This is a genomic window from Pedobacter sp. Leaf216, assembly GCF_001421515.1.
Taxonomy (GTDB): Bacteria; Bacteroidota; Bacteroidia; order Sphingobacteriales; family Sphingobacteriaceae; genus Pedobacter.
The window spans coordinates 519,043-576,713 of sequence record NZ_LMKM01000012.1; the positions used below are offsets into that span (position 1 = coordinate 519,043).

The window sequence follows — 57,671 nt, forward strand, 5'->3', positions numbered from 1 at the left end:
TGGCTGGCTTTACGGCTGATCATCAAACGTCCATATCTGGACTAAAACACCAATTATAAAATTGGCTCCCTAGGATTCGTCCCGATGGGACGATCTGTGAATATTACAGTCTTATATCGTCCCATCGGGACGAATCCCAGGTGGAAAAAACATGGTTGTTTTTTCCGTTCCGTAGGAACGTTTCATACTTATAATCAAATCTCAGTAAGTTCAAGCGCCTCTTTACTAAATTTTAAATAGACAACGGTTAGTTTTGTACCTACCGAATAACGGGAATAATCTTTGGGTTTTACCCTGATTCTTATTTTATCTTTTTTAGCTGGTCCGGCAAAAGTCAGGTATTCTGCATGTTCTGTTTTATCACGGTTGATCACTACACTAATTAATTTGTTTTTACCCCTGGCTTTATCCTTTTTCCAATTGGCACTATCGTAGCTCATTACCAGCCAGGCAAAGCAATAGCAAAAACCATACATAGCAAAGCCCGCACCTACAAATAAAATATAATCGTAGTACTTAAAATCTGCAAAGTGGTCTTTCAACAGTAGCGCAGTAAAAGCCATCAATAAAAATATACTTCCCCCTAAAACCATTGGGAGAACCTTTTTAACTCCTTCTTCCATACTTGCTATATGCTTTAGATCTTCATCATTTAAAGGTATATTTTCTTCTAACTGTATTTCCATATCCATCGGTTATCATCGGTGCCCCCCAACACTAAATAGATTTGCTTTACAAGTAAAATTAAGTGATTAATATTAATTTAATCATTATTGGTAAAACCAAGATAATTTATTCAATTGCTGGCGCACGCGCGATGCGTGTGCCAACGTTAAGTATTATATTTTTTCCTATATTTAAATCATAATCATCTCTATAAAAAACCATACCCCACCAACCCTCCCAAGGTTAAAATGGTTTATTCGTATTAATTTATAAAAGTTATACATGCTTTTGCTCATGCACTGGCAATAAAAAATACAGAAATGAGCCGTAAATATAAATTCCATAATAAAGAGGGATTATACTTTGTAAGTTTTGCCACAGTATATTGGTTGGATATTTTTGTTAGACGCATATACTGCGACATTTTTGTTGATTGCTTAACTTATTGTACAAAAAACCTTGGTTTGGAACTCCACTGCTGGTGTATTATGACAAGTCATGTGCATTTAATATTTAGTGCAAAAAACAATAATCCAGATAAGCTGCTCGGTAGGATAAAAGAATATACTTCCAAACAAATTGTGAAGGCCATTAAAGAGAATGGTAAAGAAAGCAGAAAAGAATGGCTGCTGTGGATGTTTAAGCGGGCAGGCTCAAAAAGCAGTAACGTTACAGAATATCAATTTTGGCAACATAACAATCAACCTATAGAATTATGGAGTGCCGAAGTTATTGAGCAAAAGGCCAATTACCTGCACGAAAATCCGGTTGTTGCTGGCTATGTTAACGAGGCCTGGCATTGGAAATACAGTAGCGCGATAGACTATAGCGGAGGTAAAGGATTGATAGAATTGAATGAACTTTAATTTTTTTTATAGCACACGCGGCAGCGTATGCTAAATTATTAAAGTAGCACACGCGGGACGCGTGCGCTAGCGAAAGTTAAATACAACCGAAGCGCTGGCGCACGCGTCCCGCGTGTGCTTAAGCGTAAGGTTAACATTAATTTAACACTCAGGGGCAGTATTAATTTATGAGTAACATTTTATTTTAACATCAGCCTATAAAAAGGGCAATCACTAAACCATTTCATAATATTAAATCTAATTCGGCTTAACACCACATTAACATCTTTGTCATCATAAAAAATCAGAAAAATAATCATGATGAAAAATTTACTTATTGCAGTGTCGCTACTGTTTTGCATTGTCTACAACCGGGCAAGTGCGCAAACCACGCAGGCATCAATCTCTGGTATTATAACCGATCAACAGAAAAAGCCTATTCCCGGGGTTTCTGTACAGATCAAAAACAACTCTACAGGGTTTACCACCAAAACCTCTACCAATGCCCAGGGCGAGTACACTTTTAAAGAGCTTCCTTTGGGTGGGCCATATTCGGTAAAAGCAGTTTATGTGGGTTTTGGCGAGCAAACCAGAAATGGCTATATGTTAAACCTTGGCGATGTGGTTAAGGTGGGTATCACCATGCAGGAAGCTTCACAAGATTTAGAAGCCGTGCAGGTAATCGCTTCAGGTTTAAGAAACAAAGTTCAAAACTTTGGTGCTTCTACAGAAATTTCTGCTAAAACAATGAACCAATTACCTGTAAATGGGCGTAACTTTTCCAATTTAATGGATTTATCTCCGTTAAGTCGCGGCGGCAATATATCGGGCCAGTTGGGTTCATCTACAAATTATACCATTGATGGTATGAATGCTAAAAACCCAACATCAGCTGGTAGTACAACCAGTAGAAGTGGTGCGCCATACTCAATTTCTATTGAGGCTGTTCGTGAGTTTAAAGTAGTAACCAACCAATACGATGTAACTTTGGGTAGAGCCGGTGGAGGTACCGTAACTGCAGTAACCAAATCGGGTACAAATACAGTAAGTGGAAGCGCATTTGGTTACGGAAGGGCTGATTGGTTATCATCACGTTATGATATCAGAGGCGTAAAGCGCGATAACGATTTCTCTACTTATCAATACGGTTTTACGTTGGGTGGACCGATTATTAAAGATAAATTACATTATTTCGTGGGTTTAGATCATCAGAAAGATGCCCGCCCATTAATTATTGCCGATGTAAATGGCCCTGCTGATGAAGCCCGTTTCAGAATTACGAACAGTACTTTAGCACAGTTTTTGGATGTTGCACGTACTAAATATGGCGTAGCAAACACCCCTCAGTATGGTTCTTTCGATAAAAAACGTGGATCTGATGCTGCTTTTGCCCGTTTAGACTGGCAAATTAATGATAGAAATTTGTTAACCATTCGTGATAATTATACGAACGACAGAAACCCATTAGGTTTGGCTGATAATACTGCGATTAACTTCTACGAAAGTTATGGTAACGATAAAAACGTTGACAATAATTTATTGGCAACTTTACGTTCAACCATCAGCAGCAAAATTACCAACGAATTAAAAATACAGCATTTATATACTTACCAGGCAAGTACGCAGAATGATGAATTAACGGGTGCCATTCCAAGAGCAATTGTAGGAAACATAAAATCAGACCTTGCTGATGGTACCAAGGGAATTTCTACTGCGATCCAAATTGGTGGCCACCGTTTCGGGCAGGAAGGTTTTACCAATAATGTTTTTCAATTAGTAGATAACTTTTACTATAATACCGATAAGGTTAAATATACATTTGGTGTTGATGTAATGTATACCAATGCAAAATCGCTTTATGGTAGTGAGGTAAACGGCCGTTTCGAATATTCAACTTCTCAGATTCAGGATCCTGCTTTTCCAAACGACCCTACAAAAAAGATCGAAGTACCGGCAATTACAAACTTTAACAACCTTGCGCCAAATAGATTTTACCGCGAAGTACCATTGGTTGCAGATCCAACTGTTAAAGCCGGCATTTGGAATGCCGCTGTTTACGGCCAAATGCAAACCAAACTGGCTAAAGGTTTAGATTTTATAGGTGGCTTACGTATCGATTACAGCACGTATCCTAAATCGCCGCTTAACCAACAACTTTTTGATGCCATTGGCGTAAGAACGGATAATGAGTTAAAACAATTTTTAATTCAGCCAAGAATCCAATTTAACTGGGATATTAACGAAAACAGAACAGATTTTGTACGTTTTGGAGCAGGTATCTTCGGTTCGGATGTGAACAATTATGTAACCATTAACAACTTAACCTTTGATGGTAAACACTTGGCAACAGTTGATGTTTTTGGCAAAGATGTACCCACACCAAACTTTATAGGTTATAGAAATGGTTCTGTTGCTACCCCTTCATTAACAGCTTTACAGGTACCAACGATTAATACTTATGCCGAGGATGCAAAAATTCCAGTGGTTTATAAAGCCAACTTATCATACAGTAAATTAATTACCGATAAACTTAAGGTTGGCATTACGGGTTATGCAACCCTTGGCCGTAACAACTACATGTATGTAGATAAAAACATGGCAGGAAATCCTTACTTTACCCTGGCTAATGAAGGTAACCGTGGTGTATTTGTACCAACTTCGAGTATCACAGCAAGCAATGGTGTTGCCGATTGGAAAGGCGGACGTTTAACCAACCAGTTTGGCCGTGTGTTAGAATTAAACAGTAAAGGGAAAGTAAATCAGTTCGCTGTAGTTTTAGATGCGACGTGGAATTATTTTAAGGATGGAGAAATCTCGGCGAGTTATACTTATAACGATACAAAAGATAATACATCATATAATGGCAACGTGGCAAACTCTGCTACCTTATCTTTGCCTGTTAAAGATGATCCGAGAGATTTAAGCAAAATGTCTTATTCAGATAATCAATTCCGCAATAAGGTTGTTATTTATGGCACCTCGCCAAGTTTTTATGGCTTTAGGTTAGGTGTTCGCTACTCTGGTATTGGTGGAACGCGGTATAGTTTGTTGGCAGGCGGCAATATCAATGGTGATTTTGTGGCTACAAACGATTTGGCTTATGTGTTTGACAGAAACAATCAAACTGTACCTGCAAATGTTCGTACAGGCTTACAAACGTTATTGGATAATCCAAACGCAAGCCAAAGTTTAAAAGATTATATCAATAAATACTCTGGTGAGATAGCAGAGCGAAATGGCGGTGTGAATGACTTTTTTGGCATTGTTGATTTAAAGTTAAGTTATCAACTTCACCTTAATAAAAAGCACAGTATCGAATTCTCTGGCGATGTATTTAATTTTGCAAACCTGCTTAACAAAAAATGGGGCGTAAATGAAACTTTGGGCAACCAGGCTTTATATGCGGTTAGCGCATTTGATACCGCAAACAAAGCTTATACTTATCGTGTAAACAACACTGGTATTGTTACCCCATCGGGCAACCCTTGGCAAATACAAATCGGTTTACGTTACGGTTTTTAATTAAATATTAGCTAAGTATCTTAGCTTAAAGTCATAAAAAAGGGGAATGGATTTTTATCCGTTCCCTTTTTTTATGTTTGCATTTATAAACAACAAAACTTAATGGGATTATTACTTAACTACCTGAAACACCACAAGTGGATTGTGGCTTTGGCGCTCTTGCTGGCAGGTATAAATATTGGCTTTTCACTCTTAGATCCATACATCACAGGTCGAATTTTAGACCGTTTTATCAATAAAAAAGATTCGCTTACTTACAGCCAGTACCTTTGGGGCTCGTTGGGCTTAATCGGTTTGGCAATTGGTGCGGCAATGGTTTCGCGTATTGCTAAAAACTTTCAGGATTATTTTACCAGTGTAATTGTACAAAAGGTGGGTGCAAAAATGTATGCCGATGGTTTACAGCACTCATTAAAATTACCTTATCAGGTTTTTGAAGATCAACGTAGCGGCGAAACCCTGGGTATTTTGCAAAAGGTACGCTTAGATTCGGAGAAGTTTATCACTGCTTTTATCAGCATCCTTTTTGTAAGCCTAATCGGAATGATTTTCGTAATCGTGTATTCGGTTTCGGTAAGTTATAAAGTTACTTTGGTTTATTTCTCTGCCATTCCGATCATCAGTTTTGTGAGCTGGTTTTTAAGTCGCAAAATTAAAACCATACAACGTTCTATCGTTGGCGAAACCACTGCTTTAGCGGGTTCAACCACCGAATCATTAAGAAATATCGAACTGGTTAAAAGTTTAGGATTGGCCGATCAGGAAATAGAAAGGCTAAACAAAACCACTTACAAAATTTTAGGCCTGGAGCTTAAAAAAGTAAAATATGTGCGCAGTATGAGCTTTGTTCAGGGTACTACGGTAAACCTGGTGCGCAGTACAATGGTGCTGGTTCTGCTGTTGCTTATTTTCGATAATTCTATTACCGCCGGACAGTATTTTTCATTTCTTTTTTACTCCTTCTTCCTTTTTGGCCCATTGCAGGAGCTTGGTAATGTAATTTTAACCTGGCGTGAGGCTGAAGTATCATTAGGGAACTTTAAAAAGATTTTGAGTACACCAATTGATAAGAAACCGGAGAACCCTACTTCGATTACCAAAATTAAAGACCTTACTTTTAGCGATGTAGGCTTTAAACACCAAACGGCGAACAGAAATGCTTTAGAAAACATTTCCTTTAAAACACATAACGGCCAAACCATTGCTTTTGTTGGTCCGTCGGGTTCAGGCAAAACTACATTGGTTAAATTGCTCGTTGGCTTGTATCAACCAAAAGAAGGGGAAATTTTATACAATGGCATTCCGAGTAATGATATAGATCTTGATGCCTTAAGGGAGAAAATTGGTTTTGTAACACAGGATACGCAATTATTTTCGGGTACGATTAGAGAAAACCTATTGTTTGTAAATCCTAATGCAACCGATGAGGAATGTTTTAAAGTATTGAACCAGGCAGCCTGCCAAACTTTACTGGCACGTGCAGATAAAGGTTTAGATTCGTTAATCGGCGAAGGTGGTGTTAAGGTTTCAGGAGGCGAAAAACAACGTTTATCAATTGCGAGGGCTTTACTGCGCCAACCTGATATTTTGGTTTTTGATGAAGCCACTTCCTCTTTGGATTCGATTACAGAAGAAGAAATTACCAAAACCATCCGTTCGGTTTCAGATTTAACCGACCACATTACGATATTGATTGCCCACCGCTTATCGACCATTAAACATGCCGATAAAATTTACGTTTTAGAGAAAGGCCATATCATTGAGCAGGGGCGCCATGAAGAGTTAATTGCACAAAATGGTTTATATCAGGCCATGTGGCGCCAACAAATTGGCGAGCGAGTTGTTGAAGCTTAGGAACAAAAAATTATTGTTATGTTACTAGCACAGGTTGAAAGCAATCAGATTGCGATGGTTATTATTATTGCGGCCATACTTTGGCTGGCATTAATATTAGTGGCATTGTACCATATATCGAGAAACAGCAACATTGGTTTTTCGGTTAAAGTACTATGGTTTATCATTATCCTCTTGGCTCCTTTTTTGGGTTCGATCATTTACTTGATGTGGGGCAAGAATAAGAAGTTTTAATTGATGGTATAGTTTGTATCATTATCTCAATGGTCTGTGTGCTCACAGACCATTTGTTTTTTACCATTAAAAATTTTAGAGTTGTCAACTTTCTAGCAACCGCGCTATTAATTTGACAACTCTTTTTCAATCCCCACAGACCATTTATTATTTTACCATTTAGAATTTAGAGTTGTCAACTTTCTGGCAAACGAGCTATTAAAGTTGACAACTCTTTTAATTAAATCCCCATGGTCCGTGTCTCCACAGAACATTTATTATTTTACCATTAAGAATTTTAGAGTTGTCAAATTTCTAGCAATCGCGCTATTAATTTGACAACTCTTTTAATTAAATCTCCATGATCTGTATCCCCACAGACCTTTTATTTAGAATTTTAGAGTTGTCAACTTTCTGGCAACCGCGCTATTAATTTGACAACTCTTTTAATTAAATCCCCATGGTCTGTGCCCCCACAGACTATTAATAATTTACCTCCAAAAACAAAGGCACAATGGTTTTCTCTTTTTTGCATGAGGGATAGCAGTGGAAATCCTTTTTTTGATCCTTCATAAAAAAAAGATTGGAACGTATAGCCCGACCCTTGCGCAGCTTGGGGCATGCCCAAAATCATCTACAAAAATATTCTTATCATATCTTATCCCCATGGTCTGTGTCCCCACAGACCATTAATAAATTACCTCCCAAAACAAAGGCACAATGGTTTTCTTTTTTTGCATGAGGGATAGCAGTGGAAATCCTTTTTTTGATCCTTCATCAAAAAAAGATTGAACGTATAGCCCGACCCTTGCGCAGCTTGGGGCATGCCCAAAATCATCTACAAAAATATTCTTATCGTATCCTATCCCCATGGTCTCTGTCCTCACAGACCATTAATAATTTAYCTCCCAAAACAAAGGCACAATTGTTTTCCTTTTTTTTTGCATGAGGGATAGCAGTGGAAATCCTTTTTTTGATCCTTCATCAAAAAAAGATTGAAACGTATAGCCCGACCCTTGCGCAGCTTGGGGCATGCCCAAAATCATCTACAAAAATATTCTTATCGTATTTTCTTTATTCGATTAATCCGCTTTAGTAGTATGCTCATTAATATCCTGCAGACTCAGCTTGGTTAACGATTTCGTTTTTAACCAAGTAATTCCGGCAATGGCGAGCGTCATTGTTCCACCAAAAACCACTGAAGGGATGGTACGCATCAGCTTCGCGGTGAGGCCTGATTCGAATGCGCCAATTTCGTTAGATGAACCAATAAACATACTGTTTACGGCCGAAACCCGTCCTCGCATTTCATCGGGGGTTAACAATTGCATAATTGTAGATCTGATGATTACGCTGATGCTATCGAAAGACCCCTCCAGAAATAAAAAAAAGAGTGTGAGGTAGAAATTTTTAGATAAGCTCCAGCAGATGATGCTTAAGCCGAAACCTGTTACGGCGATTAGTAAATTGCGCCATGGTTTGTTCATTGGCGAAAAGCGCGTCATGGCGAGCATGGTAAATACTGAGCCTGCAGAAACCGCAGCCCGCATAAAGCCTAAACCTTCGGGCCCAACTTTTAAAATATCGTTGGCAAATACAGGCAATATTGCCACAGCTCCTCCGAAAAATACCGAAAAGAGATCTAAACTCATTGCCCATACCATCATTTTGGTTTTAAATACAAAGTTTATCCCTTTCAGCAAACTTTCTTTAATATTTTCTTTGGGTATAAACTGTGGAGGATGCACTTTTAAGAAGAAAATACAAATCAGCGCAATAAATACGAAAGTTATAATAACCATGTAAGTAACGGTGATGCCGAAGAAACCGTAGGTAATGCCACCAATTGCCGGCCCTAAAATGGAAGCCATTTGCCAGCTTGAGCTGCTCCAGGTACTTGCATTGGGATATAGCTCTTTAGGCAAAATTTGCGCCATTAAAGAAAATGTAGCCGGACCAAAAAATCCTCTGGCAATGCCCATCCCAAATACGAGTACATACATGATGAGGGCTACAAGGTTTACCTTAAAATTAAATAAGGTGAAGATGATATTGAATTGCTGAAGGTTAAATTGCGAAAGGGTTACCAGCAACATAATGATGGTACAAATAAATACCCCTATAAATACTTTAAGCAGTAAGCCTCTTTTTTCACTTTTATCGGCTACATAACCTCCATATAGTGCAATTCCTATGGCGGGTATGGCCTCACAAAGACCAATAAAACCGAGTGCCAATGGATCTTTTGTAACGTGATAAATATAAATTCCAAGTACTACCGCCTGCATCTGGTAGGCAAAAGTGAAGAAAAAACGCATGCCTAAATAAGAGCGGAACTCTCTAAAACGCAATGCTGCGTAAGGATCGTGTTTTGCGATAACGGAGTTGGGATCTGAATCTGCCACAGGAAAAAAAAGTTATATGCAAAACTACGTTATGAAAATTAAAAACAGGAATGGATATACAATAAGATTATTCTTTTAGCTATTTAAAGGTAAAGTTGCCCTTGCTAAGCTGAAATTTTGAGCATAAAAATGCCCGATGAATAAAATTATCCATCGGGCATTTAAAATAGAGGCTTAGTAGCCAGGGTTTTGATCGAGCATATTATTCTTATTTACTTCATCGCGACTAAATGGCCTGAAATAAAGTTTATCGTTCCAACTCCTGCTCTCTTGCGCATTCTCCTCTACCGGACTATATGTATAATCGTAAATGGTATTATCGTAATGATATGGTGCAGACATGGTTTTACCAGGTTTAAATTTACCGGTAACTTTAATGTAGGTGGTTTTCCTGCCCAATGTTTCACCTGCAATTAACCAGCGGCGGGTATCATGGTAACGTTGTTCTTCGTAAGCCATTTCAATACGGCGTTCGTGGCGATAAATTGCTCGTAATCCCTCCTGATCTGTGGCGGTTACTGCCGGCATACCTGCCCGGAAACGAATTTTATTTAACCAATTGGTCGCCTTACTTAATTCGCCCAGCTCAATACTGGCCTCGATATAATTAAATACCGCTTCGGTATACCTAAAGAAAGGCCAGGGCACATTTTGCGACATAGAGGCATCTACAATTGTTGGATCTGGATCGATAAATTTGTGGTAGTAGTAACCCGTCCAGCTGCCGTTCCAGTTTTCGATAGAACTTGCGCGTGTATCCAATCCCTTAAAGTCTATACGGGCACCATTATCAATTAAATCATATACTCCAGTTTGGATCTGACTTGCCGGATCAACATTGCCTGATGCTTTATCGCGGGGTTTCCATCCGGCACCATCGTATAAAATGGTGGCATAAAAACGAGGATCTCTATCCTGATAAGGGTTGGCTTTTTGGGCAGGGTTTGCCCAGCTAAATTTGCTGCCATCTTTCATCTCATAATCATCAACCAATAAACCGATAGGCGTATTACCTGCCCAGTTGTGGTAACCGTTCGGACCATTTTGCTGCGCATGTTTAATGTTGCTTTGGATAATAAAATAACGTGCAAAAATTAATTCTGAAGCAGCGGTAGCATCTATCCCTGGTGCTTTACTGGCCCCGCCCATGGCAATACTTTTATAATTTACCTGTCCATCGGCTACAGAGGCCGGAGCATTAAGATCTAATTTATATCCTGTACCCAATTTGATAACAGCATCTGCGGCTGTTTGTGCAAGGCGATAACGTTCTGCCTGATCGCCACTTGCATAACTTAAAAAATCTAACGTTTTAACATCAATATTTTTAACCTTCTCAGTAAGTTTGGCTCTGTTGTGTAAATCGCTTGCAGCATATATCAGCACTCTCGATTTAAGGGCCAAAGCGGCAAGAGCAGTGGTTCGCCCTTTTTCCATGGCCTTACCGGTTAATAATTTATTGGCTTCATCGCAATCTTTTACAATAAAGTTTACACATTCCTCATAAGTGTTGCGCTTAACGTTATAGTTATCATCGAGCACATAAATTTTAGTTACTAAAGGCACTGCACCGTAGAAACGCAACAACTGGTGGTAAAAATAGGCCCTTAAAAAATAAGCTTCGCCAAGTAACTGATCTTTTAACGCCTGGCTGGTAAGTGCATTATCACCACTGGTAATTTTTTCAATAGTAATATTACATGCCCTGATGCGGTTATACATTTGTTTGTATGCCCAGGTATCATCTACCCAACCTAGTGTAGAGGGATTGATGGTGGCGTTATTAATAAGATCGATACCGCGCGTAGGGTGTGTAAATAATGCTTCATCGGATACGGATGCCAACATTTGCTCAGAAAAACCTCCGTTGCCCAAGCCGTTATAAATATCGTTAACAAAGGCCTGTGCAGTTGCAGGATCTTTCCATACCGATTCGGAAGGTACTTGGCCAGGTGATTCTACATTTAAGAAGTCTTTCTTACATGCAAATGCAAAAAAGGTAACAAAAATCAATAGATATAGATTTCTATTCTGAATTATTGCTTTCATATTTTTCATTGTAATTGATAAATAGCTATACATTTAAAAAGTGGCTTTAATACCAAAATTAATTACCCTGGCTTGAGGATAATATTGCCCGCTGGTGTTGGTAGATTCTGGATCCCATATCTTGATTTTATCCAGCGTAGCCAGGTTGAGGCCATTTGAATAAACCCTTACACTGTTTAACCCAGCTTTTTCTACTAGCGTGGTTGGCAAAGTATACCCTAGCTCTACATTTTTAAGCCTGATGTAGTTATTGCTACGCAACCAATAGGTATTGTTTAATGCATTATTGCTATCGGTATAATAGGTAGCACCCCGGTTGGATAAGCGCGGATTTACCGAACTTGGATTATCAATGCTCCAACGGTTCAGGTACGACCATTCTAAGAAGTTACCGATATCGCCCGATTCTGTTAAACCAACAATCTGCATTCCACCGGTTGCACCTTGAATAAGTACCGATAAATCGAAACCTTTATATTGCAAATTAAAATTTACACCGCCGGTAAAAGTTGGCGTTCCGTTTTTATCCAATCGTATTTTATCATCAGCATTAATTTTACCGTCACCGTTAATGTCTTTAAACTTCATATCGCCTGGGCGAAGTGTTCCGGTAAGTGCGCTATAATTAAGGGTATTTGCATTAATATCAGCCTGATCTTTAAATACGCCATCATAATCATATACCAGCCATGAACTGGTTACCCTGCCTGTAGAACGTTGCCATTCTGGTGCACCAGGTGTTTCATCCCAAAATATGATTTTGTTTTTGGCGTATCCCCCGTTTACACTTACACCAAAGTTTAAATCGCCAACCTGGTCGTTATAACTTAATTTAAATTCGAAACCTTTGTTATTTACCTTACCCAGGTTTACAGGGGGTAAACGATCGGTAATGCCTGAGCTTTCTGGCACAGAACTGCCTCTGCTGATCAGGATGTTGGTCCGTTTGTTATAGAAATAATCAAACTCCAATGATAGTTTATTATTTAAGAAAGATGCATCTAAACCAATGTTGGTATTATTGGCCACTTCCCATCCAAAATTAAAATTGGGCACTTTGCCTTCGGTTAAGGTTTTGGTTACTAAATCATTAAAGATGTAGTTTCCGAAATTCATTAAGCTGAGGTATTGATATTCCTGTAAAGCATCTCCAAAATAGGCTTCAGCACCCATCTGTCCGTAAGATGCCCGTATTTTAAGGTTATTGATGAACTTCACATTATCTTTAAAGAACGGTTCTTCAGATAAACGCCATCCAACTGATACCCCAGGGAAGAAGCCGAAACGCCTATCGGTTGGGAAGATATAAGATCCGTCAACCCGCCATAAAAATTCTGCAAGGTATTTCTCTTTATAGTTATAACCTGCCCTACCAAAATAGCTTAAGCGCGCCCTTTTAAACAAGTTATTCGGGTCGCCGGGATTATTTCCTAAAGATTGCTCACGTTCATCACCAGCAAGTAACTCCTGAACTGAAGAAGATATATAATACCTTCTAAAAGCGGTAAAACCATCATTATTTACGGTTTCGCGTGTTACACCAGCCATTAAGCCAATATTATGATCGCCAATTTTTTTATCATAATTAACCATTCCGGTCAGGTTTACAGCGAGCTGTCCGCCTGCAGTTTCCCTAAGCCTCGGGTCGGTATATTGAGAGCGTACAGTACCTGTTAATACTGGCGTTACCCCATCTGCTGCAAAAGTTTTTTTATCCCAGTCGTAGAGTGTCCATGGCAGTTGCCAGTTTTTTTGCCTGCCTGAATATTTATCAATAGCCGCGGTTCCGGTTACTTTTAATCCATCTACACCAGGAATTTTAATTTCTACTTTTCCTGTAGTTTGAAAGTAATCGCGAACATCTTTGTTATAACCTGTTAAATCGGTAGTAGATACCACCGGATTATAACCATATTCGATATCCCTGCCCGGTTGTCCGGTAGGCCAAATGGCAATTTCGTTCGGGCGGCCCCTCATTAAAAACCTGAATATATCACCAGCCCCTACGGTAGGGAAATTACGATCTTCCTCTCGTGCGGTTACCCCTAAGGTGGTGGTAATGTATTTACTCAGCTTTGCTTCTAGATTAAAACGCATATCGTACTGTTTATAACCTGTTGCCGATTTTTTATAGTAGGCATCCTGATCAAGGTAGCCCAATGAAACCAGGTATTTTACATTTTCACTTCCGCCATTAATCTGTACGTTATGCTTTTGCTGAGGTGTCCACGTTTGGAAAGTAGTTTTAAACCAATCGGTGTTTGGATACCTTAACGGATCTGACCCATCACCAAATTTTCTGATTTCATCAGGCTTGAAGGCCGCATTAATCGTTTTTCCTCCGGTAGAAAGGTAAGAACCTGTACTTTTGAAGCTATTCCATGCGGCTGTCCATTCGTTTGGATTTAGATCAGAACCGAAAATGTTCAACTCGTTTAAAATTTCGGCATACTGAACAGAATTAGCCATTTTTGGTATTCTTGTAGGCTGCTGTAAACCGTAGCTAAAATCATAAGAGAACTGCGGCTTGCCTGATTTACCCAATTTAGTGGTGATCAGAATTACGCCATTTGCAGCCTGCGAACCATAAATAGCGGCAGATGCATCTTTTAATACGGATACACTTTCGATATCATTTGGATTTAAACGTTCAATACCCCCGGCACGATTAGGAATCCCATCAATTACAATTAAAGCATTATTATTTCCAAGCGAGTTTATTCCGCGGATACGGATGGTAGAGCCATCATAACCAGGCTCTCCACTTCCCTGCAGGGCAGTAACACCAGGTAAGCGGCCGGCTAACGAATTGGTTAAGTTTACAGATGATGATTTTGCAAGTTCGGTACCTTTTACAGAAGCAACGGCACCAGAAACTACCGCTTTTTTTTGGGTTCCATAACCCACTACCACTACTTCTGATAAATTTTGATTGTTTTCTAATAAACGGACATTGATATTCGTTTGGTTTTTCACCTGCACTTCCTGATCCACATAACCCACATAGGTAAATACTAATGTAGCATCCTCGGGCACTTTAATGCTAAATTTACCAGATCCATCTGTTACCGTGCTTGCGGCACCACCCTTTAGTTTAACACTCACACCAGGAATTGGACCTTTAGCATCAGTAACCTGCCCTTTTACAGTAATATCCTGAAGCGGAGGTTTGTAAAAATCAAGAGGGGATTTTTCGTGCAATACAGCATCAGCGGATCTGCTGCTAAACGGAGAAAAAATTAGACCACCACCGCAAACAAGAAACATGCTACTTCTGGCAAAAGTCTTTAATAGATTTTTTTTCATAGTTTTCAATTTATTTTGGTTAGATATTGATTGTAATGCACTTTAATACCCATGCGTAATATAGAGCTGTCATAATACGCATGATTAAAATATGATTTACCGAAACAAATAGCTACAGCATATTCTCGCAAAGAATTTATTCAATTGCTCTAAACGAATCAATAAATCAGTGTTAACCATTGTTAACCACCCTTATCTTATAAATAAGCACATTTGGGGTTAAAATCTACTGTGTACGACGTACCCATATTTAGAATTGCCGACTATACAGTTCATATTTGGTTGTACGCAATATAGGAATATTCAGGATTTAAAAAAGGGGGTAAAATAATATTTATGAGGGGCACACTCGTAAAAAAACAATTACATCACTACACAAAGTATAACTTATTATACAGCAGTAAATATTATTGTAAATATGAAGTAAGTGGAGATTTAAAAAGTTTAAATAAGTTATAGCACTAACTTATTTTATCAAAAGAGATGCCTCTTTCTAACTTTTGCAGGTAGGCTTTTAATACTATGTTATCGGGCTTTTCCAATTGCGGATCATTTTCGAAAAGCTCAATTACTGTATTACGGGCTTCTGCTAAGATAATTTGATCTTTTGCCAGATCAGCAAGTTTCAAATCAAGCACACCACTCTGTTGAGTTCCTGTAATATCGCCAGGGCCGCGCAATTGCAGGTCGATCTCCGAAATCTCGAATCCATTGTTGGTTCTTACCATGGTTTCTAAACGGATTTTACCTTCTTTACTCAGTTTATTACTACTCATTAAAATACAGAATGACTGTTCTGCCCCCCGGCCTACCCTGCCGCGCAATTGGTGGAGCTGCGAAAGCCCAAATCTTTCGGCATTTTCAATTACCATCACAGAAGCATTAGGCACGTTTACACCCACTTCTATAACTGTGGTGGCCACCATAATTTGACTTTTACCTTCAATAAACTGTTGCATTTCGAACTGCTTATCTGCATTGGGCATTTGGCCGTGTACAATACTCATTTGGTAATCAGGCCGTGGAAACTGATAACTCAATTGCTCTATACCTGCTTCAAGATGAAGAAGATCTAACTTTTCGCTTTCCTTTATTAACGGGTAAACAATGTAAACCTGTCGGCCTTTGGCAATTTCCTGTTTCATAAAACCGAACATCCTAAGGCGTTGGCCTTCGAAAAGATGTTTAGTTTCTATAGGTTTCCTGCCAGCGGGCAATTCATCGATTACTGAAACATCCAGATCACCGTATAAGGTCATTGCCAGGGTACGCGGTATTGGCGTGGCCGTCATTACCAGAATGTGAGGAGGAATAATATTTTTACGCCAAAGCTTGGCGCGTTGTTCTACCCCAAAACGATGCTGTTCATCAATTACCACGAGACCAAGATTATTAAATTGCACTTTATCTTCAATCAGCGCATGCGTTCCGATCAAAATGTCTATTTCACCATTTTCCAGTTGCTCATGTAAAATGGTCCGCTCTTTCTTTTTCGTACTTCCGGTTAGAATGGCCACCCTAACAAGATCATCTGTTACCAGCTCTGTAATGGATGCATAATGTTGCCGTGCTAAAATTTCAGTCGGAGCCATCATACAAGCCTGATAGCCGTTGTCATTGGCCAATAACATACTCATTAGCGCAACAGCCGTTTTGCCACTTCCTACATCGCCCTGAACAAGCCGGTTCATTTGAACACCGCGTTGTGTATCAATCCTGATTTCCTTAACCACACGCTTTTGGGCATTGGTTAATTCGAAAGGTAAAAACTCCTTGTAAAAACGGTTCACCTTCTCGCCTACTTTATAAAAAGTAACCCCTTTAAATTTTAATTGCCTTAAATGCTTATTGTGTAAAAGCTGTAACTGTATAAAAAACAATTCTTCAAATTTCAAGCGTCTCTCTGCAGCACTTAAATCTTTTTGATTCTTAGGAAAATGGATATTTAACAATGCCATCTTTTTATCTGGCAATTGGTATTTATCAATAATATATTGAGGTAAAGTTTCAGGAACCTGGGGAATAACCTGATCTAACAATCCCGCAATTAAACGTTGCAGACCTTTTGAATCAAGATTAAATTTTTTCAGCTTTTCTGTAGAGTTATAAACCGGCTGTAAGGTTAGGTTTCCTCTGCCCACCTGTTTTCGCTGATAAAGTTCCATTTCAGGATGTGAGATACTGAATGTTCCATTAAAGATGGTAGGCTTTCCGAAGGCAACATATGCCGTACCAACAGTAATGTTTTCATCAACCCACTTTAAGCTCTGGAACCAAACCAGTTCCATAATTCCGGTTTCATCTTTAAAAACAGCAACAATGCGTTTTGCTCTTTTATCGCCGATAACTTTTTTATTAATTACCCGCCCGATGATCTGGATATACTGAGCATCCGGATTGATCTGATTAATCTTAAAATATTTAGTACGGTCTATATATCTAAAAGGATAATGCGAAAGCATATCCCCATAGGTAAAGAGGCCTAAATCTTTTTTTAAAACATCAGCCCTGCTTGGCCCAACGCCTTTTAAAAACTCAACAGGTGTATCTAATACCGAATTAAACAAAATATATTATCGTTTCTTGTAAACAACACTCTTCAGCAACTGCGCATTAAAAATAGCAATCGATACTAGCAAAAGCAAATAAGCGAAAAGCTGGTTTATACCTATTTCCTCTTTAAAGTAGAAAAATGCCACGGTAAAAGCAACAATTGGATTGAGATAGATTAAAATACCTAAGGCGGATGAAGGCATACCCAATAGGGCATAAGAATTTAAAAAGAGTGGGATAATGGTAAAAACAACCGCAATTAAGAAAATATGCCCCCAGAAGAAAGTTTCAGTAGGTACGGGCGCAGCGTTAACAAAATACCATGGAAGCATCATTAAGCCCGATAGTATAAGCTGAATACCTAAGAAGTTAAATTTATCTACATCCTTAATTACCTTTAAAACAATAATGTAGAGGGCATAAAATGATGCGATGATGATGGCCCACATTACTTCATGTAATGAACCCGTTGCCAATATTAAGATGCTTAAAAAAGCGATCACTAATGCAATTACTTTAATTTTGGATAACTGTTCTTTTAAGATGATAAATCCGCAAAGCGCAGTTAACAAAGGACAAACCATATAAGCAAAGGCTGCTGCTTTTAAGCTTACATTGTTTACAGCATAAATATAAGTGAACCAGTTTCCGGTAATCAAAACGGATGACAATAGCGTTAGCAATGATAATTTGATCTTCTTTGCGGTGGTTAATGCCTTCAAGATAATCCAATCATGCTTCAGCGCTTCCTGCCTGAATAAAAGTATGGTCGCCCAAACTACAATAATGGAAACAAATATTCGATAGTATAGAATTTCATGCGGAGGGAATCCTTTTATATCGCGTAAAGGAACGGACATTGTTCCCCAGATGATGTAAGGAATAATGCCCGCTATAAAATACGTGCTTTTGCCTGCTGCCAAAATTATCCTACAATGGCAATAACAGAAATTTCTACGTTAACGTTTTTAGGAAGTACCGAAACCTGTACTGTTTCTCTGGCAGGAAAATCGGCTGTAAAGTACTGCCCATAAATTTCATTAACCTGTGCAAAGGTGCCCATATCACTCAAGAATATAGTAGATTTTACAACATTATCGAAACTTAAACCTGCTTCGAGTAAAACTGCTTTAAGGTTGCGCATTACCTGATGAGTTTCCTCTTCGATATTGCCAATGTTTAATTCTCCATTTTCAGGATTGATGGCAACCTGGCCTGATACGAATAAAAAATTACCAGCTTGTACAGCCTGGCTATATGGTCCAATTGGGGCTGGAGCATTTGTTGTTTTAATAATTTGTTTCATACAATTAATTTATTTGGCAAGCCATTGAATAAGCTTGTAGATGATGCCTGCAAGAAAAACTAAGATGGCCAGTGCATTAATAAAATGCATAATTTTTAAGTTGATATTATTTGGCCTGTTGGGATCTTTTTTTCTAAAGAAATACATAGTACAAACTTAGCTAAAAAGCTTAATACAGAAAATTTATGGGCATAAAAAAAGTCCCGATTTTCATCGGGACTTTTTTAAATCTTATATTGAAATACTAGTTTCTAGCAGTTTCAACACGACGGTTTTGGATACGACCTTCTTCAGTATCGTTAGAAGCGATTGGATTAGCTTCACCATTACCTTTAGTAGCAACTTGACTAGCGTTAACACCAGAGTTTACTAAGTAAGTTTTAACAGAGTTAGCTCTGTCTTTAGATAACTTCACGTTATATGCAGCAGTACCTTCGCTTGAAGCGTAACCGTTTACAGTTACTTTACCACCGTTTTCACGTAACACTGAAGATAATTTATCTAAAGTAGGGTAAGACTCAGTTTTTAAAACTGAAGAGTTGAAATCGAAACCGATTTTTTCGAAACCAGTTACATTTGAAGTTGAAGTTGAATCAGCAACCATTTTAGGAAGTGGACAACCTGAACCATCAACAGCAGTACCAGCAGGAGTTCCTGGGCATTTGTCAAATTGATCAGCAACACCGTCACCGTCAGTATCTTTTTTCAAATCTTCAACAGATTTCTCAACAGCAGAAACACGGTTTTTCAATGCTTCAACTTCTTGACGTAAAGTTGGATCTTTTAACTCATCGTACATAGTAGCTAATGGGTTAGTCCACTCTAAACTTGGTTTAGCAGAAGAACCTAAAGAGAATTCTAAACCAGCATAACCGTAAGAGAATTTATCTTTAGTTTGACCTTTTGCATAAACTCCGTCTAAGTTATCAGCATCAACAAAGTTCATAGTGTAACCTAAGTTAAAGTTAACACGCTCAGAAACTTTGAATTTAACACCAGCACCTACTGGAATGTAGAAACCTTTTACGTAATCTTTTGCATCATGTTTGTCATCAGCAGGACCAGTAGCTTTACCTTTCCAGTCGATAACAGAACCATTGTTTAAAGTGATTTTTGGAGCATAAGCCATATAACCAGCACCAGCAGTTAAGAAGAAACCTACTGAGTTCTCACGACGTAAGAAATCGATAGAACCTAAGTTAACAACACCACGTAAATCTACAGCATATTGTAATTCAGTTTCGAAATCTTTAACAGCTGGGTTAGAAATACCTTCGTTAGTACCAGAAAGTTTACCACGAGTTCCGTTTAATTCTAAACCGAAAGAGTGACCTAATTGTTTACGGATGTTTAAACCGTAACCTAAGTTAGCATCCCATTTGTTGAAGTCGTTAGAACCACCGATAGCTACAACTGGCATTAAAACACCACCATGTACACCGATAGACCAAGTTCTGTACTGACCTCTACCGCCAAATACCTTGACAGCAGAAGTTGTTGCAGGAGCATCCTGAGCGACAGCAAGAGAAGCTACTCCTGTTAATGCCACTAAAGAAAGCGCAACACTTTTCTTTAAAGTAGAATAATTCATAATCTTTTTTCTTTTTTAAGGGTTAAACAATTTAATTGATTAATTTTTTAGTAAAAGCAAAATTAAACAAAATTTTAAATTTTCAAACTTTTATACAAACTCCGTTCCAAACTTCACGGTAATTAATCATTTTATTACTTTTGGCCATTGCGCATATTAAAATACTATATTCATGAAATATCCAACCATTGATCAGTCATTATTTATTTTAAATAGGAAAAATTTTTCTAAACATCTAAAAAACAATTCATTAGCTATATTTAATTCAAGTGATGAGTTTCCTAGAAGTGGCGATCAAAGCTTTGTTTTTAAACAAAATCCTGATTTATTTTATTTATCAGGAATTGATCAGGAACAAACAATTTTATTATTATATCCCGATTGTCCTAATCCTTTGTACAGAGAAGTCCTGTTTTTAAGACAGACCAACGATTTCATTAAAGTTTGGGAAGGATATAAATATACAAAAGAGCAGGCAAAAGCCGCATCCGGCATTCAGGCTATATATTGGCTGGAAGATTTTGACAACATCTTACATAGTATAGTTAATTATGCCGAACATATTTATTTAAATACCAATGAAAACGACAGGTATGCGCACGAAGTTCCATATCGAGATGTTCGTTTCATTGAAAAAATGAAATCAAAATATCCTTTACATCATTATGAACGCTCGGCCCCGGTTATGCGCAGTTTACGTGCAGTTAAATCTGATGTAGAAATCGAACTCACAAAAAAAGCTTCTGCAATTACTCGCGATGCCTTTATAAGGGTATTGAAATTTACCAGGCCAGGTGTAAAAGAATATGAAATTGAGGCAGAAATTATTCATGAATTTATCCGTCAAGGTGGAACCGGACATGCCTACACACCCATTATTGCTTCAGGCCATAACGCCAACATTCTACATTATACGGATAATAACCAGGAATGTAAAGATGGTGACGTGATCCTATTTGATTTCGGCGCAGAATATGCCAATTATAATGCAGATATGAGCAGGTGTATCCCTGTTAACGGCAGGTTTACCCCAAGACAAAAAGAAGTTTACAATGCCGTTTTGAAAGTAATGAGAGCGTCGGTTAAATTAATAAAGGAAGGTACCATCTGGAATACTTACCATGAGGAAGTAGGAGAAATTATGTCTGAACAGCTAATTAACCTTGGGTTGATCACTTCCGAAGATGTAAAAAACCAAAACCCTGCTTACCCTGCCTATAAAAAATATTTTATGCATGGCAATTCTCACCATTTGGGTATCGATGTGCATGATTTCGCCGGAAGATATACCCCATTTGCCGCAGGTAATATTTTAACTGTTGAGCCAGGCATTTATATTCCGGCAGAAAGTTTGGGCATCCGTTTGGAAAACAATATTCTCATTACTTCAGATGGTAATGTAGATTTAATGGCTGATATTCCATTGGAAGCGGAGGAAATTGAAGATATTATGAACAGTTAATTTATTTACAGTATCCAGTTTACAATTTCCCGTTTGCAGTGCTTAGTTAACCGCTTTAAACAATTAAGCACTTAACCATTACGCATAAACTCATCCGCAAAGCGGTAAATATTAAAATTATCTTTTTTTAAGGCTGCTTGGATTTTTTCACGCAGCCTTTTTTTATCTATAATCCGCATCTTATCATGTTGAATGATTTTCCATGCTTTTTCTGCAAATAAAAATACACTTCTGCTATTATCCCTTAAATGAGGTTTGATTAACCAATTGCATAATTCAGCTATGCCTATATTTTTGTCAGCAACTGTTTTTAAGATAGGAATTGTTTTTGTACCTTGATGAACAATTTTTTTGAGGTTATTGGCAAAGGTATCTGCTCCTGCCCGATCTGCCTTATTAATTACAAAGCAATCTGCAATTTCCATTAAGCCTGATTTAATATTCTGAACCTCATCTCCGGATTCGGGCACCAATACAACAACAGTTTTATCTGCCAAACCAGCAATTTCCACTTCTGATTGGCCAACACCCACCGTTTCAATTAAAATAAGGTCAAAATTCGAAGCTTTTAAAACATCAACCATTTCAATTGTTTTTGCAGAAATACCACCTAAAGCACCACGGGTTGCCAATGATCTGATAAAAACATTTGGATTGTTAAACTGATTGGCCATCCGGATTCTATCGCCCAACAAGGAACCAAAATTAAAAGGCGAAGTAGGGTCGATAGCCAATATAGCAATGCGCTTGTTCGCTGCCGAAAAATGATTGGTTATGGCATTTACCAATGTGCTTTTGCCTGCTCCGGGTGGGCCGGTTATACCCAAAACTGGAATGTCAATTTTGCTATCCAGATCTCTTAAAATCGAATCCGACGGTTTAATATCATTTTCAATAAGCGTTAATACTCTTGCTAAAACCTTATAATTGCCAGCTTTTATCTCGTTTAAAATGGATAGATGCGTATTCATCAATAAAACTATCTTTGTACAAATTAACAAAATTATTAGCCACATCAGGCCATCAACAACAAATCTGGATGAAAGTTACTGGTTTTACCTTTTTAAGAAATGCAATTGTTAATGATTACCCTGCCAAAGAAGCAATACTTTCGGTACTGCCATTGTGCGATGATTTTATAGTTGCGCTAGGAAACTCAACTGATGAAACTTCAGAAATGGTAAAAAGCATTGATCAAAAAATAAGAACGATTAATACCATTTGGGATGAAAGTATACGGGAAGGCGGTCGCGTTTTTGCTGATGAAACAAATAAGGCACTGGCAGAAATTAGTGATGATACGGATTGGATGATCTATATTCAAGGCGACGAAGCCATACATGAAGATTATCTCCCCTTGATTAAAAAAGAGATGGAGGCAGAACTCAACAATAATAACGTTGAAGCCTTGCTTTTAAAATATAAACACTTTTATGCCTCTTATGATTACCTGGCAGAATCGAGGCGCTGGTATAGAAGAGAAGTTAGAATTATCAAAAACTTACCTGGCGTCCATTCTTATCGGGATGCACAAGGGTTTAGAATCAATGATCGAAAACTTAAGGTTAAATTAATAGATGCCTATATATATCACTATGGCTGGGTAAAACCACCAAAAGGATTACAGGGAAAAGTGCGCAACTTTAATCAATTTTACCAAACAGAAGAATGGATTGAAGAAAATTACCCGGTTCAAGATACCTATGATATGCACAACGCCGATCGTTTGGTTCATTTTAAAGGTAGCCATCCAAAAGTAATGCAGGCCAGAATTGAAGCAGCGAACTGGAAATTTGAAAAAGATTTGACCCAGGAAACCCCTAAAATGAATTTCCGAAGAAAAGTTTTACAAAAAATTGAAGATTTAACCGGATTGCGGTTGTTTGAATACCGGAATTATAAAATTGTGAAATAGGCCTCAATTTAAATCTACTTATATTTGCATAATTTCAATTTGTAAAATAACACCTGATGAAAAAACCTGATGTTTTAGTAACTTTTGATTCGATGAAAGATGCCAATTGCGGTTATTTTTCGTTTGGAAAAGGATTGGGTGATGCATTAATCCAGGAAAACAAAGGAAGATTTAAATTAAAATTTTACGTTTTTAAACATACCCAATACCTTTTTAATGGCCTGGTTGATCTCATTTATCTATCCAGATTGGACCGGTTATTTTTTAAGAGAAAAAATGATTTTGATGTTGTTCATCTTTCAGATCAGACCTGCAGATTAAAACCCGGCAAAGTAAATGCAAAAAAAATAATGACCGTTCATGATATGAACAAGGTGCATTTAAAATTTAGCAAGCCACATAGAATTCAGGTATATTTAAAAAAACTGGGTAAGCTAATTGCACAATGTGATAGAATAGTGTGTATTTCTCAATTTGTTGCCAACGATGTTTTACACTATTTTCCAGAAGCTGATGGTAAAGTAAGCGTAATTTACAACGGAGCCGATAAACTGATCTCAGCGGAAAAATATATCCCTAGCTTTGTGCCACAAAAACCTTTCTTATTTACTATCGGCTTGTTATCGGTTCAGAAAGGATTTCATCTGCTACCCGCTTTGTTAAAAGAGAATGATTTTCACCTTGTTATTTCAGGCAGGGAAACCCCACATAAACAGAGGATTTTAGAGGAGGCCGAAAAATATAATTGTTTAGACCGGGTTCATATTACCGGGGCAATCTCTGATGAAGACAAAGCGTGGTACTACGAAAACTGCGATGCATTCTTATTCCCTTCAGTTGCTGAAGGTTTCGGGCTTCCTGTAATCGAAGCCATGCATTTTGGAAAACCGGTGTTCCTTTCAAAATTCACTTCTTTACCCGAAGTTGGTGGCGAAGTTGCTTATTACTTTGATAATTTCGAACCAGAACACATGCAGGATGTGTTTAAAAGAGGAATGAACGACTTTTTACAAAATAATCGCTACAATGAGGCGATTATGCAAGCAGAAAAATTTTCATGGGAAAGAGCGGCAAGCCAATATTTAAATCTGTATCAGGAATGCCTGATTAACCAACCTTCAATCTCTTAAATTTACGAAAAGCTCAAAATTCAACTTATAGAAGTAAGATTTATATCATCTTATTGATATATATGAAAAACCGTACATTTGCCAGAATCTTATTATATTTTTTTGTCGGCTAGGCACTTGCCTAAGTTCCGTTATATATACAATACATAATGAAAACTTATTTTCGTTTACTATCATTTGCCAAGCCTATAGAGAAGTTTGCAATACCTTATTTGATAACTACACTATTTGGAATTTTTTTCAATACCTTTCTTTTTACGCTGCTTGGTCCATTAATGCAGGCACTGTTTTTAGGGAAATGTGACGATCCGACAAAAATTGCAGAAGCTAAGAGTTCTTGGAATTTACTAGGGCGTTTCAACAATTATATTGACGGCATCATTGCTGATGATAAAATTCTGGCCTTAAAAGTAATATGTGTAATTATTATAGCAACAGTATTTCTAGCCAACTTTTTCCGCTATTTCTCTCAGCGATTTATGGAAGATCTACGTGTTCATACTTTATTAAACATCCGCAAAACCGTTTTTAACAATGTAATGAATTTGCATGTTGGTTATTTTAACAACGAACGCAAAGGCGACATCATATCCAAAGTTGCATCTGATGTGCAGGTTGTTCAGTTCACCGTTACCAATACGCTACAGGTTGTTTTTAAAGAACCGCTTCAATTACTGTTTTTTATTGGAGTTTTGGTTTCTATATCTGCTAAATTAACATTGTTTTCTTTATTAGTAATTCCTGTTTCTGGCTTTATCATTAGTAAAATTGTAAAAAGATTAAAACAGCAAGCCACCCAATCCCATGAATCATTCGCAAAAATGATTGGTTTTTTAGATGAGTCATTGAGTGGTATAAAAATCATTAAAGCTTTTAATGCTACAGAACGTGCAAAGGAAAGGTTTGATACAGAAAATAGATTTTATTCATTTCTAAACAGAAAAATGGCTAGAAGGCAACAATTGGCATCCCCGGTTTCTCAAACTTTAGGTGTTTTAGTTGTTGTATTTATTCTATTGTATGGCGGTACGTTAATTTTAAGCGGTAAAGGGGATTTAGAAGCTGCAGAATTTGTGGTTTATTTGGCTACTTTTTCCCAGGTTTTACAGCCTGTTAAAGCCATAGCCGATTCCTTTAGCGGCATCCATTCAGGGATTGCGGCCGGTGAACGCGTTTTAGACCTTATTGATACTAAACCAGCGCTAGTAAATAAAAGCGATGCAAGTGAATTAGCTAATTTTAGTAGTGCACTAACGTTTGAAAATGTTTCATTTTCTTATGGCGACAAAGAGGTATTAACAAACATCAATATCAATATTGAAAAAGGTCAAACAGTGGCGCTTGTTGGCCCATCGGGAGGTGGAAAAAGTACTTTAATGGATCTGATTCCGCGTTTCCATGATCCAAAATCAGGTGCAATAAAAATTGATGCCCACGATTACAGAACACTTACCGTAGAAAGCATCCGGGCACAAATGGGAACTGTTAATCAAGAATCTTTTTTATTTAACGATACAATTTTCAATAACATTGCATTTGCCAAGCCTGATGCGACCATAGAAGAGGTTGTTGCAGCAGCAAAAATTGCAAATGCGCACGATTTTATTGAAAATACAGAAAACGGTTATCAATCTTTTGTTGGGGATAGAGGAAATAAACTTTCGGGCGGGCAGAAACAGCGCGTATGTATTGCCAGGGCTGTATTGGCTAATCCGCCAATTATGTTACTGGATGAGGCAACTTCTGCTTTAGATACCGAATCGGAAAAATTAGTACAGGATGCGTTAAATAATCTGATGAAAAATCGCACTTCTATCGTAATTGCTCACCGTTTAAGTACCATACAACATGCTGATAAAATTGTTGTGATAGATAAAGGTAGTGTGGTAGAAACCGGTAGTCACAATGAATTAATGAATAAAAATGGTTTATACAGGCGTTTAATTGATATGCAGGCTTTTAACGACTAAATATTTAAATGAGGAGAGTACTATTTTTCATGCCTGATAATCCGCTTAAAAAAAATGCGGGCAACAGAACACGGGCATTGAGCATGTTAAGCTATTTTAAATCAAGAAATTTCGAAATAGATTTTGTTAGCGAGTATTTTACCGGGCGTTGGAATGAAACAGATATTAAAGCATTTGAAGATTCAGGTTTTGCCAACAATACCTTCGTGATTAAAAAGAAGCCTTCGAAAAAAAATATCCTCTTTTATCTTCTATTCTATAAATTGCCAAACTTTTTCTATCAAAATAAGGCATGGTTTTTCCCACTTCAATTTCCTGAATTGGTGACCATGCGATTTAAAAGGTCATTCAAAAAAATTTTAAAAAGCAACAATTACGATTATATATTTATTAATTATGCAAGTTGGGCAACACTGGTAGAAAATAATAAATTCACAAAAAATGCTGTTAAGGTAATTGATACTCACGATTTTATAACTGCCCAACATCAAAGAAAAAATGATATAGGGCAATCTTTTAAAGAAGAAATTAGAAGAATTTCTTTATTCGATATTGTTTTAGCCATTTCTGTAGAAGAACAGTATATTTTTAGTCAATTTAGCAAAAATAAGGTTGTATTAGCCCCAATGATGCTTGATAAGCCAGAAAACGGCAACCTTGTAAAGGAAAAACAATATGATTTGATCTATGTGGCAAGTGATAATATCCACAATCAAAAATCTGCTCATTGGTTTTTTAACGAGGTGTATCCACTTTTACCCGGCAATATCCAGATTTGCATAATCGGGCAAATCAATGAACATTTATCAATAAAGGCACCCAATATTATTTCAATAAATTTCGCCGAAGATTTATCAATCTATTACCAAAATGCGAGAGTAGCACTTTGTCCTATGTTAACAGGCACAGGAACTAAAATAAAAGTAGTAGAAGCATTATCTTTCGGCATACCGATAGTTTGCAATACCAGAGGTGTTGATGGGCTGATTAACAAAACCAATAACGGTTGCTTGGTGAGTGATGACCCAGTGGAATTTGGAAACAATATCATGAAGCTATTAACAAACGAAGCGGAATATAAAAAACAAGCAGAAAATGCATTGATGGCTTTTAGCATGAATTATGAAAAGGAAGAATGCTATAAAAAATTGGATACTGTTTTTCAAATCGTTTAATTCATAACATTATGAAAAAGGTTGCTGTTATTATACCAATTTATCAAGAAATAAGTTATTTGGAGGATATATCTTTAAAACAGTGTTTTAAAGTACTTTCCAAATCCTACCCTATTTTTTTTGTAAAACCTACATCCTTAAATTTAAATACCAATTATCCTTTCACCAGTATCATCAGTTTTGATGATGCGTATTTTAAAGATATAGCAGGCTACAACAAGCTCATGTTATCAGGAGAATTTTACAAGACATTTTTAGATTATGAGTACATCCTGATTCATCAACTAGATGCTTTTATTTTTAAAGATGACCTCAATATTTGGTGTGAAAAAAATATAGATTATGTGGGAGCACCCTGGCTCAGGCATAAATATCCAGATGTGATTAAAGCTGTAAAAAATAGTATATTAGGCTATATACACAGAAAATTTGATCTTAGGAAGAAGGTCACTCTTGAGCCGACTGATATTCAGCGGGAGTATAAAGTTGGAAACGGGGGTTTATCTTTACGCAGGACACAAAAATTTCATCAGCTAACAGAACACTTTCATAATAAAATTATAGAATATACTGATAATCAGGCAACCAATTTTAATGAAGATGTTTTTTGGAGCATAGAAGTAAATAGGAAGAAGAAATATTTAAACATACCTTCTTATAAGGAAGCAGTATTTTTTGCATTTGAAGTACCTGTAGACAGAGCCTTCGAACTCACTAACAATGTACTGCCATTCGGATGCCATGCCTGGAACAAAAATCTGGAAGTGTGGGGGCCTATTTTTAAGGAATTTGGGTATTCTATTTAATTTGTGGTAAAGTCAATTAAATAGAAATTAATATACAATCTTTTACAATAAAAATATCTGCCATCAACATAAGCGGTTTATGCAAAATTCTCCTATAGAAAACGAAGTTAAGGCCATTGCGCTTTATTTACCTCAGTTTCATCCCTTTAAAGAAAATGATGAGTGGTGGGGAAAAGGATTTACGGAATGGACAAATGTTACCAAATCAAAACCAAAATTCAAAAGCCATTATCAGCCCCATTTACCAGCAGATTTAGGATTTTATGACCTTAGGCTATTGGATACGATGATTGAACAAGCTGCTTTGGCTAAAACATATGGTGTTCATGGTTTTTGTTTTTATCATTATTGGTTCAATGGTAAACTTTTAATGGAAAAGCCCTTGGAGCAAATGCTAATATCCAAAAAACCTGATTTCCCATTTTGCTTATGCTGGGCTAATGAAAATTGGACGAGACGTTGGGATGGCATGGAAGCAGATATTTTGATAAAACAAGATTATGATTTAAAAGATGACCTTGAACATATACGATATCTTATACCATTTTTTAAAGATGAAAGATACATCAAAATAAATGGCAAGCCAGTTTATCTAATGTATAGATCTGAACTCCACCCACATATCAATGAGGCAGCAGAAATTTGGCGAACAGAGGTTAAAAAAGCCGGTTTTGAGGATTTATATTTAATCCGAGTTGAAAATTTTAAGCGAGATTTCGACCCCAAAAATCATGGTTTTGATGCAAGTATGGAATTTGCCCCAGATTTTTCTATTAATTTACAGAAATACAGCAAAAAAGAACCCCTTAACCATTTTCTCAGAAAGCTACTTTATAAAACCTCTATAAATAAGAGCGGATTACTCTCAAACAAAGTATACGATTATGAAGAAATAGTTGATAAGATGACTAAAAAAGATCCAAAACCCTATAAATATTTCCGCTCTGTTTTTCCGAGTTGGGATAACTCTGCCAGGCGGAGTAAAGATGCAACGATTTTTGTTAATTCAAGCCCTGAAAAATTTCAAGATTGGGTTACAAAAACAGTCGGGTATACAAAAGAACATTTTAAAGGGGAAGAGCGTTTACTTTTTGTAAATGCGTGGAATGAATGGGCAGAGGGCTGCCATTTAGAACCTGACCAAAAATATGGACATCGTTATTTACAGGCTCTAAAAGATGGACTTGAATCAAAATAATCCATAATGCAATGAGTTAAAAAACAAGTGGTCTCATTAGAGATAATTTAATTTATATTATCCAATATATCTTCTAAAACGGATACTTGTTTTTTTACCTCATAAAGGGAAGCTTGCCGTTTTATTTCATCGACATTAAATCTTTCTGGATGGTCTTTTACCTCCATCATAGCCTCGGCCAGGTCTTTTGTTCTCCAAGTATCTATTACAATTCCGGTATCTTCTTTTACAAACTCTTTAATCCCTCCGGAGTTAAATCCTACAATAGGTTTGCCTAATGCAGCAGCCTCTAACATTACAAGAGGAAAAGAATCCTCTCTCGAGAGTAATAGGAAAGCATCAGCTGAATTAAGATAATTATAATATTCTTCACTTTGTGCACCAAGGAATTTAACTCGTTCAGGGTGCTTATTTTCTACTGCTTTTTTCGCATAATAATATACACCAGTATTTTCTTCGCCACCAATCCAGATAATCTTAATGTTTTCAGGTAGCTCAGGTAATAAGGAGACTAAAAAATCGATACCCTTTATCAATGTTGTTTTACCAGAAATTGCCCACACAAAGTCGTCATCACAGAAACCTGTATTTGCTTTTACTTCGGCAGCAGTTTTGGTACAGATAATTTTACCTATATCGATAAATCCATATAGAAGTTTTACATCAGGCCTTCCCATATCGCTAATTTTACTACAAACAGCTTTAGAGCATCCAATAAAAGCAGCTGATGTTGTAATGATGGTCTCTAAATCATTATAACCGATAAAATCGTAGGCAAAGGTAAGCTCATGAACATGAGTAATAATTTTAACTCCTAGTTTATTTGCAATCGGATAGAATTCTGGTAATACAATGGTGTTTACGTACCAGATATTAACTTTGTGTTTCTTCGTAATATAATTTAATTGATATTCTAACGAGTCAATTTTAGCCTTTTTCAAAACTGATCTCAGAATTCTTAAAGATCTTTTAGGATTTTCTCTATATGGCAGAAAATGTTGAATCTCATGTGGTAAAGTATCGATTAACAAGCCTTTACTTTTGGTGAACAATAATGGAAGAAATTTTTCCCGGTTTAAATTCATTAAAGAATACCAAAGTAACATTTCTGAACCTGTTCTTCCCAAGTTGTGGCTTATAAACAATATTTTCTTCATCTGATTCTGTTATTTCAATTGGCTGCAAATTAAAGAATAAATAATGTATTAACTTTTATTTAATTCCATTTGCAATCTGTATTTAGTTTGTTGGTATATTTGAAATTAATCGCTTTTAGCAGAAGTGTATACGCTATATATATAACATATACTTTTTAAATGGAAAGGTCAAAGTGGTAAAGTTCAAAACTACACAACAATGGGACAACCAAAAATAACTGTTTTTATGGCTGCTTATAACCAGGCAGATTTTATCGAGCATTCCATAAATAGTATATTAACCCAAAGTTTTTCTGATTTCGAATTGATTGTTGTAAATGATGGCTCTACAGACGATACTGCCAATATTGTCGAATCATTTAAGGACAATAGAATCAGATTGACACATAATGATGGCAATAAAGGCTTAATCTATACCAGGAATCGTTTACTTACACTAGCACGTGGTGAATATATTGCCATACTAGATGGTGATGATATAGCATATCCGGATCGACTAAAGACGCAATACTGTTATTTCATGGATAATCCAGATGCTGTGTTATGTGGGGGGCATGCTGCCATTATCGATGAAAACGGTAATAAAACAGGTGATATGTTGAGGGTACCTATAGATAGCAATGTTGATTTATTTATGCTATTTGGTAATCCGTTTGTTAACTCAACAGCAATGTTTAGAGCCGATACTTTTAAAGAACTAAAAGGCTACCAAAACTATACCATATCAGAAGATTTTGATCTATTTATAAGAATGGCCGAAATGCATAAAGTTACTAACCTTGATAAAACACTTGTCGATTACCGCATCCACAGCAAAAATACCTCTACGCTAAATACAGATTTAAGGCTAGCTAATGAAAGAAAGATCATTAGCCACATGCAACAGCGCATAGGCATACCTCTTAACGATAGGTGGCTAAACTTACATGTTGAATTATTTAATTGGGCACCCGTTAAAAAGCACTTAAACGATTATGCATTTTTATTCAATGAACTTAAATTAGCCAACAGTATTTCGAATAGATATGATGAGAAGATTTTTAACCAATTCTTGTTCAATAAGTGGATGGATATTTTAATATCCGATCAAATTAATTCACTTAACCTTAAATGGTATTTTAAAACTGGAATATTCGAAAGTTCGTACTTCAGTTTTAAAAAATTCAGAAGAGCTTTCAAAAACAGTATTAAACAGCTTTAAATTATCCCATTACTGTCCAACAGTCCATTTCAATTTAGTTTTGATAATTAATGCAGAAAGCAGATAACTAATTGAATAAGCTATTATAAATCGAAGAATTAATAATGCAGTGTTTTCATAAACACTATAATGCTGAACATCTAATTTTAAAGGCTGGAAAATCAACGGCAACACCCTTTCTATAACAATACTGTGCAATAAATAAATTCCAAATGTTGTTTCACGGGGTTTAAGACGATCGAGCACTTTGATACTGCCAATTTTTAACATAACACCAAATGCTACGAATGAATAGATGATATTGGAAATCCTTAATGTATTATAGGCATCTTTACTACCTAGTTCAATAAGGTGTACAGACTCCCAAATCCCAAGAGAAAATGTTAAAATTAGAAGAAAAATCCACATCACCCATTGAGTATCTTTAACAAACGTCATTACCGTAGCATAATATTTGTTTAAATATACCCCAAGCCATAGATAAAAAACGAAGCCAAATAAAGCTGAAGTGTGTGTAGTTTCGAACCAGTTAAAATATAAATTCACGCTATATACAAGCGAAATAAGACCAAAAAACACACCTAACCAGTATTTATAGAGAAATTTCTTAAATATTAATAATAATGTTATACATATTAAAAAATTAAGGATAAACCAATATGGGCTAAAAAATAGCACCCTGTAAACAAAGTCAGAAATATAAGTCCCGAAATCGCTAAACATTAAATCTCTATCGCTTCCTTTACTATGTGCTACCCATCTATCCAACATGGTAATTGCGATGAAAAAAACCATCCAGAAAAGCCAGGGTCTTACCGTATTTTTAAACCTGTTTTTAAGATACTGGTTTGCAGAATATTCTTGGAATTTATGATTAATCAGAAATCCTCCAATTAGAAAAAAAGCTACTGTAGAAAACTTAAAAAATTGTATCACCCCTGCTTCTGCTATAGTATCACCCACTGTGTTATACATCGGTGCTTCAACAATATGGCTGTGTTCGAAAACAATACCCATCATTGAGATACATCGAATGGTGTTAACAAAATCGAAATTCTTCTTTACAGGTGTTGTTTCTTTATTTAATTCAATATCCATTAAACAAATTTAGGTAGTTTAGCTGGCAAATATCAGCTAAAAAAAGAGTCCCGAATTAATTCGGGACTCTTTTAACATTTATGTAAATAAGATATTACAGTTTTCTAGCTACTTCTACTTGTTCGTAAGCTTCAACGATATCCCCAACTTCGATGTTATTAAAGTTCTGTATGTTTAAACCACACTCATAACCTTTATTCACCTCTTTCACATCATCTTTAAAGCGTTTTAACGATGCAAGTTCACCTGTATACACTACAACGCCATCTCTAACGATACGGATCTTGCTGTTACGGGTAATTTTACCATCCAATACCATACAACCTGCAATGGTACCCACTTTAGTGATTTTGAAAGTTTCGCGAATTTCAACGTTAGCCACAATTTTCTCTTCAAACTCTGGATCCAACATACCTTCCATTGCCGATTTAATCTCATTGATTGCATCGTAGATGATAGAATATAAACGGATATCGATTTGTTCTGCTTCTGCAAGTTTACGTGCACCTGTTGATGGACGAACCTGGAAACCGATAATAATCGCGTCAGATGCTGAAGCTAACAATACATCAGATTCTGAAATCTGACCAACACCTTTACTGATGATATTGATCTGAATCTGCTCAGTAGACAGTTTTAACAATGAATCGGCTAATGCCTCAATCGAACCATCCACATCACCTTTAACAATGATGTTAAGCTCTTTAAAGTTACCAATTGCCAAACGACGGCCGATCTCATCCAATGTAATGTGTTTCTGAGTACGTAATCCCTGCTCACGTTGCAATTGCATACGTTTATTTGCAATATCACGTGCTTCAGTTTCACTTTCTAAAGCATTAAATCGATCACCTGCTGTAGGTGCACCCTGCATACCCAAAACCTGTACCGGTTGTGATGGACCTGCTGAATCTACTTTAGCACCACGCTCGTTGGTTAATGCTTTTACACGTCCGCTGTAACTACCTGCTAAGATTGGATCTCCAACCCTTAATGTACCAGCCTGAACCAATACTGTAGTTACAATACCACGTCCTTTATCTAATGCCGACTCAATTACAGTTCCTGTAGCTCTCTTATTCGGATTTGCTTTAAGTTCTAATAATTCAGCCTCTAATAATACTTTATCTAAAAGTAAATCAACGTTTAAGCCACTTTTGCTTGAAATTTCCTGTGATTGATATTTACCACCCCAATCTTCAACCAAAATATTCATTACCGATAACTGCTCACGCACTTTATCTGCATTTGCACCTGGTTTATCTACTTTAGTAAAAGCAAATACCAATGGTACACCTGCTGCTTGTGCGTGGTTAATTGCCTCTTTTGTTTGAGGCATCACTGCATCATCCGCAGCGATAACAATAATTGCAATATCTGCTGCCTTGGCACCACGTGCACGCATCGCGGTAAAGGCTTCGTGACCTGGAGTATCTAAGAAAGTTACTTTTTTACCGGTTGGCGTAGTTACCATGTAAGCACCAATGTGCTGTGTAATACCACCGGCCTCACCAGCCACTACATTTGCTTTACGGATATAATCCAGCAATGAGGTTTTACCGTGATCGACGTGACCCATAATCGTTACAACCGGAGCTCTTTCGATTAAATCTGCCTCGTTATCTTCTTCCTCAATTACATTTTCTTCATCTTCATCTGGTTTAACGAATTGAATCTCGTAACCAAACTCATCTGCTACAATAGTTAACGTTTCAGCATCTAAACGCTGATTGATGGAAACAAACATACCAAGACTCATACAAGTACCAATAATTTTGGTAACTGGTACATCCATCATGCTTGCTAACTCGTTAGCCGTAACAAACTCTGTTACTTTTAATATTTTCGATTGCGATTCAAGCTCATTTGCAGCTTCTTCAGCATTAAACGCAACATCATCACGTTTCTGACGACGCAATTTAGCACGTTGTGCAAATTTTCCAGATTTACCTGCTCCACTTAAACGGGCAAGTGTTGCTTTAATCTGATCTTGAATTTCTTTCTCAGTAGGTTCTTCTTTAGGGCCGCTAGGGGTAGCATTTCTATTTTGGAAACCTGGTCTGTTATTGTTGTTATTTCTATTGCCCTGATATGGAGTTCCTCCTTGCCCGGCTGGTCTGTTACCCTGGTATGGTGTGCCACCTCCAGGTCTGTTGCCTTGATAAGGCTGACGAGGTTGCCCTGGCGAACCAGTTTGACCTTGCCCCTGCCCTGCAGGATTATTTTGACCTTGCTGACCTTGACCTCCATGTTGACCTGGCTGACCTGGTGCTCCCGGAGTTTTTTTACGTTTACGCTTGCGTTTTGCAGCCTCACTATCACTAGATGATGCTACCGGACCATTTCTTCTATCAGGAACGGTTGGTAAAACAATTTTACCAATAATGTTCGGTCCAGTTAATTTAACAGTACGCGCTTTAATTACTTCAGGCTCGTTGCTTGCCGGTTTTACTTCAGCTGGTTTTTCTTCCACTTTTGGTTGTTCAACTGGTTTTGCAGGCTCTGGAGCTTTAACAACTGGTGTTTCTACAACTGGTGCAGGCGTAGCAGGTGTTTCTTCCTTTTTAACCTCAACCGGTTTTACTTCAGCTTTTGGCTGTTCAACTGGTTTTACAGGTTCTGGTGATTTAGGTGCTTGTGCTACAGGCGCTTCTTCACGCTTAACTGGGCGTGTTTTAGAATTAAGATCGTTTAAATCAATCTTTCCTACAATTTTAACACCTGGCAATCCAGTTTCTTCAACCTTATCTTCTGCTTTTGCTTCTTTTACTTGCTCAACTGCTGCCGCAGGTGCTGGTGTTGGCGCTGGCGTTTCTACCCTAGGTGTTTCAACAACCTTTGGTTTTTCTACCGGTGGAGGAGTAAACGACTGAGCATTTTTTATTAAAATCTCTTCGTTTTTCTCAAAATCGGTATTCTTCTTCGGCGCTTCTACTGGCTTTTCAGTCTCAGGCTCGTCACGACGTATTTTACCAATCACTATTTGTTTGGCTTCTTCTCTTACGATCTTATCTCCCTGATACTCTTTCAATAAGGCATTATACATGTCTCCCGTAAGTTTAAACATAGGGCTTTTCTCGGCAGAGAACCCCTTTTTGTTTAAAAACTCAACGGCCGTACCCATGCCTATATTAAGTTCTTTAATAGCTTTAATTAAAATGATTGGTTTGTCGTCTGACATTTAGCTCCTGTTATTGTTTTTTATTTAATACAAAAGTAGTGTTTATTTGGCAATTACACCACTTATTCAAATTCTGACTTCAAAATTTGAACCACTTCTTTAATGGTTTCCTCTTCAAGGTCGGTGCGTTTCACTAAATCTTCTACAGTAAGTGCTAATACACTTTTAGCAGTATCGCAACCGATAGCCTTTAATTCATCAATGATCCAGCTATCAATCTCATCTGAGAATTCTTCTAAATCAACATCTTCATCACTTTCTTCTCCGGCCTCGCGATATACATCAATTTCGTAACCGGTTAGTTTACCAGCCAGTTTAATGTTATGTCCACCGCGGCCAATTGCCAATGAAACCTGATCTGGTTTTAAATAAACCGATGCGTGTTTGGTTTCATCATCCAATTTAATGGAAGTGATTTTTGCCGGGCTTAAAGCACGGGTAATGTATAATGAAATATTATTTGTGAAATTAATCACGTCAATGTTTTCGTTCTTCAATTCGCGAACAATACCATGAATACGCGATCCTTTCATACCCACACAGGCACCTACCGGATCAATACGGTCATCATACGATTCTACAGCAACTTTTGCACGCTCGCCAGGTTCGCGTACGATTTTTTTGATGGTAATTAAACCGTCGAAAATTTCCGGAACCTCTTGCTCGAACAAACGTTGTAAAAACTCTGGTGCTGTTCTAGAAATGATAATTTTCGGATTTGCGTTAATCATTTCTACTTTAGAGATCACCGCTCTCACAGAATCACCTTTTTTAAAATAATCTGCAGGAATCTGCTCCGTTTTAGGCATTAAAAGTTCGTTACCTTCATCATCCAAAACCAAAGTTTCTTTTTTCCAAACCTGGTAAACTTCACCAGTAACGATTTCGCCTACCCTGTCTTTATATTTTTTGAAAATTTCATCTTTCTCTAACTCCAATACTTTAGAAACCAAAGTTTGGCGTGCTGCTAAAATTGCCCTGCGACCAAAACTTTCCAATGTAATCTGCTCGATATAATCATCGCCAACTTCCAAAGTGTTATCTAATTTAGCTACTTCAGCAAGTTCGATCTCTAAATCATCATCCTCAGAAAAGCCATCTTCCATTACTTTTCTCGTTCTCCAGATCTCCAAATCTCCGTTATCAGGGTTCACAATAACATCACAGTTTTCGTCTGTTCCGTATTTTTTACGCAACATGCTACGAAAAACTTCTTCCAGCACACTGATCACCGTTGGGCGATCTATATTTTTGAAATCTTTAAACTCTTGGAAAGAGTCGATCAAATTAATTGTTGTAGTACTCATTTTTACTTAAATGAAATTAACACACTTGTTTCTAATATATCATTAAACGGAACATTTGTTTCAATGGTTACCGCCTTTTTTCCCTTTTCTTTAACCGATTCTTCAATCAGCAGGTTATTTTCAGTTACTTCCAGCAGTTTTCCTTCCTTTTTTAAGCCTTCTTTCAATTTAATACTTACCGTACGGCCAATATTTTTATTGTACTGACGGATCAGTTTTAAAGGCTCACCAACACCCGGAGAAGAAACTTCTAAATTATAAGCCTGTTCTATTGTGTTTTCTTCTTCGAGATGAAAACCAACATGCCTGCTTATTGCCACACAATCCTGTATGCTAATGCCTTCGTCGCCATCAACATGGATAATCAGCTTATTGTTTGGCAACATTTTTACTTCAACCAAAAACAGTTCTGGCCGATCTGCTATCTTTTCCTCTACGAGGACTGCAACTCTCTTTTCTACCTGCATATTTTAACCTGATTTCATAGAAAAAGGGGACACTGTCCCCTTCTCTTTTCTTCGATTACGATGCAAATGTACTAAAATTTTACAAAAAATCAAACAGTTGCTGTAATTATTATGCTGATTATTACCGCTTAAGTGTTTGTCGTTGTGCTTGTAAATTATGTTTTGCAGTACCCGAAATAAGATTTCCCACGGTTGCAAATTTTACACCCAAATAACTTTCGACTAAATAATCTTTTCCTTGTACAAAGGGCATAGCGGGACTAAAAACCAACGAATCGCCTACAATTTTAATCTTCCCGGGCACAATCAATTCATCTTGTATACTATCCTGATCACCCGGCTTTATTAAAACCGAAATTAAATTAAGTGTATCAATGTTAGCTTTATAGGCATTTTTAGCCTGCAACAGGCTCGCCTCGTCAATATTTTTAATTACTATTGAAGTGCTGTCTACCGAAAACTTAATTATCGGTTTGTTGTTTGTATTCGAACATGAAAGTACAAACATGAAAACAACTATTAAAACCGTGTATTTTAAAAAGCATTTAAACATTAACAAAAATAAACATTTATGAGATTTATTATCGAAATCCTTTTAATGGGATTAGCCTTTTTTATTGGCGCAAGACTTGTGCCTGGTGTAACTATAGATGGTTACGGAAACGCCATTATCGCCGCGGTTTTAATTGCACTTGCTAACGCAACCATCGGGTTTATTTTAAGGTTGTTAACTTTTCCGGTAAATTTCTTAACGCTTGGCCTGGTATCATTCATTATTACCGTACTGATGATTTTATTGGTGGATAAAATGATGACTTCTTTTAACACTTCAGGCTTTATTGCAGCTGCATTTTTAGCCATAGTTGTTGCCCTGATCAAAGCAGTATTTAGTGCGGTAGCCGGAGAGAAAGAATAAGTTGGGAGTCGTGAGTCTGTAGTCATGAGTCAAATTGGACTAAGGACTACAGACTTTTGACTAAAAGACTACCGGATAACTTCTCTAGATATTACCATTTTCTGGATCTCAGAAGTTCCTTCATAAATCTGCGTAATTTTGGCATCTCGCATTAAACGCTCTACATGGTACTCTTTTACGAAACCATAACCACCATGTACCTGTACGGCTTCTATGGTAACATCCATTGCTACTTTTGAGGCGAAAAGTTTAGCCATTGATCCTGCCTGAGTATAAGGCAATCCCTGATCTTTCAACCAGGCGGCTTTGTACACCAGCAACCTGGCCGCTTCTATCTGTGTAGCCATATCGGCCAGTTTAAATGCAATGGCCTGATGCTCAGCAATTGGTTTACCAAAAGATTTACGTTCTTTGGCATATTGCGTAGCCAACTCAAAAGCACCTTGAGCAATGCCCAAAGCCTGTGCAGCAATACCTATCCTTCCCCCTTCTAACGTTTTCATGGCAAACTTAAACCCGAAACCGTCTTCACCAATCCTGTTTTCTTTCGGAACTTTAACATCGTTAAACATTAAAGAATGCGTATCAGAACCTCGGATACCCAATTTATTTTCTTTTGGCCCAATGGTAAAACCTTCCGTTCCTTTTTCTACAATAAAAGCATTTATGCCTTTGTGCCTTAATTCGGGATGTGTTTGCGCAATAACAAGATAGGTTGAGGCTGTACTGCCATTGGTAATCCAATTCTTAGTACCGTTTAGCAAATAATAATCTCCCTTATCTTCTGCTGTGGTACGCTGCGATGTAGCATCAGATCCTGCTTCTGGCTCCGATAAACAAAATGCCCCGATCTTTTCGCCAGCCGCCAATGGTTTTAAATATTTTTCTTTTTGGGCTTCGTTACCGTACGCCTCCAATCCGTAGCAAACCAAAGAATTATTTACCGAAACGACTACTGAGGTAGAGGCATCGATTTTAGACAGCTCTTCCATCACCAGTACGTAAGAAATGGCATCCAGTCCGCTACCGTTATATTTTTCGCTCACCATCATTCCCAGGAAACCTAATTCCCCAAGCTTTTTGACTTGCTCTGCCGGAAATTTTTGATGCTCGTCTCTTTCGATCACTCCAGGTTTTAACTCCTGCTGCGCAAAATCGCGTGCAGCCTGTTGGATCATTAATTGTTCTTCACTTAATTCAAAATGCATAACATTTATGTATAAAAGGTTAGTAAATCAAATGTAGCATTTCTGATTGAAATTACTATGGCTGCATAGTAATTTATTTTTAATTAGGGCTTATTGGAAGGATAATTAAAAAGCCAGGGCATGCAGCGTGTTAAACGCCTAAATAAAGAGTTATTTTGTTTCTTTTTTGGTCAGGATCAGGAATAAACTCAAACTCCCTAAAATGAGAATGAGCAAAACCTGCGAGGAATGAATGATGGTAGAATAGGCCAATCCATCTTTAAAAGATACGGCGTACAATACTAAGGATTGGGCAACCATCCAGTGGAAAACACCTATACCGCCCTGAACCGGGGCTGCCATTGCGAAACCAGAAAACACAATTGCGGTAAAAGCAGCGTTAAAATGCAAACCGGAAGTAGCTTCAATAGATGAAAATGCAAAATACATGGAGAGTGAATAGAAAATCCATATTCCCAGTGTATAGGTTAAAAATAATCCTTTTCGTTTAAGTTTACTGTAAGAACCAAACCCCTGGCGCAAGCTTACAAATGTGCGCAAGAATTTTTTGCTGAATTTTTGACGGAGAAAATAGATTCCGGCTGCGATAAATACTATAACCAGTATACCGATTATAATAAGCCACAAATAATTAACGGTGTTTATTTTTTTTACCAGGTTGAGGTAGATGGTATTATACAGAAAGCCCGAAACAATGTTGTATTGAAAAAGCAGCACGGCCAGGCTAGTGAGCAAAAGCATTACAATATCGAAAAGCCGCTCAGTAATTACAGTACCTATAGAGGCAAACATAGGTACTTTTTCTGCTTTGTGAATAACGGAACAGCGACCAATTTCTCCAAAGCGTGGCAAAGCCAGGTTGGCAAGGTAGCCGATCATTACAGCATGATAAGCACTCCAGAAACTTACTTTATAATGGATGGATTGATAGAGCATCTGCCAGCGCAGGGCCCGTAAAACGTGTGCTATCCAAACGGCCACGGCAGATGTGATGACCCAAAAATAATCAGCAGTTTTAATTTCCTGCCAAATCTTACCTAAATCCTGACCTCGAAAAGCTAAATATAATACCCCTATTCCTATTAAAAACAGGATGATGTATTTTAGCGCTGTTTTGAGGTCGAATGTCACAAGGTTATTTTAGCAAGTGGTTGTTATCATCTGGAAAAACAAGGATCGGGTTGTATTTTTTAGCTTCTTCTATTGGTAGTGACCCGTATGACATGATAATAAGGATATCGCCAAGCTGTGCTAACCGTGCTGTTGCGCCGTTTAAACAGATGGTTCCGGTACCGCGCTCGCCTTTAATTACATAAGTTTCGAAACGTGCGCCGTTATTATTATTTACAATCTGCACCTTTTCATTAGCAATAATGTTAGCTGCATCCATCAAATCCTCATCTATCGTAATACTGCCAACATAATTTAATTCGGCCTGTGTTACCTTAACACGGTGTATTTTCGATTTTAATATTGTAATAACCATTTGGCAAAGTTAGTAATCAGTTTGGAGTTTTCCGTCATCAGTTTGGAGTTTCACAAAGGAGCAGAATGTTAAAGGTAAATCGTGATGGTGCATTGCAGACAGCTTAAAAGCTTAGGCCAATAGCCATAAGGCAATGAAACATTAAACAACTACATCATTTATTACTTAATAATCATATTATCGATTAACCTTGTTGAACCAACTTTTGCAGCAACCAGGGCAACGAGATTATTTTCATCTTTAGATTTAGCGGGTTCCAGCGTATCGCCATTGGCTATCGTAAAATAATCGAGTTCTACACCATCTATATTTTTATAGAACGATTTTGCTTTGGTTTCTAATTCTTCTAATGGGTATTCATTAAAATGATCGATAACAAATTGCAGCGATTTACTCAGCACCAATGAATGTTCGCGATCGCTGGCCGATAAGTGAATATTGCGGCTACTCATGGCCAGGCCATCATCTTCTCTGATAATCGGGCAGGTAATAATGGTAATAGGCAACTTAAAATAAGCCAGCATATTCTTGATCATCAATACTTGTTGAAAATCTTTTTGTCCGAACATGGCCACATCGGGCTCAACGGCATCGAACAGCTTTTTTACAATCTGTGTTACGCCCTGATAATGGCCTTTTCTAAATTCGCCTTCGAGTAAAAATTCTGCATTGCCTAAGTCGATATGCCAGGCTTCGTCTGCTCCGGCGGGATACATTTCCTCCACGTTGGGCATAAATACACCATTACAGCCTGCATCTTCGAGCATAGCTAAATCATGCTCAATGGGGCGGGGATATTTTTCCAAATCTTTCGGATCTGTAAACTGTGTTGGATTTACGAAAATGCTACAGATAATGATATCGGCATTTTGCTGGGCCAGTTTTATCAAAGATATGTGGCCATTGTGCAGGGCACCCATAGTAGGTACTAATGCTATTTTTTTAGCTGATGCTTTTAAAGGTTTTAAAAAAGCCTTAAGCGCTGCTTTGGTTTTAAATATTTCCAATTCGGACAATCTAAATTAAAGCCGTAAAGGTGTAAATTAATCTAAACGAAACCAAACAAATGCTTGCTATATTGATAAATAGTATTATTATGCTTACCTTTGCAGCTCATTATCTTTTATTTAACTTAATATTTTCTTAGAATATGGAGATGGCAAAAACGAAGCTGCTGATTGTTACACACGAGATGTCGCCTTTCCTCGAGCTTACTAAAATTTCTGAAATTACGCGCCAGTTACCGCAGGCAATGCAAGAGAAAGGATTCGAAATCCGCATCTTAATGCCAAAATTCGGTAACATCAACGAAAGAAGAAATCGTTTACACGAAGTAATACGCTTATCGGGAATGAACATCATTATTGATGACAATGATAACCCTTTAATCATTAAAGTAGCCTCCATCCCAGCTGCACGCATGCAGGTGTATTTCTTAGACAACGAAGAATATTTTCAGCGCAAACAGGTATTTAGAGATGCCAGCGGAAAATTCTTTGATGACAATGATGAACGCACAATTTTCTTCTGCAAAGGCGCTTTAGAAACCGTTAAAAAATTAGGTTGGGCACCAGATATCGTTCATTGCCACGGCTGGATGAGCTCGTTGGTTCCTGCTTATATTAAAACTACCTATAAAAACGATCCTACTTTTAAAAATTCGAAAGTAGTGTATTCAATTTATGAGGATGGCTTTACAGAAAAATTAAATGCTGATTTTGCAAAGAAAGCTGTAATGGCAAATATGACGGAAGACGACACAAAAGCTTTTTTACCATCTGATTGCAACAGCATGCACATTGGCGCAATAACACACTCAGATGCAGTGGTTTTAGCAGATGAAAACCTGGATAAAGATGTGTTAAAATTTGTTAAAGATTCCAATAAGCCAACATTAGCTTTTAACTTAACCGAGAATTTTGAAAACTTCTATACTTTTTATGAAGAAATTTCAAATGACGAATTGGTTTCAGTTGCTTAATTAGGTATTATTATTTTAAATATGAAATTTACAAAACAAGACTTATTAACCCTGTTGATAGGTCTTTTTCTTTTTGCATCATGTAAAAATCCCGACGGTGTGGGTTTAGATGTTGATCCGAATACTGCAATTACCGGAACGCTTGTGGTATCTCCGGTAAAATCTCAACTCGTTCCGGAAACTGCCGCAAACACTTTTGGATTAAACCGTTATCCGCTAGGCTATATGACAGATCCTGTTTTCGGTAAAACCGAGGCGAGTTTGGCCATGACTGTTTATCCTGTTGTAAGTACTGATTTTGGAACTTCTCCAACACTTGATTCGGCAGTTTTGGTATTAAAACTTGATGAATCCAGTACGGCAACCAAATTTTATGGAGATACAACCAATTCTAAATACAGCATTGATGTTTATCAATTGGCAAACAAGGTTGAAAACTATAAAAGTTCTGATGTACAGACTTTTAACAACGCCTTGCTAGGAAATTTTACCGGCAAAATTGCACCAAATACAAAAGCAAAAATATTTGATATTGTTACTGGTAAAGCTGATACTTTAAAAACAGTACCGGCACAGATCAGAATTCCTTTAAATAAAGCATTTATACAGAATAACATTTTGAACCTGGGTACAACCGGAACTGCTTCAAATGCTAAATTTATTGATGCTTTTAAAGGTTTATACGCCCAAATCAACAAAACATCTTCAACAGGTGTTGGGGGTATTGCTTTCTTTAACTTTACAGGTACCGATTCTTATTTACAATTGGTTTGGAAGAAAGTAAATTCATCAAGCGGCATAGATACCGCAACGGTAAACTTCCCGATTGGAGTATTGGTTAGCAATGGCAGCAGCGGCACAAGTGTAATTTCGGGTGTGGCCGCAAACATAAAACACGATTACGCAGGCACTCCTGTACAAGAACAGATTTCTGCTCCTGCAGCATCATATAATGTAACTTATTTACAAGGCCTTGCAGGTGTAAAAACGAAGCTGAGCTTCCCTGATTTAACATCTTTTACCAACCTATACGGAAAAGCGATTGTTAATAAGGCAGAACTGGTAGTAGAGTTGGGCGGTGGCGCCCCTGCTTATCCTTTTAATGCTGCACAAAGGCTTTCATTATACCGTTGGGATATTGCACAACAACCTGTAAGTATTCCAGATTATACTACTTTTACAAGCAGTACAGGTGGAGATGCATTGTTTGGAGGCTATTTTGATGCTTTAAAAAACCGTTATATATTTATTGTAACCAGTTATGTTCAAGGCTTAATTGACAAAACTACAGAAGATAATGGTACCTTTCTTGCGCCAACATCTTTTAACAATTTTCAGGTTGTACCAACTGCAACCTCTGCAGAAAGATCGATAATAGGAGCAACAAACTTAACAACAAACAAGTTGAAGCTGAATATTTATTATACAAAGATTAATTAATATATCAACTCATTTTAATCTCCTGTTTCAAAAGAACAGGAGATTTTTTTTGTCCTGTGGTTTCTCCATAAATTTAAATTCACTCAAAATTCACCTAAGTCAAACGTTTGTTTAGTATGTTTACAGAATTAAAATTTATTCAAACTTATGTGTGGAATAGTAGGCTATATTGGTTATAGAGAAGCTTGGCCAATTGTACTTAAAGGACTTAAAAGACTGGAATACCGCGGTTATGACAGTGCTGGAATTGCACTGATGAATAACGATGGACAACATATTTACAAAAAAGCGGGAAAAGTTGCCGTTCTGGAAGAATTTGCCGAAGACCAGGATAAATCCGGCACAGTAGGCATGGGGCATACGCGTTGGGCTACACATGGCGTACCTTCTGACCGTAATTCCCATCCGCACACTTCAAATAACGATAAGCTTTCTATCATCCATAACGGGATTATTGAAAACTATGCTACGTTAAAAGAAGAGTTAACCCGCCGTGGGCACGAATTTAAAAGTGATACGGATACAGAGGTTTTGATCCACCTGATTGAAGAAATCCAAAAAATAGAAAATATTGACCTGTTGGAAGCTGTTCGTTTGGCACTAATGGAAGTAATTGGTGCTTACGCGATTGTAATTATGGATAAAGATCATCCTGATCGGTTAATTGCAGCCCGAAAAGGGAGTCCGATGGTGATTGGCGTTGGCAAGGGCGAATATTTTATTGCTTCTGATGCTACACCGATTATCGAATACACCAAAAATGTAATTTACCTTAATGATAATGAGATTGCGCTGGTAACCAAAGATGATCTTTTGGTTAAACGTTTGGATAATGCGGTGCAAACACCATTGATCCAGGAATTGCAGTTACAGCTTGAAATGTTGGAAAAAGGCGGCTTTGAGCACTTTATGCTTAAAGAGATTTATGAACAACCACGCTCTATTAAAGATTGTATGCGCGGCCGGATTTATCCTGCAGAAGGAAAAGTTCAGCTTGGTGGAATTAAAGAATTTGCAGAAAAATTAAAAAATATCGATCGGATAATTATTGTGGCCTGCGGAACATCGTGGCATGCAGGTTTGGTTGGCGAGTACCTTATTGAAGAGTATGCACGCATCCCTGTTGAGGTGGAGTATGCTTCTGAGTTTAGGTATAGAAACCCGATTATTACAGAGAAAGATGTAGTAATTGCGATTTCACAATCAGGAGAAACTGCCGATACGATGGCTGCTATCGAAATGGCAAAAGAACGTGGGGCAACCATTTTTGGAATCTGCAATGTTGCTGGAGCTTCTATACCAAGATTAACGCATGCTGGGGTTTACACGCATGCTGGTCCTGAAATCGGGGTAGCATCAACCAAAGCTTTTACGGCACAGGTAACGGTTTTAACTTTGATGGCTTTTTACATGGCCCAACAAAAAGGAACCATCACCACTTCAAAACTGATTGAACTTTTAACAGAATTGGATAATATTCCTGAAAAAATCCAGTTCGCGCTATCATCAAACGATTTAATTAAAGAAGTTGCAGAAAAAATAAAAGATTCTACCAATTGTTTATTTTTAGGAAGAGGTAGCGGATTCCCTGTGGCATTAGAAGGGGCTTTAAAGCTCAAGGAGATTTCTTATATCCATGCCGAAGGTTATCCTGCCGCAGAGATGAAACACGGCCCAATCGCCTTAATTGACGAAGAGATGCCTGTGGTTTTTATTGCCACGCAAAATTCCTCATATGAAAAAGTAATCAGCAATATCCAGGAGGTAAAAGCCAGGAAAGGAAAAGTTATTGCCATTGTAACCCAGGGTGATACTGAAGTTAAAAAAATGGCCGATTACTGCATTGAAATACCTGATGCAAACGAAGCATTTTTGCCGCTTTTGGCTACTATACCACTTCAGTTACTCTCCTACCATATTGCAGTAATGAGGGGTTGTAATGTTGATCAGCCAAGAAACCTAGCTAAATCGGTAACAGTTGAATAATTTAGGCATAAAAAAAGCTACCTCTCATCAGGTAGCTTTTTTTATTGATTTGTATTTTTTTAAAAAGGAAGATCTCCGCTTTCATCAGCTGAGCCGATCGTAAATTCATCTTCAATCTTCGATTCTGTATTTTGATGTACAGGTGTTGTCGGACTTTGCTCAAAGTCACTTTTTCTGCCCAACATGGTAAAATTTTCGGCAACAATCTCTGTCACATATTTTTTTACTTTTTCTTTGTCTTCAAAAGATCTCGTTCTCAATTTTCCTTCGATATAAACCAGTTTACCTTTTTGGAGGTATTTTGAAGCAACTTCAGCCAAACCCCTCCATAACACAATATTGTGCCATTCTGTTTGTTCTACTCTTTTGCCGTCTTTGTTGTATGTTTCCGATGTAGCTAGCGGGAAACTGGCTACAGTTACGCCACCGTCTAAATGTCGCACTTCAGGGTCTTTGCCTAAGTGGCCTACTAAAATAACTTTGTTAATCCCAGACATAAATATTTTTGGTTAGTTGTTTCGTTTTGTTAATGTGCACCGCTAAGATGGTTAGTTACTCCATTTTGTGCTTATAAAAGTATTCCTGTATAAAATCGTGGATTACTTTTGGTTGCGGTAACTCATCTAACTTATTTAAAGAAACCCAATTAAGTTCCTTTTGTTTATTAAAGTTAAATATATAATTTTTTAATGCAAAAAATTGAACATGGATTATTTGGTGAGTCAAGAGGTGTTTTTTTGCGCTGATAAATTTAAAATTTACATCATTGCCAAAGGCTTCTTTAACCTGATCAATAAATATTCCGGTATTAAATCCGAGTTCCGCCGTGGTTTCAAGGCTCGGAAAATCGTATAGATGCTGCCATATATCTCCAGCCTGCCTTTCTTTAACGAGCACCTTTTCATGATCATAACAAATGAAATAATTAATATAACGGTGCTTCTGTGCGGCTTTTTTTATTTTAACAGGAAGCGCATTTACCTCATGATGAGTGAAAGCATAACAGGTTTGGTTTAATGGACAAATGCCGCAATTGGGAGATTTTGGTTTGCACTGTATTGCCCCAAATTCCATTATAGCTTGATTATACAGTGCCGGATCTTCTTTAAAAAGCAACTCGTTTGCTAAGGAAAAGAACTGTTTTTTACCTGCCGGAGAATTGATTGCCGTATCAATGCCATAGTACCTCGAAAGCACGCGGAAAACATTTCCATCAACCACAGCACGTGCCTCACCGGAAGAAAAAGAAGATATTGCCGCAGCCGTATATTCGCCGATTCCTTTCAACTTTATCAGCTCATCATGCAGATTTGGGAAGATTCCATGGTGATCTTTAACTACAATTTGCGCGGTGGCATGCATATTTCTGCCCCTGGAATAGTAGCCTAAGCCTTGCCAAAGCTTCAAAACTTTTGCTTCGGTTGCATTGGCAAAATCATTAACGGTAGGAAAATTTGATAAAAATTTATTAAAGTATGGAAGCCCCTGCTCTACCCGGGTTTGTTGCAGGATAACCTCTGATAACCAGATGGTATAAGCATCAGTGGTATGCCTCCAGGGCAAATCTCTCTTGTTTATCAGATACCAATTGATGAGTTCATTTTGAAATGTCATTACTGCAAATTACGGTGTATTTATCCGATTAAAAAAAAAGTTGCAATTGACTGATAAGTCTGGAGATAAAAAAATCATCTTTTATTTCCCTATCTCATTAAAAAGCAATACTTTTGCAACCCCAAAACAGTAGTAATATTAAAACACAATAATATAATAAATAATAAAATATGACTAAGGCAGATATTATTTCAGAAATATCAACAAAAACCGGAATTGAGAAGGTTGATGTACAGGAAACGGTTGAGGCATTTTTCAAGGTTATCAAAACCAGCATGATTGGCGGTGAAAATGTATATGTTAGAGGCTTCGGAAGCTTTGTTGTTAAAAAGAGAGCGCAAAAAACTGCGAGAAATATCTCAAAAAATACTGCAATAATTATCCCAGAGCATTTTGTTCCTAGCTTCAAACCAGCAAAAGTATTTGTTGATAAAGTGAAAAGCAATTCAAAAAAAATTAAAGTAGAAGCCTAAGTCTTAACGTTATGAATAGCAACATCAGATCAAAACAAACCATTATTATTGGAGCGATTGTATTGCTTGTTGCATTTTTATTTACAAGAGACATTAAGGGTTTGGTGAAACCGACCGAAGAAAATGGAAAAATGCCTGAAAGCGGCCAAATGGCTAACGCAGGTTCTTCAGCAGCTTTATCGGCCTTAAACCTCGAAACTTCATCTACAGCTGCAAAAAATGTAATCAATAAAAACCTGGCTACAGACATTACAGCTTTAGAAAACACTTACAAAAACGCAAACGGTGCAGAGAAGATTGAGCTTGCAAAACAATTGGCCCAGAAATGGGACGATGTAGAGCAAATCACCCCATCAGCACTTTATTTAGAAATTGTAGCACAGGCCGAACCATCATCAAAATCATGGCTGGCATCTGGTAATCAATTTGTTAAAGCTTTTGAAAGTACACAGGATAGTATAGCACAACCTGCTTTATTGCAGAAAGCAAATACATCTTATAAAAACGCATTAGAGAAAGATTCTACAAACATTGAAGCTAAAACAGGCTTAGGTGTAACGATAGTAAATGGCTTAGGCGCACCAATGCAAGGTATTGCAATGTTGCTGGAAGTTGTGGCTAAAGAACCTAAAAATGTAAAAGCGAATATGAATTTAGGATTGTTCTCAATAAAATCAGGTCAGTTCGACAAAGCAATTCCACGTTTTAACACTGTAATTGCCGCCGCTCCTACCCCTGAAGCCTATTTTTATTTAGGAACAGCTTTAGAAAATTTAGGCAGAAATAAAGAAGCAGTAAATGCTTATCTATCAAGCAAAAAATTAGCGGCTAACCCAACCTTATCTTCTTTCATTGATAAGAAGGTGGCTGAACTAAAGAATAAAAATTAATTAACAGATTAATAAAAACATTTAAAACTTAAAACTATGCCAAGCGGTAAAAAAAGAAAAAGACATAAAATGGCTACCCACAAACGTAAAAAACGTTTAAGAAAAAACAGACATAAGAAAAAATAGTTTCTTATTTTGATAAAGCTTATTAAACCTCATAGTAAACACTATGAGGTTTAAATAATTTATATGATTTTCGATTATATGGATTTAGGCTATATCAATGTTTTTATTTACTATCCATTTGTTAATAGGCGAAAGCCTTAAATCTGTAGCTGTTGGTAAAAGAATTAATTATCAATTCGACTCCTGCCGGAGTTACCATAGCGTTGATTGAAGACAAACAACTTGTTGAGCTTCACAAAGAACAAATCAATAATAACTACGCCGTAGGCGATATTTATTTAGGCCGCATTAAAAAAATTATGCCCGGCCTGAATGCTGCTTTCGTGGATGTTGGTTATGAAAAGGATGCATTTCTGCATTATTTTGATTTGGGCCCTCAGGTGCAATCTTTAATTAAGCTAACTAAGATCAAGCGTAATGGCTCGGTTACAGGCACATTATTAGATAATTTAAAGCTAGAAGCCGACATTAACAAGGCAGGCAAAATTTCTGATGTGCTGAGTAAAAACATGCTCCTCCCTGTACAAATTGCAAAAGAGCCAATTTCTACAAAAGGACCGCGTTTAAGTTCCGACATTTCGATTGCCGGCAGGTATGTGGTACTGGTGCCCTTCTCCAATACCATATCTGTATCAAAAAAAATAAAAAGCAATACCGAACGTAATCGTTTAAAAAAGATTATTGAAAGTATTAAACCTCAAAATTTTGGGGTAATTATCAGAACCGTTTCTGAAGGCAGAGGAGTTGCCGAAATGCAAAAAGATCTTTTGGATTTAATTGCTAAATGGGAAAACTTCATTAAAAAAATACCTGCTACCGAACCTTCAAAAAGAGTTTGGGGAGAAATGGACAGATCATCAACGTTAATCCGTGATATTCTGAACCCTGATTTTACAAACGTTTACGTAAGTACACCAGAGTTGTACGATGATATCCGTTCTTATGTGCACGATATTTCTCCGGAAATGGAAAAGATCGTTAAACTGTACAAACAGAAAGAACCCATCTTCGATCACTTCGGGATAGAAAAGCAGATTAAAAATGCTTTCGGAAAAACAGTAAACTTACCAGGTGGTGCTTACTTAGTTGTAGAGCACACTGAAGCACTTCACGTAATAGATGTGAATAGTGGAAACCGTACTGCCAGTAAAGAAAACCAAGAGGAAAATGCTTTACAGGTAAATAAAGAGGCGGCTAAAGAAATTGCCCGTCAATTGCGCTTGCGTGATATGGGCGGTATTGTGGTAATCGATTTTATCGATATGCACAAACCAACAAACCGTAAAATGCTATTCGATTATTTGCGTGAGCTGATGTTATTGGATAGAGCCAAACATACTATTTTGCCTCCGAGCAAATTTGGTTTGGTACAAATTACCAGGCAGCGTGTGCGCCCGGAAATGAATATTGTAACGGTAGAAAAATGCCCGGCCTGCGGTGGTACAGGAGAAATTAAAGCGAGTATCGTTTTAATGGATGATATTGAAAACAACCTTAATTATATTTTAAGAGAGCAAAATGAAAAAGGTGTAACACTTTCCGTGCACCCATACATTGAAGCTTACATAACAAAAGGAATTTTCAACCTTCAACGCCGTTGGTTCTTTAAATATGGCCAATGGATTAAAGTGAAGGCACAATCATCGTATTATTTAAACGAGTTTCACTTCATCTCCGCAAAAGACGAAGAGATTAAACTATAACTCAAAACACATTCAATTATAAGCCTGGATTTTTTAAATTCAGGCTTTTTTGTTTTAAATAAAATAAAAGCAATAAATTTTAATTTCCACCCGCACGGAATTACGATCGCTTTTATGATATCGTGCCGACGCAAATTGGCAAACGTTTAATTGTTCAAAAAAATAAAAGCAATTTAATTCAGATAGGTTAAATTCGTAATCTAAAATTTTAATCAATTGGCAAAAACAAAAAGTGCATTTTTCTGTCAGAGTTGTGGTTATGAATCAGCAAAATGGTTGGGTAAATGCCCATCCTGTAACCAATGGAATACTTTTGTAGAAGAAATTGTAGAAAAAAGCTCAGCATCTGTTCCAACCTGGAAAAGTGATTCATCAAGTCGTAAATTAAGCAAACCGAGCAAAGTTGATGAAATACAATCTTCTACTGAACGGAGAATATTAACGGGAGACAAAGAACTCGACCGTGTGTTAGGCGGTGGCCTGGTAGAAGGCTCGTTGGTATTGATCGGGGGCGAACCCGGGATTGGAAAATCAACCCTGATGTTGCAACTGGCTTTAAATTTAAAAGGTAAAAAACTGCTTTATATTTCTGGGGAGGAAAGTGAACAGCAAATTAAAATGCGTGCTGAACGGATTCAGGAAAACCCGACTTCCAACTGTTATATTTTAACCGAAACCTCTACCCAGAATATTTTTAAACAGATTGAAATTTTAATGCCTGAAATTTTGGTTGTAGATTCTATCCAAACGCTTCATTCTGCCCATATCGATTCTACCCCGGGGAGTGTATCCCAGGTTAGGGAATGTACAGCGGAACTGTTGCGCTTTGCAAAAGAAACAGGTGTGCCCGTTTTCCTCATAGGTCATATTACGAAAGACGGTGCCATTGCAGGCCCCAAAATACTGGAACACATGGTTGATACTGTTTTGCAATTTGAAGGCGACAGGCACCACGTTTACCGCATATTACGATCAATTAAAAACCGTTTCGGGGCAGCGGCAGAATTAGGGATTTACGAGATGCAGGGCAGTGGATTAAGAGAAGTTTCCAATCCTTCAGAAATTTTACTATCACAACGTGATGAAGAACTAAGCGGCATTGCGATTGCAGCTACTTTAGAGGGCGCCAGACCAATGCTGATCGAAACCCAGGCATTGGTAAGCTCAGCAGCCTACGGTACGCCACAGCGATCTGCAACGGGCTTTGATACCAAAAGAATGAATATGCTTTTGGCTGTGCTGGAAAAGCGATGCGGTTTTAGATTAAGCACACAAGACGTTTTCTTAAATATTGCGGGCGGAATAAGGGTAGAAGATCCTGCAATTGATTTAGCTGTACTAATTGCCATTATTTCTTCACATCAGGATATAGCTGTTTCATCTAAAAACTGTTTTGCAGCAGAAGTTGGGCTATCAGGAGAAATAAGGGCGGTAAATAGAATTGAACAGCGTATTGCAGAGGCTGATAAGTTGGGTTTCGAAACCATTTACATTTCTAAATACAACTTGAAGGGAATCGCATTAGAAAAGTATAACCTTGAAATAAAAGCGGTAAGTAAAATAGAAGAAGTTTTTAGTCTTGTTTTTGGCTAATAGTTGGGGAAACAATTCAACAACATTCCCCATATAGAAGAAAAAATTCCACGGTTCCACAATTTTGGCAAAAACGATATAAAAAGGCAAAACAAAATAAACCGCTTATTATTAGCGGTTTACATCTAAAACAAAAAATAAAGATGGATTTGGATTAAGCTTTGCCTAGTAAAGTATGTTCTATGAGGCTATAGAACTTTACGAAAATGGGATGATTTTTCCCCGTTGGTGGACACCAACGGGGAATTTTTTTGCCTTTAATTTATTTAAAGAAAAATTAAATAACTTTGGTTCAAGATAATAACCGGAACCATATAATATATAAACATGAAAAAGATCATTTTGAGTTTAAGCCTATGCCTATCTGTAGCATTTGCATTTGCCCAAACCGCTTACAACGGACAGAAATTCGGAGAGGAAGTGAAACCCGGAAATGTAAAACCGGCAGCAAAAATGGAGGCTGCAATGGGAGACAAAAAAACGGCAGACATGAAAATTGAAGGTAAAGTTGTAGATGTATGTAAGAAAAAAGGCTGCTGGATGACCCTCGAAATGCCAAATGGTGAACCGATGCGTGTAACATTTAAAGATTATGCCTTTTTTATGCCAATGGATATTGTAGGCAAAAAAGTTGTTTTAGATGGCTTAGCTAAAAAACAAACAATTTCTGTGGAAACTTTACGTCATTATGCGGAAGATGCAAAAAAAACTCCTGAAGAAGTAGCAAAAATTACAGATCCTAAAAAAGAGCTTGCTTTTGAAGCTAAAGGAGTGGTAATTTTAGATAAATAGGTTCGAAATCTGATGCTAATATAGAGCTGAAAAAGCTTAATTGTCCCCGTTTGTAACGAGGATTTTGAGGTAGGGCATTTGCCAATGCGAAAATAGTTCCTTTAACAGCGATAAAATCGCTTTTCTCGTACATCCTTCATTACAAACAAGGACGATGTAGTATGATTATCTATGAATTTTCTGTGTTTCCATTGCAGAAACTATCTCTAGTTCATTACGGAATTACCAAACACTTACAATTGCTAAGTACGAAGCAATCCTGAAACACACGCTAGTAGCGATCGTTATAAGATTGCTTCGCCGGTTGAAAAAGCCTTCTGGCAATGACGATACCCATAGGATATTCATTTCCTTAAAATAATGTCATTCATATTGATTTTACACAATAAATTCTCCCTCAGGATGACATATATATTGAGATACAACCTCCTACTATTGGATAAGATTTTATTATAAAACCCAGTTCCAGCCAAACTCATCGGGAGCTAAGCCGTAACGGATATCGTTTAATTTTTTAGCAATTCCATTGGAAATGTGTCTTGTAGATGGATCTGTTAATTTATAAACCTGACCATTATAACCCATTTCGCCAACATGTGTAACTGTAGCAGCAGTTCCTGCAGCAAATGCTTCTGTTAAGCTTCCGTTTTCAATTCCCTCTATCACCTCTTTAACAGAAACCCTACGCTCCTCAACCTCAACACCGGCCTCTTTAGCCAGTTTGATAATTGTATCGCGCGTTACGCCATCTAAAACTGTACTGCGTACTGATGGGGTAACCAGTTTACCATTAATTACAAAAAGCAAATTTGCGGTTCCGGCTTCTTCGATAAATTCGTGTGTAACCGAATCCGTCCAGATTAACTGATCAAAACCTTCTTTTTTAGCCTGCTCAAAAGGATATAGTGAACGGGCATAATTTCCGGCAGTTTTAGCAAAGCCAACTCCACCTTCGTCTGCACGGGTAAATTCAGTTTCGATTTTAACTTTTAAGGCACTGCTGTAATATGGACCTGTTGGTGTGGTTAACAAGGCAAATTTATAAGAATCAGATGCTTTTACCCCTAAATATGGGTCCATGGCAAACATTACCGGACGGATATACAAAGCGTAATCTTCCTGGTTAGGCACCCATTTCTCATCCACATTGATTAACGCTGCCAAACCTTGCATAAAAATTTCTTCAGCAATACCTGGCATCGACATCCTTGCCGCTGATTTGTTAAAGCGTTCGAAATTTTTATCAGCACGGAAAACACTAATCTTTCCGTCGGGTTGACGGTATGCTTTTAATCCTTCGAAAATTGCTTGTCCGTAATGAAGTGCAGAAATTGCAGGGCTCATAGGAATGGGGCCATAAGGAAGAATCTGTAAATTTTTCCATTCGCCATCTTCAAAGTCGGCTGTAAACATGTGATCGGTAAAAACCTTACCGAATGGTAACTGCGAAAAATCAGTAACAGCCAAACGGGTTTCGGTTGCATTCGTGATTTTTATATCTAATGTCTCGGTCATTGTATTTGAATTTTGAATGAGTGAATGATCGAATGATTGAGTATTTTACCTGCTCATTCTTATATTCAATCATTAATTATTTCGCGCAAATTAAGAAAAAACGTGCTTTTTTAATAGCTTTTTATAATATTAATCTTTGTTTTTGAGTGTTTTAAGTACACTAAGCACCCATCCTTTGCCCCACTCTTCCATTTGTTCATCTGTCCATAAGAATGGATAAAAGATTCTTTTTTGAAAACGCGGAGGCAGGTATTTCTGCCAGTTGGTTCCTCCTGTTGCGGCAACATCAACAGGATCTTTCTCTAAATAACGTACCGCCGATTTATAATGCGATAAAGGCCATTCTACGTTTACATACAAATCTAATTTGCGCAGCTCTTCTGCAAGCGCTGTAACATCTGCTCCATTTGCCTGTAATTGATGATATAGCGCCGAAAAATTAGTTAGTGTACGATCTTTTGCCAGTTGCAGAAACTGAGCAGCATACTTTTTAATAAACTGTTTAAGGGTTAAGGTTTGTTTGCCCGAAGCCAGCTCAGTTGCCCCAAATTTCCAATAAATATTTTCAAACTGCTCTTCTATTGTTGCCGTGCTTAAAGCTACCCGTTTAGATTTATCAACCAGGCGGATAAAATCAGTAGCACAGATTTCAATCATCCTATACTGCCCCGATTGGAAACCACTTGCCGGTAATAGCGACATGCGGAATTTTAAAAACTGTTCTTTCTCCATACCATCAACCATTACTTCAAAAGATGTGGTTAGGGCATTGAAATAAGCATTAATGCGTTTTACGCGGGCAGTAAAAAACTCAACAGTTAAATTTTTATGCTCAGCAATCTGCCTGCACTCGTGCAAAGCTAGTTTAAAATAGAGCTCGGTAATCTGATGGTACATGATAAAGATTTCCTCATCAGGAATTGGTGTTTTAGGGCTTTGCAAACTGAGTAGTGTATCCAGATGGATATAATCCCAGTAGGTTAGGAAATCGGCATATAAGAGGCCATCGAGGTAAGAGGCCATATCCTGCCCCATTGCGGTATACTTTTCTTGTAATTGGTTTAATTTGTCTTTTATTTCTGGTGTGAAATCCATTGTTTGAAGTTAGCTGGTACAAAGGTGATAAAGATTTTGCAACAAATAACTAAATTTTATACATTTGAAACCAAGGCGATGGGGTACCGCCAAAACCGCCCAAACAGGCTGATGACTCCTACGATTTTATTTAAAATTGAATTCAAATGCCTGTTAAAAAATTAACAGAAGGATTTCTTCTGTCTGTTCATCGCTTTATTAAATTCGACTTCGGATTACTCTTGATCAGTACACTTAAGTGGTTGCTGATTTCTCTACTACTGGGTGGAATTATTGGATCTGCTTCTGCCCTATTTCTGGCTACCTTAAACTGGGCAACCAATTACCGCGAACAACGCCTCTGGATCATTGCCTTTTTACCTTTAGCTGGTATTGTTATCGGTTTGGCTTATCATTATTGGGGCACAGCAGTGGTAAAGGGAAACAATCTCTTAATTGAAGAGTTACAATCGCCTAAAAAGATCATACCAATTGTG

Annotated in this window: 46 protein-coding genes and 1 riboswitch (1 of these 47 running past the window's edge); of the genes, 22 read left to right on the forward strand and 24 right to left on the reverse strand. The window is 37.4% G+C overall.

The genetic code is table 11. The features are described from left to right. Positions 1–194: 194 nt before the first annotated feature. Complete coding sequence (locus ASE74_RS12100; RefSeq protein ID WP_157255408.1) at positions 195–686, reverse strand: hypothetical protein; 492 nt, start codon at positions 684–686, stop codon at positions 195–197. 300 nt (positions 687–986) lie between these two features. Between ASE74_RS12100 and ASE74_RS12105 the strand changes: the two genes are divergently transcribed. From ASE74_RS12105 to ASE74_RS12120, 4 genes are all read left to right on the forward strand, one after another. Then, positions 987–1,532: a transposase gene (locus tag ASE74_RS12105; RefSeq protein WP_055909126.1), complete on the forward strand. Its 546-nt coding sequence runs from the start codon at positions 987–989 to the stop codon at positions 1,530–1,532. 297 nt (positions 1,533–1,829) lie between these two features. Beyond that, positions 1,830–5,033, forward strand: a complete 3,204-nt coding sequence (locus ASE74_RS12110) for a TonB-dependent receptor (protein ID WP_082458752.1) — start codon at positions 1,830–1,832, stop codon at positions 5,031–5,033. A 102-nt stretch (positions 5,034–5,135) separates the two neighbouring features. Further along, positions 5,136–6,887: an ABC transporter ATP-binding protein gene (locus ASE74_RS12115; protein WP_055909133.1), complete on the forward strand. Its 1,752-nt coding sequence runs from the start codon at positions 5,136–5,138 to the stop codon at positions 6,885–6,887. Positions 6,888–6,905: 18 nt separating this feature from the next. Beyond that, positions 6,906–7,121: a PLDc N-terminal domain-containing protein gene (locus ASE74_RS12120; RefSeq protein WP_055909134.1), complete on the forward strand. Its 216-nt coding sequence runs from the start codon at positions 6,906–6,908 to the stop codon at positions 7,119–7,121. A 1,061-nt stretch (positions 7,122–8,182) separates the two neighbouring features. Here the strand turns inward: ASE74_RS12120 and ASE74_RS12135 are convergent. The 8 genes from ASE74_RS12135 to ASE74_RS12165 form a co-directional block, all read right to left on the reverse strand. Continuing rightward, the gene (locus tag ASE74_RS12135) at positions 8,183–9,505 is read right to left on the reverse strand and encodes an MFS transporter (RefSeq protein ID WP_055909140.1); all 1,323 of its coding nucleotides are present in this window, start codon (positions 9,503–9,505) and stop codon (positions 8,183–8,185) included. A 174-nt stretch (positions 9,506–9,679) separates the two neighbouring features. Further along, a complete protein-coding gene (locus tag ASE74_RS12140; protein WP_055909526.1) occupies positions 9,680–11,554 on the reverse strand; it encodes a RagB/SusD family nutrient uptake outer membrane protein in 1,875 nt (624 codons plus the stop codon). A 33-nt stretch (positions 11,555–11,587) separates the two neighbouring features. Further along, complete coding sequence (locus ASE74_RS12145; RefSeq protein WP_200912302.1) at positions 11,588–14,860, reverse strand: TonB-dependent receptor; 3,273 nt, start codon at positions 14,858–14,860, stop codon at positions 11,588–11,590. A 461-nt stretch (positions 14,861–15,321) separates the two neighbouring features. Then, entirely contained in the window at positions 15,322–17,427 is a 2,106-nt protein-coding gene (recG, locus tag ASE74_RS12150) for an ATP-dependent DNA helicase RecG (protein ID WP_055909143.1), read from the reverse strand. A 6-nt stretch (positions 17,428–17,433) separates the two neighbouring features. Next, a complete protein-coding gene (locus ASE74_RS12155; RefSeq protein WP_055909145.1) occupies positions 17,434–18,336 on the reverse strand; it encodes an EamA family transporter in 903 nt (300 codons plus the stop codon). A 2-nt stretch (positions 18,337–18,338) separates the two neighbouring features. After that, the gene (locus ASE74_RS12160; protein ID WP_055909148.1) at positions 18,339–18,719 is read right to left on the reverse strand and encodes a RidA family protein; all 381 of its coding nucleotides are present in this window, start codon (positions 18,717–18,719) and stop codon (positions 18,339–18,341) included. A gap of 9 nt (positions 18,720–18,728) precedes the next feature. Then, positions 18,729–18,866: a DUF6728 family protein gene (locus ASE74_RS25485; RefSeq protein ID WP_369800161.1), complete on the reverse strand. Its 138-nt coding sequence runs from the start codon at positions 18,864–18,866 to the stop codon at positions 18,729–18,731. 97 nt (positions 18,867–18,963) lie between these two features. After that, positions 18,964–20,310 (reverse strand): OmpA family protein, encoded by a 1,347-nt coding sequence (locus tag ASE74_RS12165; protein WP_055909157.1) that lies wholly within the window; start codon positions 20,308–20,310, stop codon positions 18,964–18,966. A 172-nt stretch (positions 20,311–20,482) separates the two neighbouring features. Between ASE74_RS12165 and ASE74_RS12170 the strand changes: the two genes are divergently transcribed. Continuing rightward, complete coding sequence (locus tag ASE74_RS12170) at positions 20,483–21,772, forward strand: aminopeptidase P family protein (RefSeq protein ID WP_055909158.1); 1,290 nt, start codon at positions 20,483–20,485, stop codon at positions 21,770–21,772. Positions 21,773–21,843: 71 nt separating this feature from the next. Here the strand turns inward: ASE74_RS12170 and meaB are convergent, their stop codons facing one another. Next, positions 21,844–22,743, reverse strand: coding sequence for a methylmalonyl Co-A mutase-associated GTPase MeaB (meaB, locus tag ASE74_RS12175; protein WP_055909160.1), 900 nt, complete (start codon positions 22,741–22,743; stop codon positions 21,844–21,846). A gap of 14 nt (positions 22,744–22,757) precedes the next feature. Between meaB and ASE74_RS12180 the strand changes: the two genes are divergently transcribed. The 6 genes from ASE74_RS12180 (at position 22,758) to ASE74_RS12205 (ending at position 29,966) form a co-directional block, all read left to right on the forward strand. Continuing rightward, positions 22,758–23,687, forward strand: a complete 930-nt coding sequence (locus ASE74_RS12180) for a glycosyltransferase family 2 protein (RefSeq protein WP_235526073.1) — start codon at positions 22,758–22,760, stop codon at positions 23,685–23,687. Between the two features lie 56 nt (positions 23,688–23,743). After that, the gene (locus ASE74_RS12185) at positions 23,744–24,817 is read left to right on the forward strand and encodes a glycosyltransferase family 1 protein (protein WP_055909161.1); all 1,074 of its coding nucleotides are present in this window, start codon (positions 23,744–23,746) and stop codon (positions 24,815–24,817) included. Between the two features lie 149 nt (positions 24,818–24,966). After that, on the forward strand, positions 24,967–26,787 hold the full coding sequence (locus ASE74_RS12190) for an ABC transporter ATP-binding protein (RefSeq protein WP_055909162.1): 1,821 nt from the start codon (positions 24,967–24,969) through the stop codon (positions 26,785–26,787). A 206-nt stretch (positions 26,788–26,993) separates the two neighbouring features. After that, a complete protein-coding gene (locus ASE74_RS12195; protein ID WP_162235810.1) occupies positions 26,994–27,962 on the forward strand; it encodes a glycosyltransferase in 969 nt (322 codons plus the stop codon). Positions 27,963–27,973: 11 nt separating this feature from the next. After that, complete coding sequence (locus ASE74_RS12200) at positions 27,974–28,768, forward strand: DUF5672 family protein (protein WP_055909167.1); 795 nt, start codon at positions 27,974–27,976, stop codon at positions 28,766–28,768. Positions 28,769–28,847: 79 nt separating this feature from the next. Continuing rightward, positions 28,848–29,966, forward strand: coding sequence for a glycoside hydrolase family 99-like domain-containing protein (locus ASE74_RS12205; RefSeq protein ID WP_055909169.1), 1,119 nt, complete (start codon positions 28,848–28,850; stop codon positions 29,964–29,966). A 47-nt stretch (positions 29,967–30,013) separates the two neighbouring features. On the opposite strand, the gene ASE74_RS12210 is transcribed toward ASE74_RS12205, so the two are convergent. Further along, on the reverse strand, positions 30,014–31,123 hold the full coding sequence (locus ASE74_RS12210; protein WP_055909179.1) for a glycosyltransferase family 4 protein: 1,110 nt from the start codon (positions 31,121–31,123) through the stop codon (positions 30,014–30,016). 199 nt (positions 31,124–31,322) lie between these two features. Between ASE74_RS12210 and ASE74_RS12215 the strand changes: the two genes are divergently transcribed. After that, on the forward strand, positions 31,323–32,324 hold the full coding sequence (locus tag ASE74_RS12215) for a glycosyltransferase (protein ID WP_055909181.1): 1,002 nt from the start codon (positions 31,323–31,325) through the stop codon (positions 32,322–32,324). A 9-nt stretch (positions 32,325–32,333) separates the two neighbouring features. Here the strand turns inward: ASE74_RS12215 and ASE74_RS12220 are convergent, their stop codons facing one another. The 5 genes from ASE74_RS12220 to ASE74_RS12240 all read right to left on the reverse strand — a co-directional run bounded on the left by ASE74_RS12220 (position 32,334) and on the right by ASE74_RS12240 (position 38,885). Then, positions 32,334–33,422 carry an acyltransferase gene (locus tag ASE74_RS12220; protein WP_055909184.1) on the reverse strand — a complete coding sequence of 363 codons (1,089 nt, stop codon included), beginning with the start codon at positions 33,420–33,422 and terminating at the stop codon, positions 32,334–32,336. Between the two features lie 94 nt (positions 33,423–33,516). Beyond that, a complete protein-coding gene (gene infB, locus ASE74_RS12225; RefSeq protein ID WP_055909187.1) occupies positions 33,517–36,603 on the reverse strand; it encodes a translation initiation factor IF-2 in 3,087 nt (1,028 codons plus the stop codon). A gap of 62 nt (positions 36,604–36,665) precedes the next feature. Continuing rightward, the gene (gene nusA, locus ASE74_RS12230; RefSeq protein ID WP_055909189.1) at positions 36,666–37,910 is read right to left on the reverse strand and encodes a transcription termination factor NusA; all 1,245 of its coding nucleotides are present in this window, start codon (positions 37,908–37,910) and stop codon (positions 36,666–36,668) included. A 2-nt stretch (positions 37,911–37,912) separates the two neighbouring features. Continuing rightward, on the reverse strand, positions 37,913–38,377 hold the full coding sequence (gene rimP / locus ASE74_RS12235; RefSeq protein ID WP_055909192.1) for a ribosome assembly cofactor RimP: 465 nt from the start codon (positions 38,375–38,377) through the stop codon (positions 37,913–37,915). Positions 38,378–38,498: 121 nt separating this feature from the next. After that, positions 38,499–38,885, reverse strand: a complete 387-nt coding sequence (locus ASE74_RS12240; protein WP_157255409.1) for a hypothetical protein — start codon at positions 38,883–38,885, stop codon at positions 38,499–38,501. Between the two features lie 63 nt (positions 38,886–38,948). Here ASE74_RS12240 and ASE74_RS12245 point away from each other — a divergent pair, with 63 nt between their 5' ends. Continuing rightward, positions 38,949–39,293, forward strand: coding sequence for a phage holin family protein (locus ASE74_RS12245; RefSeq protein WP_055909197.1), 345 nt, complete (start codon positions 38,949–38,951; stop codon positions 39,291–39,293). 68 nt (positions 39,294–39,361) lie between these two features. Here ASE74_RS12245 and ASE74_RS12250 read toward each other — a convergent pair whose 3' ends face one another. The 4 genes from ASE74_RS12250 to panC all read right to left on the reverse strand — a co-directional run bounded on the left by ASE74_RS12250 (position 39,362) and on the right by panC (position 42,994). Next, complete coding sequence (locus tag ASE74_RS12250) at positions 39,362–40,501, reverse strand: acyl-CoA dehydrogenase (RefSeq protein ID WP_055909200.1); 1,140 nt, start codon at positions 40,499–40,501, stop codon at positions 39,362–39,364. Between the two features lie 150 nt (positions 40,502–40,651). Next, positions 40,652–41,632: a lysylphosphatidylglycerol synthase transmembrane domain-containing protein gene (locus tag ASE74_RS12255; protein ID WP_055909202.1), complete on the reverse strand. Its 981-nt coding sequence runs from the start codon at positions 41,630–41,632 to the stop codon at positions 40,652–40,654. 4 nt (positions 41,633–41,636) lie between these two features. Continuing rightward, positions 41,637–41,987 carry an aspartate 1-decarboxylase gene (gene panD / locus ASE74_RS12260; RefSeq protein ID WP_055909206.1) on the reverse strand — a complete coding sequence of 117 codons (351 nt, stop codon included), beginning with the start codon at positions 41,985–41,987 and terminating at the stop codon, positions 41,637–41,639. A gap of 161 nt (positions 41,988–42,148) precedes the next feature. Further along, positions 42,149–42,994 (reverse strand): pantoate--beta-alanine ligase, encoded by an 846-nt coding sequence (panC, locus tag ASE74_RS12265; RefSeq protein WP_055909535.1) that lies wholly within the window; start codon positions 42,992–42,994, stop codon positions 42,149–42,151. 149 nt (positions 42,995–43,143) lie between these two features. On the opposite strand from panC, the gene ASE74_RS12270 reads away from it, so the two are divergent. From ASE74_RS12270 to glmS, 3 genes are all read left to right on the forward strand, one after another. Further along, entirely contained in the window at positions 43,144–43,968 is an 825-nt protein-coding gene (locus tag ASE74_RS12270; RefSeq protein ID WP_055909538.1) for a glycogen/starch synthase, read from the forward strand. Between the two features lie 21 nt (positions 43,969–43,989). Next, positions 43,990–45,408, forward strand: coding sequence for a DUF4270 domain-containing protein (locus ASE74_RS12275; RefSeq protein WP_055909210.1), 1,419 nt, complete (start codon positions 43,990–43,992; stop codon positions 45,406–45,408). A gap of 147 nt (positions 45,409–45,555) precedes the next feature. Next, positions 45,556–47,394 (forward strand): glutamine--fructose-6-phosphate transaminase (isomerizing), encoded by a 1,839-nt coding sequence (glmS, locus tag ASE74_RS12280; protein WP_055909213.1) that lies wholly within the window; start codon positions 45,556–45,558, stop codon positions 47,392–47,394. A gap of 59 nt (positions 47,395–47,453) precedes the next feature. Here glmS and ASE74_RS12285 read toward each other — a convergent pair whose 3' ends face one another. Beyond that, a complete protein-coding gene (locus ASE74_RS12285; protein WP_055909216.1) occupies positions 47,454–47,891 on the reverse strand; it encodes a single-stranded DNA-binding protein in 438 nt (145 codons plus the stop codon). A 55-nt stretch (positions 47,892–47,946) separates the two neighbouring features. Next, positions 47,947–49,008: an A/G-specific adenine glycosylase gene (mutY, locus tag ASE74_RS12290; RefSeq protein WP_055909219.1), complete on the reverse strand. Its 1,062-nt coding sequence runs from the start codon at positions 49,006–49,008 to the stop codon at positions 47,947–47,949. Positions 49,009–49,178: 170 nt separating this feature from the next. Here mutY and ASE74_RS12295 point away from each other — a divergent pair, with 170 nt between their 5' ends. The 5 genes from ASE74_RS12295 to ASE74_RS12315 all read left to right on the forward strand — a co-directional run bounded on the left by ASE74_RS12295 (position 49,179) and on the right by ASE74_RS12315 (position 54,585). Further along, on the forward strand, positions 49,179–49,481 hold the full coding sequence (locus tag ASE74_RS12295) for an HU family DNA-binding protein (RefSeq protein ID WP_055909222.1): 303 nt from the start codon (positions 49,179–49,181) through the stop codon (positions 49,479–49,481). A gap of 11 nt (positions 49,482–49,492) precedes the next feature. After that, positions 49,493–50,371: a M48 family metallopeptidase gene (locus ASE74_RS12300; RefSeq protein WP_055909225.1), complete on the forward strand. Its 879-nt coding sequence runs from the start codon at positions 49,493–49,495 to the stop codon at positions 50,369–50,371. Between the two features lie 278 nt (positions 50,372–50,649). Next, positions 50,650–52,200 carry an Rne/Rng family ribonuclease gene (locus ASE74_RS12305; protein WP_055909227.1) on the forward strand — a complete coding sequence of 517 codons (1,551 nt, stop codon included), beginning with the start codon at positions 50,650–50,652 and terminating at the stop codon, positions 52,198–52,200. A gap of 216 nt (positions 52,201–52,416) precedes the next feature. Beyond that, positions 52,417–53,793 (forward strand): DNA repair protein RadA, encoded by a 1,377-nt coding sequence (gene radA / locus ASE74_RS12310; protein ID WP_055909231.1) that lies wholly within the window; start codon positions 52,417–52,419, stop codon positions 53,791–53,793. A 327-nt stretch (positions 53,794–54,120) separates the two neighbouring features. Next, complete coding sequence (locus ASE74_RS12315) at positions 54,121–54,585, forward strand: DUF4920 domain-containing protein (RefSeq protein ID WP_055909236.1); 465 nt, start codon at positions 54,121–54,123, stop codon at positions 54,583–54,585. A gap of 450 nt (positions 54,586–55,035) precedes the next feature. Here ASE74_RS12315 and ASE74_RS12320 read toward each other — a convergent pair whose 3' ends face one another. Both ASE74_RS12320 and ASE74_RS12325 read right to left on the reverse strand, forming a co-directional pair. Next, positions 55,036–56,100 carry a branched-chain amino acid aminotransferase gene (locus ASE74_RS12320; RefSeq protein WP_055909237.1) on the reverse strand — a complete coding sequence of 355 codons (1,065 nt, stop codon included), beginning with the start codon at positions 56,098–56,100 and terminating at the stop codon, positions 55,036–55,038. Positions 56,101–56,229: 129 nt separating this feature from the next. Further along, the gene (locus ASE74_RS12325) at positions 56,230–57,195 is read right to left on the reverse strand and encodes a tryptophan 2,3-dioxygenase family protein (protein WP_055909239.1); all 966 of its coding nucleotides are present in this window, start codon (positions 57,193–57,195) and stop codon (positions 56,230–56,232) included. Positions 57,196–57,260: 65 nt separating this feature from the next. Beyond that, positions 57,261–57,323, forward strand: a riboswitch (Fluoride riboswitch). 18 nt (positions 57,324–57,341) lie between these two features. Between ASE74_RS12325 and ASE74_RS12330 the strand changes: the two genes are divergently transcribed. Continuing rightward, positions 57,342–57,671 carry the beginning of a voltage-gated chloride channel family protein gene (locus ASE74_RS12330; protein WP_082458755.1) on the forward strand. It continues 948 nt past the right edge of the window, so 330 of the gene's 1,278 nt are visible here — the first part of the coding sequence; its start codon is at positions 57,342–57,344; its stop codon lies off the right edge, out of view.

Coding starts and splice junctions, on each gene's coding strand:
- ASE74_RS12100 (WP_157255408.1), bottom strand. CDS start 686: ATGGAAATACAGTTAGAAGAAAATATACCTTTAAATGATGAAGATCTA.
- ASE74_RS12105 (WP_055909126.1), top strand. CDS start 987: ATGAGCCGTAAATATAAATTCCATAATAAAGAGGGATTATACTTTGTA.
- ASE74_RS12110 (WP_082458752.1), top strand. CDS start 1,830: ATGATGAAAAATTTACTTATTGCAGTGTCGCTACTGTTTTGCATTGTC.
- ASE74_RS12115 (WP_055909133.1), top strand. CDS start 5,136: ATGGGATTATTACTTAACTACCTGAAACACCACAAGTGGATTGTGGCT.
- ASE74_RS12120 (WP_055909134.1), top strand. CDS start 6,906: ATGTTACTAGCACAGGTTGAAAGCAATCAGATTGCGATGGTTATTATT.
- ASE74_RS12140 (WP_055909526.1), bottom strand. CDS start 11,554: ATGAAAGCAATAATTCAGAATAGAAATCTATATCTATTGATTTTTGTT.
- ASE74_RS12145 (WP_200912302.1), bottom strand. CDS start 14,860: ATGAAAAAAAATCTATTAAAGACTTTTGCCAGAAGTAGCATGTTTCTT.
- ASE74_RS12160 (WP_055909148.1), bottom strand. CDS start 18,719: ATGAAACAAATTATTAAAACAACAAATGCTCCAGCCCCAATTGGACCA.
- ASE74_RS25485 (WP_369800161.1), bottom strand. CDS start 18,866: ATGTATTTCTTTAGAAAAAAAGATCCCAACAGGCCAAATAATATCAAC.
- ASE74_RS12165 (WP_055909157.1), bottom strand. CDS start 20,310: ATGAATTATTCTACTTTAAAGAAAAGTGTTGCGCTTTCTTTAGTGGCA.
- ASE74_RS12170 (WP_055909158.1), top strand. CDS start 20,483: ATGAAATATCCAACCATTGATCAGTCATTATTTATTTTAAATAGGAAA.
- meaB (WP_055909160.1), bottom strand. CDS start 22,743: ATGAATACGCATCTATCCATTTTAAACGAGATAAAAGCTGGCAATTAT.
- ASE74_RS12185 (WP_055909161.1), top strand. CDS start 23,744: ATGAAAAAACCTGATGTTTTAGTAACTTTTGATTCGATGAAAGATGCC.
- ASE74_RS12190 (WP_055909162.1), top strand. CDS start 24,967: ATGAAAACTTATTTTCGTTTACTATCATTTGCCAAGCCTATAGAGAAG.
- ASE74_RS12200 (WP_055909167.1), top strand. CDS start 27,974: ATGAAAAAGGTTGCTGTTATTATACCAATTTATCAAGAAATAAGTTAT.
- ASE74_RS12205 (WP_055909169.1), top strand. CDS start 28,848: ATGCAAAATTCTCCTATAGAAAACGAAGTTAAGGCCATTGCGCTTTAT.
- ASE74_RS12210 (WP_055909179.1), bottom strand. CDS start 31,123: ATGAAGAAAATATTGTTTATAAGCCACAACTTGGGAAGAACAGGTTCA.
- ASE74_RS12215 (WP_055909181.1), top strand. CDS start 31,323: ATGGGACAACCAAAAATAACTGTTTTTATGGCTGCTTATAACCAGGCA.
- ASE74_RS12220 (WP_055909184.1), bottom strand. CDS start 33,422: ATGGATATTGAATTAAATAAAGAAACAACACCTGTAAAGAAGAATTTC.
- infB (WP_055909187.1), bottom strand. CDS start 36,603: ATGTCAGACGACAAACCAATCATTTTAATTAAAGCTATTAAAGAACTT.
- nusA (WP_055909189.1), bottom strand. CDS start 37,910: ATGAGTACTACAACAATTAATTTGATCGACTCTTTCCAAGAGTTTAAA.
- rimP (WP_055909192.1), bottom strand. CDS start 38,377: ATGCAGGTAGAAAAGAGAGTTGCAGTCCTCGTAGAGGAAAAGATAGCA.
- ASE74_RS12240 (WP_157255409.1), bottom strand. CDS start 38,885: ATGTTTGTACTTTCATGTTCGAATACAAACAACAAACCGATAATTAAG.
- ASE74_RS12245 (WP_055909197.1), top strand. CDS start 38,949: ATGAGATTTATTATCGAAATCCTTTTAATGGGATTAGCCTTTTTTATT.
- ASE74_RS12250 (WP_055909200.1), bottom strand. CDS start 40,501: ATGCATTTTGAATTAAGTGAAGAACAATTAATGATCCAACAGGCTGCA.
- panD (WP_055909206.1), bottom strand. CDS start 41,987: ATGGTTATTACAATATTAAAATCGAAAATACACCGTGTTAAGGTAACA.
- ASE74_RS12270 (WP_055909538.1), top strand. CDS start 43,144: ATGGCAAAAACGAAGCTGCTGATTGTTACACACGAGATGTCGCCTTTC.
- ASE74_RS12275 (WP_055909210.1), top strand. CDS start 43,990: ATGAAATTTACAAAACAAGACTTATTAACCCTGTTGATAGGTCTTTTT.
- glmS (WP_055909213.1), top strand. CDS start 45,556: ATGTGTGGAATAGTAGGCTATATTGGTTATAGAGAAGCTTGGCCAATT.
- ASE74_RS12285 (WP_055909216.1), bottom strand. CDS start 47,891: ATGTCTGGGATTAACAAAGTTATTTTAGTAGGCCACTTAGGCAAAGAC.
- mutY (WP_055909219.1), bottom strand. CDS start 49,008: ATGACATTTCAAAATGAACTCATCAATTGGTATCTGATAAACAAGAGA.
- ASE74_RS12295 (WP_055909222.1), top strand. CDS start 49,179: ATGACTAAGGCAGATATTATTTCAGAAATATCAACAAAAACCGGAATT.
- ASE74_RS12300 (WP_055909225.1), top strand. CDS start 49,493: ATGAATAGCAACATCAGATCAAAACAAACCATTATTATTGGAGCGATT.
- ASE74_RS12315 (WP_055909236.1), top strand. CDS start 54,121: ATGAAAAAGATCATTTTGAGTTTAAGCCTATGCCTATCTGTAGCATTT.
- ASE74_RS12320 (WP_055909237.1), bottom strand. CDS start 56,100: ATGACCGAGACATTAGATATAAAAATCACGAATGCAACCGAAACCCGT.
- ASE74_RS12325 (WP_055909239.1), bottom strand. CDS start 57,195: ATGGATTTCACACCAGAAATAAAAGACAAATTAAACCAATTACAAGAA.